The organism is Streptomyces sp. NPDC060198 (assembly GCF_042728415.1).
Classification (GTDB): Bacteria; Actinomycetota; Actinomycetes; order Streptomycetales; family Streptomycetaceae; genus Streptomyces.
In genome coordinates, this window is sequence record NZ_JBHWZJ010000008.1 from 1 (window position 1) to 52,047 (window position 52,047).

Here is a 52,047-nt window from a genome sequence, read left to right on the forward strand (position 1 = left end):
GGCCAAAGGGGCGCCATGCGGGTGCTGCGGTCCGCCCTCTCGGAACGAGTGACTCCGCTTCGGTGGGCGACGCGGGGCGGGCGGCGCGGCGGGTCACGGGGGCAGGATGTCTTCGCAGGTCACCGCCAACTCGGGGGCCGTGCAGTCCCACTGGGCGAGCCGCTGGGAGACGGCCGCGCCGGGGCCTCGCCGCCGGGGGCCTTTCGCGGAAGACCGGTGAACCGGGTCGGGCAGCCGCAGGGGCGTTGCCGGGCGCCCCACGGGATCTCCCGGCGGCGTGACGTACTCCACGCCCAGGCCTCGGCTGCGGCGGGCCGCACGGAGTGCCGGAGGTGGGCCCGCGACCTTCGCCGGCCCACCACCGGGATCCGCTGGGTCTCAGACGGTGAGGCCCGCCAGGGTGCGGGAGACCGTCGCGAGTACCGCGCGGGACTCGGGCTCCAGGAAGAAGTGGCCACCGGGGAAGGTGTGCACGGTGCATGTGCTGGTGGTGTGGCGGCGCCAGGCGTCGGCCTCCTCGGCGGTGGTGAGGGGGTCCTCGGAGCCGGTCAGCACGGTGAGGGGGGAGTGGAGGACGGTGCCGGGCGGGCAGTGGTAGCGCTCGACGGCGCGGTAGTCGCCCCGCACGGCGGGGAGCACCAGCTCGACCAGCTCGGGGTCCTCCAGCAGCTGGCTGTGGGAGCCGCCGAGTCGCTTGATCCGGGCGAGGAGACCCGCGTCGTCCAGCGAGTGGACGGGCTCCGTCACCGCGCGGCGGGTGTCCGGGGCGCGGCGGCCGGAGACGAACAGCATCGACGGCGCCTTCTCGCCCGCCAGTTCCCGCCGCCTGGCCACCTCGAACGCGAGGGAGGCGCCCATGCTGTGGCCGAAGAAAGCCAACGGGCCAACCATCGTGCGAAGTTGCTGGTGGATGGCGTCGGCGAGCTCACCGAGGTCCTCGACGCACGGTTCGGCGAACCGGTCCTGCCTCCCCGGATACTGGACGGCCACCACGCCGACCGAGGGCGCGAGAGCCGTGGAGAAGGGGTGGAAGTAACCGGCGGATCCACCGGCGTGCGGGAAGCACACCAGGGTGACGGCGCCGGCGTCGGCGGCGTGGTAGCGGCGGAGCCAGGGGTTGGTCTCCAGGCGTGGTGCGGTCATGTCGCTGTCTCTTCCCGTCCGTTCCCCGAGGGCTGTCCCTTTGACGGGACACGTTCCGTGCGTCGTTCCGTGCGTCGTTCCGCGCGTATTGTGCGCGTCCTTCCGACAGCATCCCGTGCGGCGTCGGTGCGGCGCCCCGCTCTTGACCGATGCCCACCGGTACGAGGGAAACCCGTGCCGGGGGAGCGCGGTCGCACGCCGACCTGCGGCCCCTTCGTGTTCACCTTGTGTTCATTTCATGTACTCAGGTCATTCAGATAAGGAATTCATAAGTTCCTCATCTTTTGCCGATTCCTTACTCGTAGGAAGAAGACGAACGAACGGCACGAAGGGGAGCCATGACTGGCTGGCTGGGGCGCCTGCGCCCACAGACTCGTGGCACGAAGGCCGTCGGTCCGGGACACGCCGGTACGCCGGTCGGCCCGGCGGTGGCCGGCTCGGTCCGTGCGGCGGGCGCGTACTCCGGAACCGGGCCGGAGCCCGCGGGCGAGGAGGCCCTGCGGGTGGCCAGCCGGCTGCACGCCTTCAACCGGTACGAGCTCAAGTACCTGGTCCCCGTCGAACAGGCGGCCTCGATCCGGGACGAGCTGGGCGAACGCATGGACCGCGACCCGCACAGTCCGGTGGGCGGCTACGGGGTGTGGAGCCTCTACTACGACACCCCCCAACTCCGCTTCTACTGGGAGAAGATCGAGGGCCTGAAGTTCCGCCGCAAGCTCCGCATCCGGCACTACGGCGACCTGGACCTGATCACCGACGCCTCGCCGGTCTGCGTGGAGATCAAGCAGCGGGTCAACCGGGTCACCCAGAAGCGCCGTATCACGCTGCCGTACGAGACGGCCCGGCGGATGTGCGACGACCGGCAGATGATCGAGCACTCGCCGAAGGAAGCCGCCTTCGTCGAGGAGGTCCTCGAACTCGCCGTACGCCTCAACCTCCAGCCCACCGCCATCACCGGTTACCAGCGCGAGGCCCTCGTCGGCCGTGACCAGGACACCGGGCTGCGCGTCACCTTCGACCGGCGCATCCGGGGCCGCGACCGGGACTTCCACTTCGGCACGGCCGACGCGGAGAACCGCTTCACGATCCCGCCGCACATGTCGGTCATGGAGATCAAGGTCAACGAGCGCACCCCGCACTGGATCACCGACCTTGCGGCCCGCCGCGACCTCAACCTGATCCGCGTCTCCAAGTACGTCCAGTCCATCGAGGCGTTCGGGCTCGCGCCCCGCTCCGTGTTCCACGTACGGGAGGAAGACCTCCCGCCGGCTCCGGCCCACCACGCCACCGGCGACGGAACCCCGATCGCCGTGTCCCCCACCCGACTCCCCGCCCCGGGGCGCCTGACGGAGGCTTTCCGCCCGTGAATTTCGACCTGCAGGACCTGAGCGGCACGTTCAGCGTCATGGACATCGTCCTGGCGATGACCCTGTCCTTCGTGCTCTCCACCGTGATCGGTTACGTCTACCGGGCCACGCACAAGAACGTCTCGTACAGCCAGTCCTACGTCCAGACGCTGGTCATCGTCGGCATGGTCGTCGCGCTGATCATGCTCGTCGTCGGCTCCAACCTGGCGCGCGCGTTCTCCCTCGTCGGCGCGCTGTCCGTGGTCCGCTTCCGCAACGCGGTCAAGGAGACCCGGGACGTCGGCTTCATCTTCCTGGTGATGGCGATCGGCATGGCGTGCGGAGCGCGGTTCTACACCCTGGCTGCGGTCGGCGGAGTCGTCATCGCGCTGATCATCTTCCTGATGAGCCGGTTCGACCTGTTCGCCCTCAACGTGCAGCGTCAGGTCGTCAAGGTCCAGCTCCCCGCAGGCGAGGACCACACGTCGAGCATCCAGGACGTACTGCTGCGCCTGACCGACGAGTTCGAGCTGGTGAGCACCGAGTCCATCCGGGGCGGCACGCTGACCGAGGTGTTCTACACCGTCCGCATCAAGAAGGGTCACGAGCCCGGTGAGCTGGTCGCGGCGCTCCAGGAGCGCACGAGGGGCCAGCGCGTCACGGTGCTCACCGGTTACGACCAGACGGACCTGTGATGGAGGAGGTGGAGGGGGGCGCCCGCGAGGAGCGGCGCACCCCGCCCCGCAAGCGGCTCGCGCACCGCGTACCCCTGCCGGTGCGCCACCACTGGAAGCCGGTCGGGCTGCTCTGCGCGGGACTCGCCGTGCTGCTGGTCTTCTTCTCGGACGCCCGGGTCACGCCGTTCGTCACCAGCGCCTCCGTCGAGGACGCCGACGTCATCACCGAGAACCTGCCGGGCACGGTCGGCCTGTACGACACGACGGCCGCGCACACGTTCCGGATCGAGTACGACCAGAGCGACTTCGACAAGATGATGAAGGCCTACGAGAAGGACGGCACCAAGGACACGATCGAGGCCGACCTCACCATCGACGGCACCTACCTCGACGACGTCGGCATCCGCCTCAAGGGCAACTCCACGCTGCAGAGCCTGCGTGGCTCCGGCGGTGGGCCCGGTGGGCCCGGTGGGGCCGGAGGATTCGGCGGCCAGGGAGGTCCGCAGGGCCAGGATCAGGGCCAGGGCCAGGGCCAGGATCAGCAGGAACAAGGCCAGGGCCGGCAGGGCCAGGACCAGGGCGGCCAGGCTGCCGGCGGGATGCGGGCGGGCGGTGGCGGGATGACGCAGTACGACCTCTCCGCCGACAAGCCCGAGGAGCTCCCCTGGCTCGTGAAGATCGACGAGTACGTGGAGGGGCGTGCGTACCAGGGAAATCGCGAGATCTCCCTGCGTCCCGGTGTGGACGACCAACTCCCCCTGAACGAAGCTCTGTCGCTCTCCCTCATGGAGAAGTCCGGGCAGCCTGCCGAGAAGTTCGGCTTCGTGAACCTCACCGTCAACAACCGCCCCGCGGCGACCCGGTTGATGGTGGAGAACCCGAGCAAGGACTACGTGGAGCAGCAGGTCGCGGGCGACGGGGTGGCGTACAAGGCCCGTGCGGGCGGCAGTTTCGACTACGTCGGTGACGATCCGACCGAATACGAGACGTCCTTCAAGCAGCTCAACAAGAAGGGGAGTCAGGACCTCGCCCCGGTGATGCGGCTGCTGAAGTGGGTGGATCAGGCGTCGGACGAGGAGTTCGCCGCGGACCTCGACCGTTACGTGGACGTCGACTCGTTCGCCGCGTACGTGGCGACGCAGAACCTGATCCTGAACTTCGACGACATGGCGGGGCCGGGGAACAACTACGTGCTCTGGTACGACCTGGACACCAAGAAGTTCTCCGTCCTCGGCTGGGACTTCAACCTGACCTTCAGCGGCGATGCGACCAGCGGCCCCGACGACAGCACCAGCATGGGAGGCTTCGGCGGCGGAGGTGGCGGTGCGATGCCCGGCGCCGCGGCCGGGGGGCAGGACGCGACCGGTGCCCCGGGCACGACGGGTGCGGCGGGCGGCCAGGACGCGACCGGTGACCAAAGCGCTCCGGCCGAAGGCCGGTTCCCGGGAGGCGGAGAACCTCCGGCCGGCGGATTCCCCACCGACGGCGAGCTCCCGGCCGACGGCGGCTTCCCCGCCGGCGGACAGGGCGGCCCCCCGGGTGCTCAGGACACCGGTGGTCAGGACACCGGCGCCCAGGACACCGGTGGTCAGGCGGCCGGTGGTCAGGCGGCCGGCGGACGCATGGGCGGCGGGGGCGGCATGGGCGGGAACGCCCTGAAGGAGAAGTTCCTGGCGGCCGACGCCTTCGACACCGTCTACCACGCCGCGTACAAGAAGCTGTACGAGCAGTACTACGGCTCCGGGTACGGCACCTCCACCCTCGACACCCTCGTCACCGCCGCGAAGAAGTCGGGCGCGGACGCCTCCGGGGTCGAGTCCACCGCGAAGTCCCTGCGCACCACGCTCACCTCACGCACGGAGAGCCTGGCGAAGGACAAGGTGATCACCGGCGGCTGAGCAGGGCCCCGTCCACGGGTGGTGCCCCGTACCCCACCAGGGGCGCGGGCCACCACCCGTTCGGGTACGCCCGCGCCCCGCTCACCCCCAGCCGCTGCGCAGGGTCGCAGCCGCCTTGTAGGTCCGCAGCACCGGTGCCGTCTCGATCCGGTCGATGGTGCTCCAGGCGACCTTCCGGGTCAGATAGCGGTGCAGTTCCTCGGTGTCCCGGCAGAGCGCCTGGGCGACGAGATTGGTGGGCCCGGTCGTGGCCACCACCATCGCCAGCTCCTCGTGCGCGGCGAGCGCGTGGGCGACTTCGTCCAGGTGCGCGGGCGCCACCTGCATCCAGAGCAGCGCCGAGACGGTCGCGCCCAGCAGGGCCGGGTCCACGTCCACGTCGAAGAAGAGCGCCCCGCGCGCCCGCAGTTCGGCGAGTCTGCGGGTCACCGTCGAGGCGGTCGAGCCGGTCGCCGCGGCGAGGTCGGCGTAGCTGGCCCGCGCGTCGTCGCGCAGTGCCTCCAGGAGCAGCCGGTCGGCGTCGGTCAGCAGATGGGCGGGTGCCCCGGTGGCGGCGCCCGTACCCGCACCCGAGACGCCTTCGGCGCGCAGCCGTGTCTGCTGCTCGGAGTCCAGCGCGTCGACCCTGCCACGCCACGCGGACGGGCCGCCGAGGTAGGTGTGCAGCAGGTAGTGCGCGGAGACCGCGGTGATCCCGGCGGTGCGAGGGACGTCGCGCAGCAGCAGCGCGTGGGCGTCCGGGCCCGCCGGGGTGGTGCGGATGACGGCCACGATCTCGGTGCCGCCGGAGGCCAGTCGTACCCACGAGGTGTCGGGGCGGCGCGCGAGCGCGAGGGCGATGTCGTGCGCGGCACGGGTCGCGGCGGTCAGCCGCACGAACCACTGGTGAGTGCCGGAGCTGCGCGGGTCGGGGAGGGCGACCACCCGCAGACCCGCCTGCGCGTGCAGCCGGCGGTAGCGGCGGACCACGGTCTGGACGGAGCAGCCGAGGACCTCCGCGACGAGCGTGAAGGGCGCCCGTCCGTTCACGTGCAGAGCGTGGACCAGGCCGCGGTCAAGGTCGTCGAGTACGAGCATATTCGTCAAAATAGCCGAGCCGGACGGAAGTAATCGCCGATCTTGGCCACCGGGCTGGAATCCGGCAGAGGTGGCGCGGGACCGTGGCCGTCGTCCGCCGGAGGGCTACCGGCCACCGGGCGTCAGCCACCGCCCGCCGGTCTCCGCCACAGCCATCGTTCCGCAGGGGGAGCGCCGTGTCCCGTACCTCGCGCCGCAGTACGCCCGCCGTCTCCGGCCCGGCGAAGGACCCCACGACGGACCCCACGACGGACCCGGCACCGGGCGCCCCTTGGCCGCGCCGCTGGTACGCGCTGGTGGCGGTGCTGGTCGCCGAGGCCACGAACCTTCTCGACGCGACGATCGTCCAGGTCGCGGGGCCGGTCGTGCACGTCGATCTCGGCGGGGCGGCGGCCACCATTCCGTGGTTCAGCGCCGCGTACACCCTCACGTTCGCGCTGGCGCTGCTGACCGGCGCGTGGCTGGGGGACAGGGCGGGGCGGCGGCGGGTCTTCCGTATCGGCGTGGTCGCCTTCGCCGCCACCTCGGCTGCCTGCGCGTGCGCTCCGGGGCCGGCGGCGCTGATCGGGCTGCGGGCGCTCCAGGGGGTCGCCGCCGCGCTGATCGTCCCGCAGACCTTCGGGCTGATCCGGGCGATGTTCGACGGTGAGGAGCTGCCCCGGGCGCTCGGGGCGATCGGCCCGGTCATGGGCCTGTCCGCCGTGCTCGGGCCGGTGCTCGGCGGAGTGCTGACCCATGCCGACGTGCTCGGTTCGTCCTGGCGCGCGGTCTTCCTCGTCAACCTCCCGCTCGCCGCCGCCGTGCTGGTGATCGCGCCCCGGCTGCGGGAGGACCGTGCCCCCGTCCGGCGACGCCTGGATCTGGCCGGGACCCTGCTCGCGACGGTGGGCATCGCCCTGGTGGTGTGTCCGCTGGCCGGCGGCGCGGGCGCCCCGGGCCCGCGAGCCTGGGCGACGGCGGGAGCGGGCACCGCCGTACTCGCGGGGTTCGTCCTCCAGCAGCGGTGTACCGCCCGCCGGGGCCGGGCCCCGCTGGTCGAGCCGGCGTTGCTGCGGGGGCGGTCGTTCCCGGCGGCGCTCGCCACGTCGACGCTGTTCTTCGCCGTGATGAACGCCGTCATGACCGTGGTGGTGCTCCACCTCGAACTGGGCCTCGGCCGGGGGCCCCTCGCCGCCGGGCTGACCCTTCTGCCGTGGTCGACGGGGCTTGCCGCCGGCTCCTGGGCGGCGGGCGACCGGCTCGTCCCCCGGTACGGGCCCACCCGCGTCCTGCACACCGGTGTCGCGGTCCTCGCCGCCGGCCTCCTGGCGGCCTGCCTCGTGTACGGGGCGAGCGGCCCGAGCGCGTACCCGGTGTACCTGCCGGCCGCGCTCGCCGTCGCGGGCGTGGGCACCGGGCTGTTCACGACTCCGTTCTTCGCCGTGGCGCTCAGCGGCGTCGGTCCGCAGGAGACCGGCTCCGCCGCCGGACTCCTCAACGCCGTCCAGCAGCTCGGCGGCACCATCGGCGTCGCGGTCGTCGGCGGCGTCTACCTCGCCGGTGCGGGTGGCGGAGGCGGCGCCGCTCACGCGCTCACGGGTACGGGCTCACCGGGCGCCGCCGCACGGGCGGCCCTGCTCACCGCCGGGCTGATCCTCGCGGCGACGGCACTCGCGGCTGCCGCCATGACCTCCGCCTCCCGCAGCGGCGCGGTCGCCCCCGTGCCGGATCAGCCGCGCAAGTAGGCCAGTACGGCCAGCACGCGGCGGTTCGTCTCCTCGGAGAGGGAGAGGTCGAGTTTGGTCAGGATCGAGCCGAAGTGCTTGCTGACCGTGCCCTCGTTGACGGTGAGGGCATCGGCGATCGAGGCGTTGGACCTGCCCTCCGCCATCAGCGCCAGGACCTCCTGCTCGCGCGGGGTGAGCCGGGCGAGCGGATCGCGGCGGTGCCGGATGAGCTGGCGGACCACCTCCGGATCGACCACCGTGTCCCCGGCGGCGACCCGGGCCACCGCCGCCGCGAACTCCTCGACGTGGCCGATCCGTTCCTTGAGCAGATAGCCGACGGCCGTACCGTCGGCCGAGTCCAGCAGATCCTCCGCGTAGGAGCGCTGGACGTACTGGCTGAGGACCAGGACAGGCAAATCCGGTTGCCCGGTGCGCAGTTCGACGGCGGCCCGCAGACCCTCGTCGGTGAAACCGGGCGGCATCCGGACATCGGTCACCACGATGTCCGGGCGGTGCGACTCCACGGCTGCGGCCAGTTCCCCGGCCGTCCCGACGGCGGCCACCACCTCGTGCCCGAACCGGGTGAGTACCCCGACCAGCCCCTCGCGCAGCAGTACGCCGTCCTCGGCCAGCACCACGCGCAGGCCCCCGCCCTCGGTGCGCAACGGGCTCAACTCCTGGGTCGTACGGCCGGACACGGGACGCGCAGGCGGACCACCGTGGGCCCGCCGGGCGGACTGGAGACTAGCAGCAGGCCGTCGACGACCGAGAGGCGGTCGGCGACCCCCTGGAGGCCCGTACCGGCGTCGATGTCCGCGCCGCCCGTGCCGTCGTCCCGCACCTCGACGGACAACTCGCCCTCCCGCCAGTACCCGTTCACCGTCACCCTGGACGCCCCGCTGTGTCTGGCCGTGTTGGTGAGGGCCTCGCAGACCGCGAAGTACGCAGCGGTCTCGACGGGCTCCGGCAGCCGGTCCGGTACGTCCAGCGTCACGTCCACCGGGATGACCGAGCGATCGGCCACGTCCTCCACCGCGGCGCCCAGCCCCCGGCCGGTGAGGATCTGCGGATGGATGCCCCGGATCAGCTCGCGGATCTCGACCAGCGCTTCGTCGGCCTGGACGCGCGCCTTCGCGAGCAGCCCGGCCACCGGTTCGGCGGGACGCTCCAGTCCGGCCAGGCCCAGGGTCATGGAGAGGGCGACCAGGCGCTGTTGGGCACCGTCGTGGAGATCCCGCTCGATCCTGCGGCGCTCCGCCTCGAAGGCGTGCACCAGCCGCATCCGGGAACGGTCCAACTCGTCCACCCGATCGGCCAGTCCACTGTCCGGCGGGTGGAGGAGGCGCCGCGTCAGGGCGGCCCGGCCGGCCGCGAGCGCCCCCAGGGGGTAGGCGAGCGGCGGCAGCAGGAGCAGTCCGGCCAGCAGCAGCGCCCAGGCGGCGGGGCAGGACTCCACGGTCCACAGCTTCAGCAGCCGCGCCTCGCCCGTGCCGCCCGCGGCCATCTGGGGGAGCACCGCGATCAGCCCCGCCGGGATCAGGAACACACAGGCGATCGCCAGCGCCTCCACCGGCCAGAGCAGCAGCCCGAGGAAGAGTGCGTACGCCAACTCCCGCCACGTCGAACGCTCCTGGAGCCGCGTCCGGAGCCAGGCGGAGAGTCCCGGTTCGGCCGGCGGGCGGTGTGCGGACGGCAGCGGGCCGGGGTGGATCAGCCGCAGCCGGTACCGCTCCAGGGCGGCCAGCGGTATCCCCGCGAGGGCCAGGACCAGCAGGAGCGGCAGCCCCACCAGCACCACGGAGAGCACCCCGCCCGCGACGGCCAGCAGGGTCAGCGTCACCAGTACGGCGGCGCCGAGCGGAACGCCGGTGAGCAGGTAGAGCGCGGCGCGCCAGGGCCACACGCCGAGCACGTACCGGCGCTGCCGCAGCGCTTGCGGAAGGAGGACGGGATGCATGGGGGAACGGTAGGCGGCCCGGCCCGCGCGGCGCGATCCGCCGGGCCGTGACGGGAGGGGACAGCGCGGCTCCGTGCGGCCGGTGGCGGGCCCACGGCGGGTCCATGGTGGAGACAGCTCCACCACGAGGACGGCATTCTGCTCCGATGTGCCGGGCGGCTGGGCTGAGTTGACTTGGCTCATGAGTCAACAGCCAGCGGTTCAGCTCCGTTCCGTCACCCGGTCGCACGGTCGCGGCAGCAGCCTCGTCACCGCCCTCGACCGGGTCGACCTGACCGTCGCACCGGGGACCTTCACCGCGATCATGGGTCCCTCCGGTTCCGGTAAGTCCACCCTCCTGCACTGTGCGGCCGGGCTCGACCGGCCGACCTCGGGGCAGGTGTTCCTCGGCGGCACCGAGCTGACCACCCTCGGCGAGCGGCGCCTCACCCTGCTGCGGAGGCGCCGGATCGGGTTCGTCTTCCAGTCCTTCAACCTGCTGCCCGCGCTCACCGCGGCGCAGAACGTGGCCCTCCCGCTGCGACTGGCCGGGGGCAGGCCCCGGCGTGCCGACGTGCTCGACGCCCTGGACCGGGTGGGTCTCGGTGGCCGGGCCGGCCACCGGCCCGGTGAACTCTCCGGCGGCCAGCAGCAGCGCGTGGCACTGGCCCGAGCCCTGATCACCCGCCCCGAGGTCCTCTTCGGCGACGAACCCACCGGAGCCCTCGACTCCACGACGGGCCTTGAAGTCCTCGCCCTGCTGCGGTCCCTGGTGGACGGCGGCCGGACGGTGGTGATGGTGACGCACGACCCCGTCGCCGGGGCCTGCGCGGACCGGGTGGTGCTGCTCGCGGACGGCCAAGTGCGCGACCGGCTCGACGCCCCCGACGCCGAGCGGATCGCCGCACGCATGACGCGGCTCACCGGGGGCGCGGCGACGGAGAAGCCGGCGCGCGAGCAATCGCCGCACGGGAAGGCTGCGCAGGGGGCGGCGGTGTCGTCGTGCTGACGCGCGTGCTCGCCGGGCTGCGGGCCCGCTGGATCACCTTCGCCGGCTCCTTCGTCGCCCTCGCCCTCGGCGTGGGACTCGTGGCCGCCACCGGCCTCGCCCTCGCCGCCACGCTCGACGCGCCGGTCCGCCCTCCGGAGCGGTTCGCGGCCGCCCCGGTGGTGGTCGAGGGTGCGGACACGGTCCGGGTCGCCACCCCCATCGGTGTACGGACGAGCCCGCTCGCCCGGCCCCGGCCCGTACCGCCCGCGCTCGTCACCCGGCTGTCCGCCCTCGGGCCGGCCACCGAGGACCGGACGTTCCCGGTGGCGTTCCCGTCCGGCAGCGGCCCGTACGCGGACGCCGAGGTCGTCGGCCACCCGTGGTCGATCGCCGCCGCGACCCCGTACCGGTTGACCTCGGGGCGTGCGCCCTCGGCGCCCGGCGAGATCGTGGCCGCCACCGGCCCAGGCTCCTCCGTGCACCCGGGCGACCGGATGCGGTTGCTTTTCCCGGGCGCCACGGGCCCCGGCGGCACCGGCCGGAGCGTGACGGTGGTCGGTACCGTCGCCGCGACCGGATTCGAGACGGCGCTGTTCTTCACCGACGCCGAGGCCGCACGGATCTCCCCGGCGGTCGACGCCCTGGTCGTCCACGCGGACCCCCGGGCCGTCGCCTCCGAGGTGGAGGCGGCCGAGGCGGAGGCCACCGGAGCGGAGGCCGGGGAGCCGCGGGTGTCGGTCCTCACCGGCGACGACCGGCGCCGGGCCGACCCGGACCCCGACCGCGACAAGGAGGCACTCGCCTCCGTCAACGCACTCCTCGGTACCGCAGCGGGCATCACCGCCTTCGTCTCGGCCGCCGTGGTGGCGTCCACCTTCTCCTTCGCGGTGGCCCAGCGCCGGAGGGAGTTCGGGCTGCTGCGCACGGCGGGCGCCACCCCCGGTCAGATCCGCCGGACCGTGTACGCCGAGGCCGTCCTGGTCGGCGTACTGGCCTCCGCCGCCGGATGCTGGTGGGGCAGGGCGGGAGCCCCCCGACTCGTCGCCTGGATGGTGGACCGGGCAATCGCCCCCGCCTGGTTCGAGATCGGCGACCGGACCTGGCCGCTGCACGTCGCCTTCTGGACCGGGCTGGCCGTGGCGGTGGCCGGATCGGCCGTGTCCGCCCACCGCGCCGGCAGGACCGGACCGACCCAGGCGCTGCGTGAGGCGGCCGTCGACGAAGGAGCCATGCCGCGACTCCGCTGGATACTGGCAACTCTGGTCGTGGGCACCGGAATCGGGCTGATCGTGATGGCTCTGGTCTCCGACCCCGGCGGGCTCCTCAAGCGCAAGACGTACCTCACCGAGCCGATGGTGCTCATCGCCGGATGCGCGCTCCTCGCACCCGTGCTGGTACCCCCGGCCGTCCGGCTGCTGACCCTGGTGGCGGCCCGACTGCCGGGTGCCACCGCTCTGTTGGCCCGGGAGAGCGCCTCGTCCGCCGTCCGCAGGACCGCCGCCGTCGCCGCGCCCGTCCTCATCACGGTGGCCCTGACCACGATCCTCCTGGGGGCGACCGGGACCCTCGCCGGAGCCAAGGAGGCCGAGGCGCTGACCCGTACCTCCGCCGAGTTCGTCGTCACCGCGAGGGGCGAACGTCGGCCCCTGCCGACGGAGTTCGTGGAGCGGGCCGGGCGGGTTCCGGGCGTGGTGGTCAGCGCCTCCCGCTCCACCGGGGTCACCGTCCTCGAAGAGGGCGTCGCCCTCGTCCCCTACGAAGCGGCGGCGGTGGACCCGCGGGCCTTCGCGGCGGTGTCGGCCCTGCCGGTCGCCTCGGGCTCTCTCGCCGATCTCGACGACGACAGCATCGTGGTCACCGAGGAGTGGCTGACCACGAAGGTGGGGGAGCGAGTCGGCGTCCGGCTCGGCGACGGCCGTGAGGCGTCCCTGCGCATCGCGGCCGTCCTGCGCACCGGGACCGGGGACCACGGTGTCCTGCTCAGCGCCCGCAACGCCGCGGGCGCCCCGGTGGACCGCCTCGACATCACGGTGGCGCCGGGCGCCGACCGTACGGCGGTCACCGCCGCGCTCCGCGAGGCCGGCCGGGCCACCGGGACCGAGGTGACGACCGCGCGCGCATGGGCCGCCGCGCACCACCCCCGTACCCGGGAGACCACCCGGCTCGGGTTGCTGACGGTGCTCGGCATCGCCCTGCTCTGTACGGCGATCGCCCTGGTCAACACCCTGGTGATGGCGACCTCGGACCGGGCCCGCGACTTCGCCGTCCTGCGGCTGGCGGGCGCGACCACCGGCCAGGTGCTGCGGTTCGTCGCCGTCGAGGCGCTGGTGGTGGTCGGCGTGGGCGCTCTGCTCGGCATCGCCGTCTCCGCGATCGACCTGGGTGCCGTATGGGGGGCGCTGGCCCTGCTCGGCGTGCACACGGGCGTCGTGGTGCCCTGGGCGGCGATCGGCGCGGTGCTCGCCGCCGCCGCGGTGATCGCCGTGGTGGCCGCCGTACTCCCGGCGGCGCGGGCGCTCCGGGTCCGCCCGGTGGAGGCGGTCGGTGCGCGGGAGTAGCGGCCGGGGTGGGTGCGGAGGCGGGGCGGCGGGGCGCGTACCCCGGCCGCCCCGCCGGCGTCACCTCACGTGCGCGGCCACCAGCGCAGCCGCCTCGCCCAGCACGGCGTGCTCCGCGGGGGAGAGGTAGGGGTCCGACGAGCGCAGCGCGACGGCTCCGGCGAGGTCCGCCTCGGCGATCGTGCCGTCGCCCGCCATGGCGTTCATCAGGGCGGTGAGCAGGAGGCCCACCCCCTCCGCGGCCGGGAAGCCCGGGGTGAGGGAGACCTGGGCCAGGATCAGGGCCGACATGGCGCGGTCCATCCCGGGTGAGCCCTCGGTGGTGTTGCTCCAGTCGATCACCACCGGCCCGTGCCCGGTCAGCATCACGTTCTCGGGGTGCAGGTCGAGGTGGAGGATGCGCACCTCCGGATCGGGGGAGAGGCGCGGGGGCAGCGCGTGCAGCTCCCGCAGCAGGGCGGCGATCATCTCGCCGCCCCGGCGGGCGTCCAGGGATCCGTCCATGAGCGCCTCGGCCATGGTGGGACCGGTCAGCCGTTGCATCACGAGGTCGCCGGGGCCCACCCCCTCGGGCGCGGGCCCGATGCGCGGTACCGGAAAGCCGAACGCGGAGAGGTAGGACATCACCACCAGTTCGGGGGTGGTGTCGGCGTCGTCGCGGTAGCGGCGCAGCACCCAGGAGTCGTCGAGTGCGTACACGTCGGCGCTGCGTCCCGAGCCCAGTAGCTGACCAGTGTCCATGGCGCCGAACCTACCCGCGCGCAAGGGGGTTGGGGAGCGGCGGGAGGCACCTTGCTCCGAGTGGTGCCGCCCCGCCGCGGCCAACCGCCGGAAAATTGGTCGGTGTCCGCGTGAAACATTCCGCCCGGGTCATCGCGTCGAAGAAGTGCGGGACGCACGGCCGGTACGGCCGTGGGAGACGGGGGACGCATGAGGAAGTCGCGTGTCGAGGACTTCAGGGAGTTCGCGGCGAGCTGCGCGGGCCGACTGTACCGATCGGCTGCGCTGTTGACCGGTGGCGACGTGCACCTCGCCGAGGATCTCGTACAGGAGACCCTCGCCCGGATGTACATGCTGTGGGGCCGCGTGCACCGGATCGACAATCCGGCCGCGTACGCCCAGACCGTGCTCGTCCGCACCTTCCTCACCCACCGCAGACGCCGTTCCGCCGATGAACGCCCGCTCGCGGATCTGCCCGACACGGCCCCCGACCGCACGGGGGAGGACCCGGCCCTGCGGATGACGCTGCTCGACGCCCTCGACCGGCTCGCCCCGAAGGACCGGGCTGTGGTGGTGCTGAGGTACTGGGAGGACCGCAGCGTCGAACAGACCGCCGAGGCACTTCGGACGAGCCCGGCAGCCGTACGGACCCGGTGCGTAAGGGCGTTGGCCCGGTTGCGCACCCTGCTCGGCGGCAGCCTCGCCGAGTTCGCCACCCACTGAGCCGTCCGCCCACTGAGCCGTCCGTCCACTGAGCCGCCCGACCGCACCGCCCGCCGAACGCCGAACCCGCGCCCGTGGCCGCGCCGCGCGCACCCGGACTCGTCCCCCACCCGCGCGTACTCCGCTCCGCCCTCCGCCTCCACCGAACGAGAAGTGGTGTCTCTGCCATGCCCTTTGAAGACGACCTGAGTGATGAGCTCCGCCGCACCGGCGAGTCCTTCGAGCTCCGCGACCGGACCGCGCTGCTCGACGGCTCGGTCGAGGCCGGGCGGCGCGGGGTGCGGCGGCGCAGGACCGCCGCCGTCACCGGGGGCGCGCTCGCACTCGCTCTCGTCGCCCTCGGCGGTGGTCTGGCGACCGGTCTGGTCGGGGGCTCCGGATCCGGCGCCGATCTTGCGTCGGGTACGCACTCCGTGTCCCCGGCCGCCGCCGGCACAGGGATCTCCGGCACGGAGATGGTCGAGACGCTGGCCGCGCTGCTGCCCGGCGGAAAGGTGTCGGAGGGTTCCGGCGTCGGTACCGGGGAGCTGGAGGACGGCGCGGTGGCGTCGGCCTCCGTCGTGTACGACGACGGTGAGGGGGCCGCCACGGTCACCGCCGCCCTCTACCCGACGCCGAGTTACGCACGGGGCGGCGGCCAGGCCGCAGCCTGCCGGACCGCGCCGGGTGACCTGAGGGGCGTGCCGGCCGGAGTGGCGCTGGCCTTCGACGCCGTCGGCGGCCCCGACCTCACCGACGCCTCCGGGAAGCGCCGGCCCGGCGGCGAGTGCCCGACCGCCACGGCACCGGCCACCGCGGACCCGGCAGTCCCGGACCTGGTCGGGAACCGCATCCGCACCCTGGCGGTGGGCGGGGTGACCCTCGACGTACGCGCCTACAGCGGTCTGCTCGACGACCCGGCCGACCCGGCCCGTTCCACCCCGGTGCTCGACCGACGACAGCTCGACCTCCTCGGACAGTCCGGGAAGTGGGCGGGGCTGATCCAGCGCATGGGGGAGATCGTCGCGCAGCGGGAGAAGAACGGCCGGGGCGGATCGGCGACCCCCGCCCCGACGCCCACCCCCAGCCGCGCCCCCGAACTCGACTACTCCACGCTGATGCCCACCTTCCTCGGACTGCTCCCGGACGACGTCACGGTGGTCCGGCAGGAGCACGAGGACGGCAGCGAGTACGCCGAGCTGGTCGTGGACGACGGCCAGGGGCGGTCCCTCGTCGGGATCAACGTCCAGCGCGACATGCTGGACGTGGCGGGCGACCTGTACGGCAGCGCCGAGACCCTGCCGGACGGGGGGCTGCTCGCGGTCCGGCAGACGCCGGGCGAGAAGGGCGGGCAGGGCATCGTCCAGTGGACGGTCGACCTCATGTACCCCGACGGCATGCGGGTCGCGGTCATGGCCTTCAACGCGGACCGGCAGGACGGGGTGGCCACCCGGTCCGAACCCGCGCTCTCCGTCGACGAGCTCAAGGCGCTGGTCACCTCCCCGGAGTGGCGCAAGCTCCAGGTGAAGTAGACCGTGTGGTGGGAGCCGCCCGCCCGTGCCCCGGGCGGGCGGGACTCTCACTTCGCGTCCGAGTACCGCTCCACCACCGCCGTGGTGAACGGGAACCGCACCGGAGTCTCCCCGAAGGCGATGCGCCCGGCCAGCTCACCGGCCTCGCGGATCGCCCGCACCACCCGCTCCGACTCCTCGGCCGGACAGTGCACGATCACCTCGTCGTGCTGGAAGAACACCAGCTCCGCCCGGAGTCCCTCCTCGGCGAGCGTGCGGCGCAGCCCCGCGAGGAGCAGCAGCGCCCAGTCGGCGGCGCTGCCCTGCACCACGAAGTTACGGGTGAAGCGGCCACGGGCCCGCGCGTCGGAGGAGGCGTACCCGGGGGTGAAGCCGTACCCCCGGCGGCCTTCCCCGGAGCCGTCCTCCTCGTCGGCGCCGCCCTCCTGCGGCAGCCCCGCCTCGCCGTCGTCCCCCGCCCCGGCGGCGGGCGGGCTGGTCCGCCCGAGCCAGGTCCGTACGAGGCGCCCCTCCTCGCCCGCCTTCGCCGCGTCGTCGACGTAGCCGACGGCCAGCGGGAAGCGGCGGCGCAGCGCGGCGAGGTTCTTGAGGCCGTCGCCGGAGGTCTGGCCGTAGACCGCGCCGAGCAGGGCGACCTTCGCCTGGTCCCGGTCGCCCCGGAAGGCGCGGTCGGAGAGCGCGGCGTAGAGGTCGCCCTCGTGTCCCGCGACCTCCATCAGTCCGGGGTCGCGGGAGATCGCGGCGAGGACCCGGGGCTCCATCTGGTCGGCGTCGGCGACGACGAGCCGCCAGCCCTCGTCCGCGACGACCGCCCGGCGGATCACCTTGGGGATCTGGAGCGCCCCGCCGCCGTTGGTCGTCCACCGGCCGCTGACCGAGCCGCCCGGTGTGTACTCGGGGCGGAAGCGGCCCTCGCGCACCCAGTCCTGGAGCCAGCCCCAGCCGTGCGCGGTCCAGATGCGGTAGAGCTTCTTGTACGCGATCAGCGGCTCCACCGCCGGGTGGTCGATCTCCTCCAGGTGCCAGCGCCGGGTGGAGGCCACCTTGATCCCGGCCCCGGCGAACGCCTTGACGACGTCCGCGGGCAGGTCGGGCCGCACCCGCCGCCCGAACGCCGCCGAGACCCGGTCCGCCAGCTCGGCGAGCCTGCGGGGCTCGCCACCGCCCGCGTACCGCTCGCCGAGCAGCTCGTTCAGCAGCTCCCGGTGCACGTCGGCCCGCCAGGGCATTCCGGCCCGGTTCATCTCGGCGGCGACCAGCATCCCGGCGGACTCGGTGCCGGTGAGCAGGAGCATCCGGTCCGGGTGCTCCGCCTCCCGGTGGCGGCGCAGCTGGTCGGCGTAGACGTCGAGCAGGCCCTCGAACGGCACCTCCGTGCCGGCCGACTGCTCGAAGAGCGGGGACTGCGCCCCGGGGTCGGCGCTGCGGGGCGGCGGATCGGCGGGTACGGGGGCGTTGTGGAGGCGGGCCAGGGCCGCCGCGGCGGAACGCGGTTCGCCGAGCCGCCCCGCGTGGCCGAGGAGGAGCAGCTCCGCGCACTCGATGTCGTAGCACCGCTCGACGCGGACCCCGGCGGCGAGCAGCCGGGGGTAGATCTCGGTGGTGGACCGCCACACCCAGCGCGCCACTCCGGGGCGCGTCCGGACCGCCTCGGCGAGGTCGCCCTCGTGGAGCACCGGACCGGCCGGGCGCCCGTCCCGCTCCAGCGGAACGAGCAGCGCGCCGCCGCCCTCCGCCGCGGCCAGGGCCCACCGTTCCGTCATGGCCCCGAGTCTGGCACCGGGCACTGACATCACCGGGGAGAGGCCCTGGGCCGTGTCACCGCGCGCATGGTGGGGACCCGGCCCCGGCGGCGGTCCCCGGGCGGCGCCTCCCGGGAGGCAGCCCCGGGCGCCTGCCGCGAGGATCGGCACCGGGGGCGACGGCGAGCGGACCGCGGTGCGGGGAGCAGGAGCAGGGATGAAGGCGATCGTGTTCGAGGAGTTCGGCGGCCCCGAGGTGCTGCGGCTGACCGAGATGGACGCCCCGCGGGTGGCTCCGGGGCAGGTCCGGGCGCGGGTCCGGGCCGCCGGGGTCAACCCGCTCGACTACAAGATCCGCAAGGGCTGGATGCAGCAGGCGGCCCCCACCGCGTTCCCGGCGACGCCCGGCAGCGAGTTCGCCGGCGTGGTCGAGGAGGTCGGCGAGGGTGTCACCGACTTCGCCCCCGGCGACGAGGTGCTCGGCTACAGCGAGACCGGCTCGTACGCCACCGAGGTCCTGGCCGTCCCGGAGAAGATCACCCGCAAGCCGGCCGACCTGGACTGGGAGACGGCCGCCGCGCTGCCGGTGGCCACCGAGACCGCCTCCCGGGTGCTCGACGAACTGGCGCTGGACGCCGGGGAGACGCTGCTGCTGCACGGAGCGGCCGGTGCGGTCGGTTCGGCCGCCGTGCAACTCGCGACGGCCCGGGGCGCGACCGTCATCGGCACGGCATCCCCCGCCAACCACGACTACCTCCGGGTGCTGGGCGCGACGCCGGTGGAGTACGGCCCCGGGCTGGTCGAGCGGGTCCGCGCACTGGCTCCACAGGGTGTGGACGCGGTCTTCGACGCGGCGGGACGGGGCGCGCTGCCGGACTCCATCGAGCTGCGCGGCGGTACGACGGACCGGGTCATCACCATCGCCGACGCGGACGCCCCCGCGCTCGGGGTCGCCTTCTCCGCCGGGGGCGGCGGCCCCTCCGCCGGACGCCTCGCCGCCAACGCCCGGCGGGCCGTCCTCGGCGAGCTGCGCATCCCGGTCGACCACACGTATCCGCTGGCCCAGGCCGCCGAGGCGCACCGGGTCAGCGAGGCCGGGCACGTCCGCGGGAAGCTGGTGCTGCTCCCTCCGCAGGAGGGGTGACAGGGAGGGCACGGGAGGGGGCGAGGGTGCGCCCGCCTCTACCCTGAACCCATGGAACCGGTGATCGACCAGGCGTGCGCGGCGGCCCTCTACTCGGAGGGCGACGCCGGTCTGGACACCGGTGCGTCGCTGCTCGCCGCCGCCCCGGGCGCGGACGACGAGGCGCACCGGCGCGGCGAGGAGTTCCTCCGCCGTGCGTGGGCCCGGGGCTGGCAGCCCGCCGACGTCGTACGGTTCGTGCGGCGGGAGCTGGACGAGGAGCGGGCGGCCCTCGCCGCGACCCTGATCGCCGCCGAGACCGCCGGGTACGCGACGCTCCCGCCCCGCTGGTCCGGCCAGCTCGACGAGCTGCCGCCACCCGTGCCCCGCAACCGGCCCGACCGCTTCTCCTACGCCTCCGCGCTGCTGGAGCTGTACCGGCTGCTGCTGCGGCTCCCCGCCGTGGAGGCGGTCGGGCCGCCGCCCGGCGAGACCCCGGCCGGCGGCTCGCACCTCCCGCCGCCCGCGCACGACGAGCCCCGGATGCTCACCCGCATCCGCGCCCTGCTGGCGAAGGCGGAGGGGACGGACTTCCCGGAGGAGGCCGAGGCGCTCACCACCAAGGCGCAGGAGCTGATGGCCCGGCACAGCATCGACGAGGCGCTGCTCGCCGCCCGTACCCACAGCGGGGACCAGCCCGGCGCCTGCCGGATCGGGGTCGACGCCCCGTACGAGACGGCCAAGGCGATCCTGCTCGACGCGGTCGCCTCGGCGAACCGCTGCCGGGCCGTGTGGAACAGCGACCTCGGCTTCACCACGGTCGTCGGCTTCGAGCCCGACCTGGAGGCGGTGGAGCTCCTCTTCACCTCGCTGCTGGTGCAGGGCACCTCCGCGATGGCGCGCGCCGAGGCGGGGCAGCGGGCCGGTGGCCGGAAGCGGACCAAGACGTTCCGGCAGTCCTTCCTGATGGCGTACGCCCAGCGGCTCGGCAGCCGGCTCGCCGCCGACACCGCGCGGGTGACCGCCGAGGCCGGCGCGGAAGCGGCGGACGGGGGCGGTACGGACGGGCCGGGCGACGACGCGCTGCTGCCCGTGCTGGCCGCCCGCGACGTGGCGGTCTCCGGCGCGGCGGAGCGGATGTTCCCCCGGACCACGACCACCCGGGTCCGCGGCGCCACCGACCTGGACGGCTGGACCCACGGCACCGAGGCCGCCGACCGCGCCCGGGTGGGCGGACGTGAGGGCCGGGGGATCAACCCGTAGCGTCGGACGCCGCCCGGTGCCCCGGCTTGCGTGCCCGGGGCGTGTCCCGCAGGTGTGAGGTCAGGCGCGCCAGCAGGGGCAGCGCGGCCGCCAGCGTCTCCCGCTCGCCGGCGTCGAGCACCCCGTCGATCGCGCCGCCGAGCCCCTCCGCGCGCCTGCCGCGTTCCTGCGCGAGCCGGTCGCTTCCGGCGGCAGTGAGGTGGAGCAGGTGTTTGCGTCCGTCGAGGGGGTGCGGCTCGGCCCGTACGAGGCCCTGGCCCACGAGCTCCCTGACCGCCTTGGTGGCCGACTGGTGGCTGACGCCCCGTCTCGATGCGATGTCGGCGGCGGTCATCGGGCCGCCGCGGTCCAGGTATCCGAGTACGGAGGCCTCGCCGGGCGGCATGGTGTCGGCGGTGCGCACCGCTCGGACCAGTTGTCCGATGGTCAGGCGGAGTTCCTCGGCCAGTCGAGCGTCGTCCATGGGCTCGAATCTACCCGTAGCGGCCGACCGGATCGTCCGCCCCGACGTCCTGGCCCGCGACGCGGGCGCGGCATGTTATAGGCAACCCGGGTGTACAGTTTGGTTGTAGTTATTGTTCGTCGGAAGGACCCGCCGTGCAGCTCACCAAGCACGCCCACGCCTGCGTCACGCTGGAGAAGGAGGGCACCCGCGTCGTCATCGACCCCGGCACCTTCACTCCGGACGCGGCGGAGGCCGTCGGCCTCGCCCATGCCGTCCTGATCACGCACGACCACTTCGACCATTTCGACGGGGAGCTCGTCGCCGCCGCTCTCGCGGCGCGGCCGGGACTGCGGGTCTACGGCACGGCCGCCGTCGCGGACGCCCTGGGCGGCCACGGCGGCCGGGTCCGCGCCGTCACGGCGGGCGACTCGTTCACCGTCGGCCCCCTCGACGTCACCGTCCACGGGCGCCGGCACGCGCCGATCCACGCCGACATCCCGTGTCCCGACAACGTCGGCTACCTCCTCGACGGTGCCGTCCACCACCCCGGCGACTCCTACTCCGTACCCGACGCCCCGGTGCGCACCCTCCTGCTCCCGACCAGCGGTCCGTGGACCAAACTCGGCGAAGCCGCCGACTACGTCCGTGCCGTCGGGCCCGAGCGGGTCATCCAGATCCACGAACTCATGCTCAGCGAACTCGGGCAGATCTCCACGGCGCGGTTCCTCGGCGAGCAGGGGCTGACCGGCGTCGCGATCGAGCTGCTGGAGCCCGGCACCACCGTCCGGCTGTGAGCCCGCGGGCCGGACGCGTCGGCCGTGGGCCCGCGCCTCGCGAACCCGCGTGCCCCGTGAGCCCGCGCTCCCGTGAGCCCGCGCCCCCGGACGCGGCCCGGCGGTCCGTACCGAAAACCCGAGGCGCCCGCGCCGGAGGGTTGTTACCGTCCGGCCCCATGACCTGGCTGCCCGACGACTTCGTCCACCCCGTCCACGTGCCCGTACCCGGCACCACCGTCCATCTGCGCCCGATCCGGGAGGCGGACACCGCGATCGACTATCCCGCGGTGATGGGCTCCCGGGAGCGCCTGTGGCAGATCTTCGGCCCTGCCTGGGGGTGGCCCGCCGAGTCGATGACGTACGAGGGGGACCGCGCCGACCTGCGGCGGCACGAGGAGGAGATCGCCGCGCACCAGTCCTTCAACTACGCCCTGCTGGACGAGGCGGAGACGGCGCTCCTCGGCTGCGTCTACGTCGACCCGCCGGAGCGCGCCGGTGCGGACGGCGAGATCTCATGGTGGGTGGTGGACGAGTTGGCCGGCGGGGACGTGGAGAAGGCCCTCGACGCCTTCGTGCCGCGGTGGATCGCCGCCGCCTGGCCTTTCCGGCACGCCCGCCACCTGGGACGCGACATCTCCTGGGCGGACTGGCTCGCCCTGCCGCCCGCCTCGTGACGAGGCGCACCCCGTGACGAGGCGGGCGGCGCCGGAACGACCCGGTCCGGACGGGTGAACCAAAGGTCGGACTTGCCCGGTAATGAGGCTACGCTCGCCCCATGAGTTGGCTCCGGGCGCTGAAGGAGACCGCCCGCTCGGGGTTCACGATCGAGCGGACCCGGCTGGAGCCGCTCGTCGCGTTGCGCGGAGCCCTCGGACTGGCGCTGGTGGTCGAGACCGCGCTCTTCGTGTTCGGGCCGGTCATCGCGGCCAGTTCCGCGTTCGGCGCGTTCCAGGCGGCCATCGCCACCTTCCAGCGCAGCTGGCGCCCCCGCCCCGTGCTCGCTCTGGTCTCCGGCGTCAGCCTGAGCATCTCGACCTTCATCGGCTACGTCGCCGGTCCGTACCACGTGGTCTTCCTCGCCGTGCTCGTCGTCTGGACGTTCGTCGCCGGACTCTGCTGGGCGGCGGGCCCCACCGGCGGCATCATCGCCTCCTCCAACGTGGCGATCATGCTCGTCACCATCACCCTGCCCACCTCCGTCCTGGACGCCGCCGCGCACGCCGGGATGATCATCGTGGGCGGCCTGGTGCAGGCCTCCCTGATCGTGCTCTTCCCGGTACGCCGGTGGGGGGCCCAGCGCGACGCACTCGCCGACGCGCTGGCCGCCGAAGCCGACTACGCCCGACGGCTGCGCTACGACCCGATCGCGCCCTTCGACTCGGAGGCGCTGATGACGGCCCGCGACGCGGCGGCGATCTCCGCCCGGGAGGCCCGTCACCGTCCGGCCGAACTGCACGGCGCCCGGAGCGTCGCCGAACGCATCCGCCCCGTGCTGGCCTCGCTGGCCGACCCCGCCATGGGGGTGCCCGAGGAAGGGCCGCAGCGCGACCGCGCACGCGAGCTGCTCGGCGCGGCCGGGTCGGTGCTCGACGCGGCGGCCCGCGCGATCCGGCACGGCGATCCGGTCCGGCTCGGCGGACCGGCGCTGGAGGCGCTGGAGGCGCCGGAGACCGGCGGTCTCACCAGCGGCCCGCCCCGACGCGCCGCCGACCGACTGATCGCCCTCCTCCACGACGTGGTGGAGATCGCCGAGGGTGCCGGAACCCGGCACGGCTCGGAAGCCGACGCCGAGACCCCCCACCGCCGCCGCCCCGGCCTGATCAAACTCGTCCCGGTCGTGGTCGGACGGATGAGGCGCGAGTTCCACCGCGGGTCGGCGATCCTGCGGCACGCGATCCGGGTCACCGCGGTCGCCACGATCGGCTACTTCATCGGCGAGGCGCTGCCCTTCGGCCACGGCTACTGGGCGCCGATGGCCGCGGTCATGGTGATGCGTCCGGACTTCTCGCAGACCTACGCCCGCTCGGTGGCCCGCTTCGGCGGCACCATCGTCGGCGTCACGTTCGCCACCGTCGTCGTGCAGGTCGCCGACCCCGGACCGGAACTCTCCGCCGCGCTCGCCGTCTGCTGCGCCTGGCTGATGTACCTGCTGATGCGCACCGGGTACGCGGTCGGCCAGGTCTGCATCTCGGCGTACGTCGTCTTCCTGCTCGGCATGGCGGGCAACGACTGGTCCCAGACGGTCCCCGAACGCATCGTGCTGACCCTCGTCGGCGGGCTGCTGGCCATGGTCTCGTACGCCGTCTACCCGGCCTGGGAGACCCCTCGGCTGCGCAACCGGCTCGCCGGGTGGCTGATCGCGGTCGGCCGGTACGCCGCCACGGTCATCGACCAGTACGCCGACCCGGCGGCCCGCAGCAACGACGACGTGCGGTCCGCGCTCATCGGCTCCCGCGAGGCCCGTGTCGAGTGGACGGAGACCCTGAAGAAGGCCCAGTACGAGCCGGTGCGGCACCGGGGCCTCTCCCGGTCGGCCGCCACCGACGCCCAGCACGCGCTGTCTCAGCTCGGCCGGGCCGCCATGTTGCTGGAGGCCCACCTGCCGGACCGCGCGGCGACCCCCGTGCGCGGTGCGGCGGAACTCGCCGACGCCCTGCGCGGTGCCACCGAGAAGGGGGCGAAGGCGGTACGCGAACGGCGGGTCCCGGAATGGGGACCGGTCGCCGAGTCGGTGGCGTACTGGGACTTTCTCGAAGCGCCCTACGACGAGGAACCCGAACCGGGAGAACCCGTGCCCGACCCCGTCGTACGCCGTGGAGCCGCGCTTCTGCTGGACGCGCTGGTGGAATTGTCGTTCGCGCTGGACGACCGGGGGGCCGTGCCCAGTAGTCGCAGAGCGGCGCCGGCCGAACACGTGGAAGAAGGGGACGAGGCGGAACCGGAATCCCGGTGAAAAGCATGTGAGGGGGAGACCGGTGCCGCGTCGGTCGGGGCCGGGGTCGACCGTCCGGGCCTGCGGCGGAGGTCGCGCCGGGCCGGGGAGGCGGGGGCGCAGATACGTGGGCCGTGGCGTCCCGGGAGGATCTTCCTGCCGGGGTGCGTGCCAATTCGTGGCCTCTTCACGTCTGCGGTAATCGCTGTAATCAAAGGACCACCCCGCGTGCACGTGCATTTGCCCATGCATTGGCATGTGAATTACCGCTATGATCCAGGTTGGTTGACAGATGGTTGACACTTGCACCTTGCAACTCGGGGAGCTTTCTGTGCACGACGTGTACAACGGCATGGCGGCCACAGGGCTTCACGGAGTCGTCTGGCAGAAGAGCAGGCACAGCAACTCCCAAGGATCTTGCGTGGAGTTCGCGAAACTGCCCGGGGGGAATGTGGCCATGCGCAACTCCCGCCACCCGGACGGCCCGGCGCTCGTCTACACCCCGGCGGAGATCGAGGCTCTCCTGCTGGGCGTCAAGGACGGGGAGTTCGACCATCTGGCGACCGGCGCCTGAGCGTCACGGAGCGCTGCCGTGTGCGGCGGCACGGCGCGCGGCGGTCATCGGTGCGCCGGGACCGGCACGGGTGGCCGGTGGGGCGCGTCGAGCGCAGGCGGCCACGGAGGTGCGGTCGGCGGGGCGTGACGAGGGCCGGAGCGTGACTCTCCCTCGCGCTCCGGCCCCCGGTCTCCGCGCCGGGCCCCCTCGTACTCGTAAGCGGTGCGGTGCGTGCCCCCGCGCGCACGTGGCCCCGCCGGACGGCCGCGTCTCAGCGGGAGTCGTCCGCCGGCTCGTCGGCGTTCGTCAGCAGGAACGCCGCCCAGACGACCTTCCCGTGCGGGGCCCTCGACCGGCACCCCGCCCCGGGGGCCGGGGCGGGGTGCCAGCCCCAGCTGTCGCTGAAGGACTCCACCAGGAACAGGCCCCGGCCCGACTCGGCCGAGTCCTCCGCCTCGCCCGCCATCGGACTCTCCCGGCTGGGGTCGCGCACCGCGCACACCAGACGGGTGGAGCAGCGCGCCAACTGGAGCCGCACCGGCGGGATGTTCGGGTCGCGGGCGACATCGGACGGCAGCGCGTGACGCAGGGCGTTGGTCACCAACTCGGAGACGACCAGGGCCACATCGTCGAAACAGCCGTCCAGCTGCCACTGGCGGAGGGTGGCGCGGGTGAAGTGCCGCGCGGAGCCGACCGCTTCGTATCTCGCCGGGAGGGTGATGGACGCCGATGCGGTGATCGTCGCGGGATCCGTGGGGGGCAGGCCGCGCCGTAACGGTTCGAGCGTCGTCGATCCATCAGTCCTCATGCGAGGTGCTCCCGGGATTTCGCGGCTGCGAGCGGCACTGCCTGTGAGCGGTACTGCGGGGACACAGCGGCACAACACGAACGATCACGCAGGTGCGCAAGGCCCATGCTTCCGAATGCTTGGAGCAGATGCAAGGGCAGATGCACGTGCACGCGCCGGACCTGCCCGGTACCGTGGTGGTTCCGGAGCATTTCTTCCGTGCAGCAGTTTTCCATGACTCCGGCAAGTCTTCCCCTCTCTGTAATCGAATGAGTACGGCCCGGAGCGTTTTGGTGGCAGAATCCGGTTCTCGGGGTTCGGGGGGCCTCGTTGCCCGGGAAGCTATGGGGAGGGTCGTCCAGTGTCGGCAGGCGAGTCGAGTGGATCCGTGGTGCGCCGCATCCTGCTGGGCTCTCAGCTCAGAAGGCTGCGTGAGTCTCGCGGAATCACGCGTGAGGCGGCCGGCTACTCCATCCGGGCCTCCGAATCGAAGATCAGCCGCATGGAGTTGGGACGGGTGAGCTTCAAGGCCAGGGATATCGAGGATCTGCTCACGCTCTACGGAGTCGCGGACGAGGCGGAGCGCGAGTCGCTGCTCGGTCTGGCACGCGAGGCCAACGTGGCGGGCTGGTGGCACAGTTACGGTGACGTGCTGCCCGGCTGGTTCCAGACGTACATCGGTCTGGAGGGGGCGGCATCCCTCATCCGTATCTATGAAGTGCAGTTCGTGCACGGTCTGTTGCAGACCGAGGCCTATGCGCACGCCGTCGTCTCGCGAGGCATGCGCGGCGCTCCCGAGGCGGAGATCGACCGCCGGGTCGCGCTGCGGCTGGAGCGGCAGAAGGTGCTCGTCTCGGAACGTGCGCCGGACTTCCACGCGGTGCTCGACGAGGCCGCCCTGCACCGGCCTTACGGGTCACCCGAAGTGATGCGCTCCCAATTGCGGCATCTGCTGGAAATGTCGGAGCACCCCAACATCTCCCTCCAGGTGATGCCTTTCAGTTTCGGCGGACATGCCGGGGAAAGCGGCGCGTTCACCATGCTGCGTTTCCCCGAATCGGATCTGTCGGACATCGTCTTTCTGGAGCAGCTCACCAGCGCGCTCTATCTCGACAAGGCCGAAGACGTCCAGCAGTACGAAAAGGCCATGGTCCGGCTGCGGGCCGACAGTCCCGGAGAGGGCGAGACCCGGGATCTCCTCCACAGACTGCTTCAACAGGCCTGATCCACGCGTACGATGAGGTTCGATCAGGAGTGTGCGAACGCCTGCAGTAAGGGATTGCATGTCCTTCTTCCATGAACTGGCCCATCAGTACATCGATGGCGAATGGCTGACCGGCAGCGGCTCGTGGGACATCATCGACGTCAATCCCTACAACGGCGAGAAGCTCTGTGCCATCACGGTGGCGACCGTCGCCGAGGTGGACCGGGCGTACCGCGCCGCCGAACGCGCGCAGACGGCGTGGGCCGCCACGCGTCCGCACGAGCGACAGGCGGTCCTCGCACGGGCGTTGGCCGTCATCGAGACACGCGCGGACGAGATCGCCGAGGCCATCGTCGACGAGCTGGGCGGGACGCTGCCCCGGGCCCGGTACGAGATCGACCTCGGCCGCGAACTTCTCCGTGAGGCGATACGCCAGGCCGTCCGGCCGGTCGGCGCGCTGCTGCCCGCGGCGGTGGACGGCAAGGAGAACCGGCTGTACCGGCGCCCCGTCGGGGTCGTCTCCGTCATCAACGCCTTCAACTTCCCCTTCGTCGTGGCGATGAAGTCGGTCGCACCCGCCCTGGCGCTCGGCAACGCGGTCGTGATGAAGCCGCACCAGAACGCCCCGGTCGTCGGCGGCGGTCTCGTGGCGCGCGTCTTCGAGGAGGCCGGGCTGCCGCCGGGCCTCCTCAACGTGGTGGTCACGGACAGCGCCGAGATAGGCGACGCGTTCATCGAGCACCCGGTGCCCGCGGTGATCTCCTTCACCGGCTCGGACCGGGTCGGTCGTCAGATAGCGGCCCTGGCGGCGCGCCACTTCAAGCGGTGCGTGCTCGAACTCAGCGGCAACAGCGCCTTGGTGGTGCTGGAGGACGCGGACATCGACGCGGCCGTGGACGCCGCGGTCTTCAGCCGCTTCTTCTTCCAGGGGCAGGTCGGCATGGCGGCCAACCGCATCCTGGTCGACCGTTCTGTGGAGCGGGAGTTCACCGAACGGTTCGTCGCCGAGGTGTCCCGGATCACCGCCGGGGACCCGCACGACCCGGCCACCCGTATCGGCCCGGTCATCAACGCCTTCCAGGCCGACGCGTTGTCCGGGCTGGTCACCGAGGCGCTCGACGCCGGGGCCACCGCGCTGCTGCGGGGCCGTACCCGGGGCAATGTCGTGGAGCCGACCGTGTTGACCGGGGTGCCCGAGGGCTCACCCCTGTTGACGCAGGAGGTCTTCGGGCCGGTGGCGGTGCTGATCCCCTTCGACGGGGAGGACGAGGCCGTGAGGATCGCCGACGACACCCCGTACGGGCTGAGCGGGGCCGTGCACACCGCCGACGTGGAGCGCGGGGTCAGGTTCGCGCGGCGCGTCCGCAGCGGGATGTTCCACGTCAACGGGCCCACCGTGCAGGACGATCCGCTGGCCGCCTTCGGGGGCGAGAAGATGTCCGGACTCGGCCGGCGGAACGGCGACGCGGTGGTGGGCGCCTTCACGACGACGCACTGGATCTCGGTCCAGTACGGCCGCACGGTCTTTCCTTTCTGAAGCGATCGCGTGTCCCGGGCGTTGCGGACAGAAGCTGTCCGCAAGGGCTCGTAGCGTGTGGGTGTCGGTCGGAGCCACGGGGGCACCGGCCCAAGACTCCGGGACGGTCAGCATGGTCACTCACGTGTCCGAGACGCACGGCGACGAGCGCGGCACCCTCCTCGCCTTCGTGGAGGCTCAGCGCGGCGCGATCCGCCGTACTCTGCTCGGTCTCACCGAGGAGCAGGCGGCGAGCCGGCCGAGCGTGAGCGAGCTCTCCCTCTCCGGCCTGGTCAAGCACGTCGCCGAGACGGAACTGAACTGGCTGCGGATGGCGCAGCGGCAGCCCAACGAGAAGGCGCGCACCCAGGAGACCTGGGGGGACAGCTTCCGTCTCGTCGGCGACGAGACCGTGCCCCAGGTGCTGGCGTTCTGGGACGGCGTCGCCGCCGAGACCCAGAAGTTCATCCGGTCGGTGCCGGACCTCGACGACACCTTTCCGCTGCCCCCGGCCCCCTGGTTCCCGAAGGACGAGGAGGTCTCCATGCGGTGGCTGCTGGTCCATCTGGTCGAGGAGGTCGCCCGGCACGCCGGCCACGCCGACATCATCCGGGAGTCCCTGGACGGCAAGACGGCCTTCGAGCTGATCGCCGAGAGCCGGGAGTAGTCGCGGGGCCGCGCGATCAGTGGCGGGGAGGCGACTGTCCGCGGGGCGCCGAACAGCCGCAGAACGACGGATGTTCAGTGGTGGAACGAGGTCCCGGCGGTCTTGTCGCGGCTCAACGGGTGGTCCTGTTCCCGTAGTTCGGGCAGGAGTGCCCGCAGGTCCTCCAGCAGGAGTTCGGCGAGGTCGGACGAGAAGCCGTTGCGGCAGACGATCCGCAGCACCGACAGGTCCTGCCGGTTGGCCGGGAAGGTGTACGCGGGCACCAGCCATCCGTGCTCGCGCAGCCGCCGGGAGACGTCGAAGACGTCGTACGCCTTCACGTCCGGCGTGGTCGTCACGGCGAAGACCGGCAGTTCGTCGCCCCGGGTGAGGAGGCGGAAGTCGCCGAGGGCCTCGATCCGGGTCGCGAGGCCCCGGGCCACGTCGCGCGAGGTCTGCTGGACGGCGCGGAAGCCTTCCCGGCCCAGCCGCAGGAAGGTGTAGTACTGCGCGACCACTTGGGCGCCGGGCCGGGAGAAGTTCAGCGCGAACGTGGGCATGTCGCCGCCGAGGTAGTTGACCCGGAAGACGAGTTCCTCGGGGAGGTCCTCGGGCGTGCGCCAGAGCGCCCAGCCGACACCGGGGTAGACCAGGCCGTACTTGTGGCCCGAGGTGTTGATGGAGGACACCCGGGGGAGCCGGAAGTCCCACACCAGGTCCTCGTCGACGAACGGCGCGACCATGGCGCCCGAGGCACCGTCGACGTGGACCGGGATGTCGAGTCCGGTGCGTTCCTGGAGGGCGTCCAGCGCCTCGCAGATGCCGGCGATCGGCTCGTAGGAGCCGTCGAAGGTGGAGCCGAGGATGCCGACGACCCCGATGGTGTTCTCGTCGCAGAGGTCGGCGGCGCCCTGCGGGTCGATGTGGAAGCGCTCGCCCTCCATGGGGACGAGCCGGGCCTCGACCTCCCAGAAGTTGCAGAACTTCTCCCAGCACACCTGCACGTTGACGCCCATCACCAGGTTGGGCCGCGCGGTGGCCGGATAGCGGTCGGGGTTCTTCGCCGCCCACCGCCGCTTCAGCGCCAGCCCGGCGAGCATGCAGGCCTCGCTGGAGCCGGTCGTCGAGCAGCCCACGGCGTTGGTGGGGTCGGGAGCGTTCCACAGATCGGCGAGCATGGCGACGCACCGGCGCTCCAGCTCGGCGGTGCGTGGGTACTCGTCCTTGTCGATCATGTTCTTGTCCCGGCACTCCGCCATCAGCACCCCGGCCTGGGGTTCCATCCAGGTCGTGACGAAGGTGGCGAGGTTGAGCCGGGAGTTGCCGTCGAGCATCAGCTCGTCGTGGACGAGCCCGTACGCGGTGGACGGGGGGAGCGGGCCGTCCGGGAGCCGGTGCGTCGGCGGCGCCGAGGTCATCCCCGCCGTCGGATCGGCCTCCCCGAAGAAGGGGTTGAGGGCCAGCTTGCGCCCCTTGTCGGAGTCGTCCCTGCCGTGTGATCCCTTGTGGAGCGCCATGCGGCACGTCCTCTCGGTCCGCGGACCCCGGTCGCGGGGCCCGCTCCCGCAGTCGTCCTCGCCGCCGGGTCAGCCCTCGGCGGCGAGTCCGGCCTTGATGGCCCGGGTGAACTTCACGACGCGCTCGGCTTGGACGCGCGCCGCCGTCAGGGTCTGCTCGCCGACCGGGATGTCCCCCTGGCCGGCGACGTGCGAGGTGCCGTAGGGGTTGCCGTCGACGAACTTCGACGGGTCGGTGTATCCGGGGGAGACGAGGATGCCGCCGAAGTGGTGGATGGTGTTGTAGAGCGCGAGCAGCGTCGACTCCTGGCCGCCGTGCGCGGTGGCGCTGGCGGTGAAGCCGCTGTAGACCTTGTCGGCCAGCGCGCCCGCCTGCCAGAGGCCGCCGAGGGTGTCGAGGAACTGCTTGAGCTGGGCGGCGACGTTTCCGTACCGGGTCGGCGATCCGAAGATCACCGCGTCGGCCCAGACGAGGTCGTCGGGGGCGACCTCGGCGATCCCGGCCGTCTCCCGCGCGTTCGCCGCCCAGGCGGGGTTGGAGTCGATGGCGGCCTGCGGGGCGAGCTCGGCGACCTTGCGCAGCCGTACGTCGGCGCCGGCCTTCTCCGCGTCCTCGGCGAGGGCCTTGGCGATCGTCGCGATGGTGCCGGTCGAGGAGTAGTAGACGACGGCGACATTGACGGGCGTGGACATACGAGATCCTCCGGGCGTCGGGTGTGCGGGCCGTACGGCGGGGAGTTCTCGTGCGGCTCCGAGAGGCCGTACGCATGTGACGATACGGACAAATAGTCCATTCGGCACGTCCGGTCCAGGAGTCGGTGCGGTACGGCCCTCCTCGGGCCGCAGGGCCCCACGAGCCCCTCACCGCAGCGCCGTACCGTCCTCGCGCAGCTGCATCTGCGGCCGCCCGGTCACCAGCAGCCAGGCCGGCAGCGCCGCCACGCAGAGCACCGGCAGCACCGCCAGGTCGCTCACCAGTACGGCGGCGGTGAAGAGGCTGAGCCAGCCCTGCCGGGTGACCGCGAGCACGATGCCCAGCACCGCGCAGGCCACGGCGAGCGCGGGCGGGACCGCGTCCACCAGGGCGTGCGCGCACAGCCCCAGGGCCACCCCGGCGAAGACCGCCGGGAAGATCCGGCCGCCGCGGAACCCGCAGGTGGCGGCCACCACCAGGGCCGCCATCTTGACCACCGCCATCACCGCGAACTCCCCGGCCGACCAGCCGTCGGGCGAGGAGGTCAGCTCCCGCGCCTCGTCCAGGCCCTTGAAGAGCGTCAGATGGCCGCCCAGTGCGCCCAGGAGTCCCAGCACCAGTCCGCCGACGGCCGTCGCGAGCACCGGGTACCGCAGCGCCTTGAACGCCCGGTGCGCCCACGGCGTCGCGAGTACCCCGGCCATCCCCAGCAGCGCGCCCGCCGACGCGATCACCAGGGCGGAGAGCAGATCGCCCCAGTCGGTGCGGGTGTACGCGGGCAGCGACATGTCGAAGCTCGGATGCGCGGCCAGCGTCATGGTCAACGCCCCCGCCGTGCCCGCCGCGAGCGGTCCGAAGAGGCGGTCCCAGAGGGCGCCGGGGCCGGGCTGGGAGGCGAGGAACTCGGAGAGGATCAGGGCGGCGGCGACGGGGGTGCCGAACAGGGCGCCGATGGTGCCGGCCGCCGCGAGCCCCGTCCACAGCTCACCGGGCGCGCCGGGGGCGACCCGGCGGCCCAGCCAGTAGGCGAGGGCGATGTTGGTCTCGGTGATCGGGTTCTCCGGGCCGAGGCTCACCCCGCCCGCCAGTGCCAGCACGGTGACCAGCAGCAGCCCCGGTACGACCCCGGGGCTCAGCGGGGCGCCCACCAGGCCGGTGGTGGCCGGGTCGGGGCCCGCGTGGCCGTGTACCAGGTGGACGACGACGCCCACCGCGACGCCCGTCGCGGTGAGCATGACGATCATCCAGAGCGAGGAGTACCGGCCGATCCCGAGCGCGTCCGGGAGGTTCTCCCAGAGCACCTCCTGGAACCTTTCGGCCAGCAGGCTGACACCGAGCAGCACCAACGCCGAGACGACGCCCACCACGAGCGCGGGGAGCAGGACGGCCAGCAGCCGCCGGGCGGGCGTGGGGGCGGGCGCCGGGCCGGGACCGGCGGGGGCCGAGGAGGCGGCGGAGGCCGGAGAGGGCGACGCGGAGGAGGAGGCCACCGGCTCACCCTATCCGCGCAAAAGCCGCACAAGCCGTTTATCTACCACGCCTCGCAGCATGCCCCGCCCGCGAGGCGCAGCACGTCCCGCACGCCCCGCACCCGGCGCGAGGCGTGAGACCGCCCGTCACAGCTCGCTGATCACCGCGGCCGTCCCGTACGCGCAGACCTCGGTGCCCACGTCCGCCGCCTCGGAGACGTCGAAGCGCATCATCAGCACCGCGTTGGCGCCGCGCGCCCGCGCCTGCTCGACGAGGCGTTCCATCGCCTGGTTGCGGGTCTCGACCAGGGTCTTGGTCAGGCCCTTCAGCTCGCCGCCGATCATCGACTTCAGTCCGGCGCCGATCTGGCTGCCCAGGTGGCGGGAGCGCACGGTCAGTCCGAACACTTCACCGATCACCCGGGTCACCTGATGCCCGGGTACGTCGTTCGTGGTGACGACGAGCACGTCCGCGTGGTCGCTCTGGCCGCCGCCGTAATCCTCGATGCCCATGGATGACACCTCCCGGGGTCCAGCTTTGCCCCGACCGGTGCCGTGCGCACGCTCACTGCGGCCACTGGAACCCGGAGCACCCCCGGGGCGTTGATAGCTTGGGGCGCCACGCAGCCGCCCACCGAACGATCCTGGAGCCCGGACCCTTGAATACGCTTGCGCTCGGCCCGAGCTGGCTGGACCCGGACTATCTGATCAACACCTTCGGACTTCCCGGCGTCCTCCTCATCGTGTTCGCCGAGTCCGGACTGCTGATCGGGTTCTTCCTGCCCGGCGACTCGATCCTGTTCACCACGGGTCTGCTGGTCACCACCGGCCAGCTGCGCTACCCGCTCTGGCTGGTCTGCGTGCTGATCGGGCTCGCCGCGATCATCGGGGACCAAGTCGGCTACCTCTTCGGCCGGAAGGTGGGCCCCGCCCTCTTCAACCGTCCGGACTCCAAGCTCTTCAAGCAGGAGAACGTCGAGAAGGCACACGAGTTCTTCGAGAAGTACGGCCCGAAGTCGCTGATCCTGGCCCGCTTCGTACCGGTGGTCCGTACCTTCACGCCGATCATCGCCGGTGTCAGCCGGATGAACTACCGCTCGTTCCTGATCTTCAACATCGTCGGCGGCATCCTCTGGGGCGTCGGGGTGACCGTGCTCGGAGCGGTGCTCGGCAAGATCGAGTTCGTGCACCAGAACATCGAGGCGATGCTCGTCCTGATCGTGCTCATCTCCGTGGTGCCGATCGCGATCGAGTTCCTCCGGGCCCGCTCCAAGGCGAAGAAGGCCGCACCGGACCGCGAGGACGACGACCGCCCCGGCAGCGGCCCCTCCGACGGCCCCTCCGGCAGCTCGCCGGCCGGCCGCCGCGGCCGTCACGCCAAGCGCTGACCTGGACAGCCCCTGCACGGCGCCCCTCCCGGTACGCACGGGACGGGCGCCGTGCGCGTGTACGGGCCCGGGGCTCAGAACCCGCGGGTGCGCTTGGCCGCCCTGCGGCCCGCGCCCGTCTCCGTACCCGGTACCCGCATGAAGAGCCGGGAGATCTCGCTCCCGAGGTTCACCCCGATCGCGATGGCCAGCGCCGTCGCCACCGCCGTGGAGAGCGAGGCGAGCCCCCGGTCCAGCTCGCCCTGGGCGACGCCCAGCAGCCCGAAGTACGTCGCCGAACCGGGCAGCAGCGGGCCGATGGCCGCCGTGATGAACGGCAGCGAGGAGGTGTAGCGGTAGCGCGAGAAGAGCTGCCCGAACAGGCCCACCAAGCCGGCTGCCACCGCCGTCGCCGCGACCGGCGAGAGACCGCCGGTGCGGGCCATCGCCCCGTAGACGATCCAGGCGACCCCGCCGTTGAGGGTGACCGCGAGCACGGTGGACCGTTCCTGCTGGAGCAGGATCGCGAAGGCCAGACTCAGCGCCATCGACACCAGGATCTGGAGCACCGGCCGGTCGTGGGCGACGAAACGTTCCTCCGGATTGAGCGTGGCGCCCAGCTGGAGCCCCAGGTAGAGCACCACCAGCACCCCGACCACGATCCCGATGAAGAAGTACATGACCTCCAGCAGGCGCGCGGCGGCGGTGATGTAGTAGCCGGTCAGGCCGTCCTGCACACCCGCCACCAGGGCCCGCCCGGGCAGCAGCGCGAAGAGCCCACCGGTGATCACGGCGGACGGCCGCACATCGCTCCAGTGGGTGAGCGTCAGGGCCACCCCGAGCGCGGCGGGTGGCATCGCGGCGACGGTGAACTGGTAGAACTCCGGCAGCCCGCGCCCCGCGCAGAACCAGGCCAGCCGGTCGCCGAGCATCGCTCCGGCCGCCGCCACGAAGAACACCACCACGCCACCGCCGACCAGCACCGAGGCCGCCCCCGCGAGCAGCCCGGCGGCCACCGTGAGCGCCCAGCCGGGGAAGGGGTGGCGGTTGCGGCGGATCTCGGCGAGGCGCCGGTACGCCTCCTCCAGCGAGACGTCCACGTCCTCGGTGGTGATGTCGTCGATCAGCCGGAAGACGGCCGCCAGCCGGTTGTAGTCGGTGCCCCGGCGGCGCACCGTGCGGCTCGCCGTGACCGGGTCCTCGACCAGCGAGGGCTGGTGCGAGATGGAGAGCAGGGTGAAGGTGACGGTCGGCTCGCACCGGTCCAGACCGTAACTGCGTGTCACCGCGAACATCGCGGCCTCCACGTCCTCGGCCCCCTCGCCGCCGGCCAGCAGCAGCTCTCCGATACGGAGCGTCAGGTCGAGCACCCTCGGCACGGCGGGCCCCGAGTCGTCCGTCCGCTGGACGCTCTCCGCCGCGGGCCGCTCGGTGACCGGCATCCGGAGCATGGTGCGCATCCGGTCCTGCCAGGGCGCCTCCTTGGTCAGCCGGACCATCGGGATGCCCTGCGCCGGGGTGAAGGCGGGTGTCTGGCTCGCGTCGTACACCCGGGGCGGCGTGAAGGCCGAGCCGAGCGTGTCCGAGTTCGGGAAGTTCTTGCCCGCCCCTCCCGGACCGGAAGCGGAACCCGGCCCGGACGGTTCCGGCTGCACTCCGGCCGGTACCGCGAACTCCGAGGTCGGATGGTCCTCTTCGAGCGGCGGTGTGGGCTGCTCCACCCCGGCGGGCGCGGTGAACGCACTGTGCGCCTCGTCGGACTGGGGCTTCTGGTCCTCCGGACCGCCCTGTTCCGCCACTGCCTGACCTCGCTCTTCCTGGCCCGATGCGTCTTGGCCGCACTCCTGCCCAGTATGGGCACGGTCAAGGGACCCGCACGCGAAACGGGCGGCACACCGGTGAGGTGTACCGCCCGTCCACGCTGTCCTCAGGCCGTCACGGAGACCTCGGGTCTCCGTGACGACCCGGCCCCGCCACCCGTACGGAAGCGGAACCGGAAGGGGCCGTGCGGCCCCGGGAGAGGGACCGCGTCAGTGCGCGCCGCCCTGGTCCTGCAGACGCTTGTACGAGGCCTCGATCTCGGCCTCGGCCGCGGCGCGGCCGACCCAGTCGGCGCCCTCGACGGACTTGCCCGGCTCCAGGTCCTTGTAGACCTCGAAGAAGTGCTGGATCTCCAGGCGGTCGAACTCCGACACGTGCTGGATGTCCTGCAGGTGCTCGACGCGCGGGTCCGAGGCGGGGACGCACAGCAGCTTGTCGTCGCCGCCGGCCTCGTCCGTCATGCGGAACATGCCGATGGCGCGGCACTTGATGAGGCATCCGGGGAACGTGGGCTCGTCCAGGATGACCAGCGCGTCCAGCGGGTCGCCGTCCTCGCCGAGGGTGTTCTCGACGAATCCGTAGTCGGCGGGGTAGCTGGTCGAGGTGAAGAGTCGACGGTCCAGGCGGATCCGACCGGTCTCGTGGTCCACCTCGTACTTGTTCCGCGAACCCTTCGGGATCTCGATGGTGACGTCGAACTCCACGGGTGGCTCCTCCATGATCAACACATACGACTGGTGGTTAAGTGTCCCCCACGCAGAAGTGTGCTCGCGAAAGGGGCTGGTCAACGGTGGCCGAGCCGGTGGATGAACCGTCGAAGGAACCGTCGGACCCCTGGGGCAAGCTGAAGAGCCTGGCCGGAAAACCGGCCCTGCCGGACAGCTGGCGGCTCGTCGCAGGCTCCGTGGTCGTCGGCCTGGTGGTCGCCGCCGGCGCCGTGTTCGCCGCCGGCCCCTGGGACAACGGTCAGCGTACGGCCGAACGCGCCCGGGCCGGCGACCAGGGCCGTACAGGTGACACAGCTCACCGGAGTTCCGCGGCGGGCCCGGCCGAGCCCACGCCGGCGCCCAGCGCCGCCGCGGTGCTCGCCGCACTCGGCACCGGCACCGGCCGCGCCCCGGCCGGGACGGCGCTCGCGCCGGGCAAGGCGCTGGCCCCGCTGATGAGGGCGTCCGCCCTCGGCACCCGTACGACGGCCGTCGTCGTCGACACCGCCACCGGCAAGCAGATCTACGCGCGCGCCGCCGGCACCCCGATGACCCCGGCCTCCACCGTCAAGCTCGCCACCACGGTCGCCGCGCTCTCCGCGCTCGGCCCCGACCACCGCATCGACACCACCGTGCGCGCCTCGCCCGATCTGCGCACCGTGACCCTCGTCGGCGGCGGCGACCCCACCCTGGACGAGGCCGGGCTGCGCGCGCTGGCACGTTCCACCGCGAAGGCCCTGACGGATCGGAAGGTGCGCAAGGTCGTACTCACATACGACGCTTCCAGTTATTCCGGACCCGCCCGTCACCCCATCGGCCCCAACGACAACATCGCGCCGGTGAGCGCGCTGATGGTCCGCGAGGGGCGCCTCGACAAGAGCAGCCACGGGCCCGCCGCCCGCTCCGGCGACCCCGCCGCCGACGCCGCACGCCTGTTCGCCGGGTACCTGAAGGACGGCGGCGTGAACGCGACGGCCGCACCGCGCCCCCACCGTGCCGCGGCCAAGGCGACCATCCTCGCCACCCACCGCTCGGACCCGCTCTCCGCGCTGGTCGAGCGCACCCTCACCAACAGCGACAACGACCTCGCCGAGGCCCTCGCCCGGCAGACCGCCCTCGGCACCGGCCGCCCGGCCAGCTTCGCCGGAGCCCGCGGCGCGGTCACCGCCCAGCTGAAGAAGATCGGTATGCCCGTCACCGGCGCCCGGCTCGGCGACGGCAGCGGACTCGACCGGAACGACAAGGTCTCGGCCGCCCTCCTCGCCGGACTGCTCGCCCGCGCGGCCGACCCCGCCCACCCCGAACTGCGCCCCGTCCTCACCGGACTCCCGGTGGCCGGTTTCAGCGGCACGCTCGACGGCCGGTACGGCGAGGAGTCGGGCGGCGCCGGACTCGTACGGGCCAAGACGGGCACCCTCACCGGCGTCAACGCCCTGGCCGGCACGGTCGTGGACGCCCGGGGGCGGCTGCTCGCCTTCGCCTTCCTCACCTCCGGCACCACCTCCCCCCGTGACGCCGAGAAGGCCCTCGACGACCTCGCCTCGGCGCTGGCCGCCAGCGCGGGCTGAGCGCCCTCCCGCGGTTCGTGGCGGATCAGCGCGCGGCGGCCCTTCAGGTGCCGTCCGGCCCGCCAACGCCCCACCATCGAGGCGCACCCTCACGTACGGTTGACGCATGACGAGCATCGGTGGTGCCGAGATGGTCGACTGGAATCTCGCGGTGGCGACCGCGACCCGCCTCGTGCGGCCGGGTCCCGAGATCGACCGCGAGGAGGCGCGCGCCGTCGTCGCGGAGCTGCGCCGCCACGCCAAGGCCTCGGAGGAGCACGTCCGCTCCTTCACCCGGATGATCCCCGAGGGCCCCGGGGCCCCCGTCCCCGCCGACACACCCGTCCTGGTCGTGGACCGGGCCGGCTGGATCAGGGCCAACGTCGCGGGGTTCCGCGAACTCCTGCGCCCCCTGCTCGGCAAGATGGAGGCACGGCGCGGCGGCGGACCCGCCCAGAGCGTCATCGGAGCCGTCGGCGGCAAGGTGACCGGCGTCGAACTCGGCATGCTGCTGTCCTTCCTCGCCTCCCGGGTGCTCGGCCAGTACGAGACCTTCGCCCCCGCGAGCCGGGAGCTGCCCGCCCTCGACCAGGGAGGCGGCCGGCTGCTCCTGGTCGCCCCGAACATCGTCCACGTGGAGCGTGAACTCGACGTCGATCCGCACGACTTCCGGCTCTGGGTGGCCCTCCACGAAGAGACCCACCGCACCCAGTTCACCGGGGTGCCGTGGCTGCGCGACCACCTCCAGGGTGAGATCCAGTCCTTCCTGGACGAGACCGACGTGGACCCCGCCACCTTCATCGAACAGCTGCGCGAGGCCGTGCAGTCGCTCGTCGGCGGGCGGCCCGAGGGGGAACGCGGCGAGGGCGGCGGACGCAGCCTCGTCGAACTCGTCCAGACACCCGCCCAGCGCGAGATCCTCGGCCGGCTCACCGCCGTGATGTCCCTGCTGGAGGGCCACGCCGACTTCGTCATGGACGGGGTCGGGCCCGATGTGGTCCCCTCGGTCGCCGAGATCCGGGAGAAGTTCCAGCAGCGCCGGGCCCGCGGCGCGGGCCGCCTCGACCTGGCCCTGCGCAAGCTGCTCGGCATGGACGCGAAGCTCCGTCAGTACCGCGACGGCGAGAAGTTCGTGAGCGCCGTGGTCGCCGAGGTCGGCATGGAGGGGTTCAACCGGGTGTGGACCTCGCCCAACACCCTTCCGACGAAGGCGGAGATCGCCTCCCCCGCGGACTGGGTCGCGCGCGTGCACCGTAAGGCAGATTCGTGATCTTGACGCGGCCCACGGCCGGATAAAGGTCCCCCAATCACCCATCCGAGGGACCATGAGGGCATGGGAAGCCGTGCAATGCTCGATGAGCAGCTTGCCTCTGTCACCATCGACGCACTCTGAGTGACGTCAGGGAGGGCACTTCGCCGTCCCGCCTCTCGGAGGCACCTCCCAGAACTCCAGAAGGGCACCGGACATGGGTCCCCATCCTGCGGTCGCGGCGATACGCCTGGCGGTCCGCCGCGTACTCCACGACGTACTCACCGAACACACCCTCCGCACCGGCCAGGGTTTCCACCTCGACCGGCCCGGAAACCCCCGCCTCGCCGAAGCCGGCGGAGCCGGCCGGACGGCCTTCCCCGAACGGCCCGTCGCCCCGCCCCGGCCCCTCGTCCTCGTGGCCTGCTCCGGCGGCGCCGACTCCATGGCGCTCGCCTCCGCCCTCGCCTTCGAGGCCCGCAAACTCGACGTACGGGCCGGCGGCATCACCGTCGACCACAACCTCCAGACCGGCAGCGGACTGCGCGCGACCGAGGTCGTCACCCGGCTGACCGCCATGGACCTCGACCCCGTCGAGGCCGTCGCCGTCCACGTCGGACGCGAAGGCGGCCCCGAAGCCGCCGCCCGCGACGCCCGCTACGCCGCGCTCGACGCCGCCGCCGAGCGGCACGGCGCCGCCACGATCCTGCTCGGGCACACCCGTGACGACCAGGCCGAGACGGTGCTGCTCGGGCTCGCCCGGGGCTCCGGCATCCGCTCGCTCTCCGGCATGGCCGCCGCCTCCGGGCCGGCCGGCCGCTACCGCCGCCCGTTCCTCCAGCTCGACCGCCAGACCGTTCGCAAGGCCTGCCTCGTCCAGTCCCTCCCCGTCTGGGACGACCCGCACAACGCCGACCCCGCCTACACCCGTTCGCGCCTCCGCCACGAGGGCCTGCCCGCCCTGGAGAAGGCCCTCGGCAAGGGCGTCGTGGAGGCGCTCGCCCGTACGGCCCAGCTCTCCCGGGACGACGCCGACGCCCTGGACGGCTGGGCCGCCGAGGCCGCGCGCGCCGTACGCGACGACGACGGCGAGCTGGACTGCGCCAAGCTCTGGGCGCTGCCGCCCGCCGTACGTCGCCGGGTGCTGCGCCGGGCCGTCATCGAGGCGGGTGCTCCGGCCGGTTCGCTCTTCGCCCGGCACGTCGAGGAAGTGGACCGGCTCATCACCGGCTGGCGGGGCCAGCGCGCCCTCAACCTGCCCGGCCGCGTCGAAGCCCGGCGGCAGGGTGGCAGACTGGTCATCCGGCAGAGCTGAAGAGCAAGCGGCTGAAGTGCAGGCGAGACGGCCGGCCGGGCCCGGGTGACACGCACCGGGCCGGGCGGGCTAAGAAAGAGACGCGGGTGAACGAGAAGGACATGGGCAGCGACCTCCAGTCGGTGCTCCTCACGAAGGAAGAGATCGACGCGAAGCTCGTCGAGCTGGCCGCCAAGATCGACGCGGAGTACGCGGGCAAGGATCTGCTCCTCGTCGGGGTCCTCAAGGGCGCGGTGATGGTCATGGCCGACCTGGCCCGCGCGCTGTCCACCCCCGCCACCATGGACTGGATGGCCGTCTCCTCGTACGGCGCGGGCACCCAGTCCTCCGGTGTCGTCCGCATCCTCAAGGACCTGGACACCGACATCAAGGGCAAGCACGTCCTGATCGTCGAGGACATCATCGACTCCGGGCTGACGCTCTCCTGGCTGCTCTCCAACCTGGGGTCGCGCGAGCCGGCGAGCCTGGAGGTCTGCACCCTGCTGCGCAAGCCGGACGCCGCCAAGGTCGCGATCGACGTGAAGTGGATCGGCTTCGACATCCCCAACGAGTTCGTCGTCGGCTACGGGCTGGACTACGCGGAGAAGTACCGCAACCTCCCCTTCGTCGGCACTCTCGCCCCGCACGTCTACGGCGGCTGAGCGCCTGTCGTCCTTCCGGGACCCCGGCCCCGCCGCGCGACGGCCGGGGCCGTTCCCGGAACACGGCGGCAGCGGGAACCCTTACCGCGCTCCCGCCGTTGAAGGTCTCGAATAGGGGTTTCCGGTACGTCCCCGGCGGTCGAAGGCCACAATGCTGGGGTACGGTCCGAAGAGCAGTCTCAATCTCACAGCAGCATTTACCTACGGGCAGGAGGGACGGGGCGACTTCGCTCCGTATGGATGGACGTGAAGCGATACTTCCGTGGGCCGGTCATGTGGATCGTGCTGGCCGTCCTCGCCGTGGTCGTGTTGATGCAGGTCGTCGGCTCGTCCGGCGGCTACAAGACGGTGGACACCGCCAAGGTGGTCCAGGCGATCAGCAAGAACCAGGTGGAGTCGGCGAAGCTGACCACCGGTGACGAACAAATCCTCAAGATCGAGCTGAAGGACGGCCAGAAGCTCAAGGGCGAGTCCGGCAGCAAGTTCCAGGCCAGCTACATCGGCAGCCAGGGCGTCGACCTCGCCGAAACGCTGCAGCAGAAGTTCGAGAGCGGTGACATCGAGAAGGGTTACACCGTCTCGCCGTCGAAGCAGTCGCCGTTCCTCTCGATCCTGCTGTCGCTCCTGCCCTTCGTCCTCATCGTGGTCATCTTCCTGTTCCTGATGAACCAGATGCAGGGTGGCGGCTCCAAGGTCATGCAGTTCGGCAAGTCCAAGGCCAAGCTGATCACCAAGGACACGCCGAAGACGACGTTCGCCGACGTGGCGGGCTCGGACGAGGCCGTCGAAGAGCTCCAGGAGATCAAGGAGTTCCTCCAGGAGCCGGCGAAGTTCCAGGCCGTCGGCGCCAAGATCCCGAAGGGCGTCCTGCTCTACGGGCCGCCCGGTACGGGCAAGACGCTGCTCGCACGCGCCGTCGCCGGCGAGGCGGGCGTGCCGTTCTACTCGATCTCCGGCTCCGACTTCGTCGAGATGTTCGTCGGTGTCGGTGCCTCCCGGGTACGCGACCTCTTCGAGCAGGCCAAGGCGAACGCCCCGGCGATCGTCTTCGTCGACGAGATCGACGCCGTCGGCCGGCACCGCGGTGCCGGTATGGGCGGCGGTCACGACGAGCGCGAGCAGACGCTCAACCAGCTGCTCGTCGAGATGGACGGCTTCGACGTCAAGGGCGGCGTGATCCTGATCGCCGCGACCAACCGGCCGGACATCCTCGACCCGGCGCTGCTGCGCCCGGGCCGGTTCGACCGTCAGATCGCCGTGGACCGCCCGGACATGCTGGGGCGCCTGGAGATCCTCAAGGTGCACAAGAAGGGCAAGCCGGTCACCGACGACGTCGATCTGAACGCCGTCGCCCGACGTACCCCCGGCTTCACCGGTGCCGACCTGGCGAACGTGCTGAACGAAGCGGCGCTCCTCACGGCGCGCGGCAACAAGAAGCTGATCGACAACTCCACCCTGGACGAGGCGATCGACCGCGTCGTGGCCGGCCCGCAGAAGCGGACCCGGATCATGTCCGAGAAGGAGAAGAAGATCACCGCGTACCACGAGGGCGGACACGCCCTGGTCGCGGCGGCTTCCCCCCAGTCGGACCCGGTGCACAAGATCACGATCCTCTCCCGCGGCCGCGCCCTCGGTTACACGATGGTGCTTCCGGAGGAGGACAAGTACTCCACGACGCGCAACGAGATGCTCGACCAGCTCGCGTACATGCTGGGCGGGCGCGCGGCGGAGGAGCTGGTCTTCCACGACCCGACCACCGGTGCCGCCAACGACATCGAGAAGGCCAGTGCCACGGCCCGCGCGATGGTGACGCAGTACGGCATGACCGAGCGGCTCGGTGCGATCAAGTTCGGCGGTGACAACACCGAACCCTTCGTGGGCCGTGAGATGGGCCACCAGCGCGACTACTCGGAAGAGGTCGCGGGGCTCGTCGACGAAGAGGTCAAGAAGCTCATCGAGACCGCCCACAACGAAGCGTGGGAGATCCTGGTCGAGAACCGCGACATCCTCGACACCCTGGTCCTCCAGCTCCTGGAGAAGGAGACCCTGGGCAAGGAGGAGATCGCGGAGATCTTCGCCCCGCTCGTGAAGCGTCCGGCCCGCCCGGCGTGGACCGGTTCCGCCCGGCGTACCCCGTCCACGCGTCCGCCGGTGCTCTCGCCGAAGGAACTCGCGCTGACGAACGGCTCGGCCGGTGCCAACGGCTCGGCGGCTCCCTCGGAGGCCGCCCCGGCCAAGGACCTCCCCTCGGAGGACCGTCCGGAGAGCTGACCCCGTCCCGAGCAGGTGTGACGGCCCTCACCCGCCGCCCGCCCGCACCGGAATGGATGCCGCGCCCCCCAGGTTTTAGCCTGTGGGGGCGCGGCTTTTCTGCTGGCCGCGCAGGCACCGCGCAGCCGGCGCGCAGAGGAACGAGGCACAGATGACCGACCCGGTGACGCTGGACGGCGCGCACGCGAACGGCCCGTACGGCGAGTTCGACGAGAAGCGGGCCGAGGCCGCCGTACGGGAGCTGCTGATCGCGGTGGGCGAGGACCCGGACCGTGAGGGGCTCCTGGAGACTCCGGGGCGCGTCGCGCGGGCGTACCGGGAGATCTTCGCGGGGCTCTTCCAGGAGGCCGGGGACGTCCTGACGACCACGTTCGACCTGGGGCACGACGAGATGGTCCTGGTGAAGGACATCGAGGTCTTCTCCACCTGCGAGCACCACCTGGTGCCGTTCCGGGGGGTCGCGCACGTGGGGTACATCCCGGCGACTTCGGGGAAGATCACCGGGCTCTCCAAGCTGGCCCGCCTGGTGGACGTGTACGCCCGCCGGCCGCAGGTGCAGGAGCGGCTCACCACGCAGGTCGCCGAGTCGCTGATGGAGATCCTGGAGCCGCGCGGCGTCATCGTCGTCATCGAGTGCGAACACATGTGCATGTCGATGCGCGGCATCCGCAAGCCCGGGGCGAAGACGATCACCTCGGCCGTGCGCGGGCAGCTCCGCGACCCGGCGACGCGGGCCGAGGCCATGAGCCTCATCATGGCGCGCTGAGGCGGCGGGACCGTTCTTCGACGGCCGTGCCCTCCGGGGGAGTCCCGGTCAGGCCGCGGCCACGCTCTTGTCGTCGTCGTGGTCCTCGGGGAGCTTGCAGACGTGCTCCAGGAAGAGGGCCGCGGCGATGACGGCGAAGGAAGCCACCACGGCGGCGCCCGCGTAGATCGCCTGGTCGCGGCGGGGCGCCAGGTCCAGATGGCTCAGCAGGAACACGGCGGTGCCGCCGTACATCCCGGCGACCAGTGCGGCCACCAGGGCGCTGGCCTGGCCGAAGACGAGGGCCCTGGCCGCCATCAGCGGTTCGACGCCCTTGGCCCCGGGGCGGCGCTCGCGCTGGGCGCGGAGCCGGGAGCGCAGCGAGAGGGCCGTCGCCAGCAGGATCGCGGCGATGGCCGCGAGCACGATCGGTGCGGCCAGCGGGACGCTCGGCAGGGTGCCCAGGGAGTCCCAGAGGCGGGCGGCCGCCCAGGACAGCACGCCCGCGGCTGCGAAGAGGCCGACCAGCACTCGGAGCCGTAGTTGCTTCACCGGTCACGCCGCCCTTCGCCGCCCGCGATCCGTCCCGCGGTCATGTCTGCCCTGAGCCTAACGACTGAGGACCGCCCCGTGATCCCGCGTACCCGCCGCAGGTCCGCACACCGCTCCCCGGGGCGGGTGATCACTCGGGCAGGCGGAGTTCCAGGTCGGCCCGGGGCAGCACGCCGTCCCGCCCGATCGCGGCCAGCAGCCCCGCGACCGGACCGGCGCCCGGCAGCTGGGCCTCGGGGTCCACGTCGTGCCAGGGCGCGAGGACGAAGGCCCGCTCCCCGGCGCGGGGGTGGGGCAGGGTGAGGTGCGGGTCGTCGGAGACCACGTCGGCGTAGGCGACGATGTCGACGTCGATGGTGCGGGGCCCCCAGCGCTCCTCGCGGACCCGGTCGAAGGCCTCCTCGATGGCCTGGCCGCGCTCCAGCAGCGAGGACGGCGGCAGCGTCGTCTTCACGACGACCACCGCGTTGAAGTACGAGGGCTGGGAGCCGGGCTCCACGCCCCAGGGCTCCGTCTCGTACACCGGGGAGACCGCTTTGACCCGGACGCCGGGGGTGTCTTCCAGGGCGTCGATGGCGCCCTGGAGGGTCTCCAAGCGGTTGCCCAGGTTGGAGCCGAGGGAGATCACGGCCCGCCTGGGGTTGGAGAGGGTGACGTCGGCGTCGTCCACCTGCTGGACGACCGAGGCCGGTACCGGCTGGACCGTGGGATCGCTCTGCCCGCGGGCGGAAAATGCTGTCATGCTCGGCTCCGGGTGATGGTGATGGTCACGTCGTCGAAGGGGACCGTGATCGGGGCGTCCGGTTTGTGGACGACCACCTCGACCTCGTGGACTCCCTCGTGCTTGAGGCACTGCTGGGCGATGCGTTCGGCGAGGGTCTCGATCAGATCGACCGGCTCGCCCTCGACGATGGCGACGACCTCTTCCGCGACGACGCCGTAGTGCACGGTGCGCGAGAGATCGTCGGCCGCGGCGGCGGCCCGGGTGTCCAGGCTGAGGGCCAGGTCCACGATGAAGGTCTGGCCCTCTTCGCGTTCCCGGGGGAAGACGCCATGGTGTCCACGGGCCTTGAGGCCGCGCAGCGCGACACGATCCACGCGAATCACTCCTGCTGTTGTTGGTCCACGGGGCGCGGGAACCTTCCTTTCGGAGGGTGCCGGGCCCGCGCGCCCGGCATACCGGCACCGCGCCCCGGCGAAGACGCCCTCTCCCGAATCTACCCGCGGGCACCGACAGAGCGGGGCGTCGGGTAAGGGTTGTCCCTCAATTCTTGGTGGATCGGGGCGCGGCGTGGGATGCGGTGCTCGCAAGGCGAAGGAGCGTTCGCATACTGGATGTGTGCGAACGTTCCGACGACGCGGCGAGGTGCCGCAGCTGTCGTCGCGCACCCGCCAGGAGCTGCGGGACAACCCGTGGGCGGGGCATGTCCGGCGGGACCCGCGAGGAGCGCCCGCCGCGCCCTCGGACGCTGGTGTCCGCGTATACCCGCTGTCCGGGGGTCTCAATCCCCAACGGTGCGCGACGTACGCCGGATCAGGCCGGGGGTTCCCGTTCCGGTTCCTCGTCGGACTCGGTCAGCACCGGCGACCCGTGGTGGGACCAGAGCTTCCAGCCGTCCGGGGTGCGCCGGAACACGTTGGTCGCGACGACCAGCTGGCCGACCAGCGGGCCCACGGTGTCGTCGCCCTCGGCGGGGCCGCCGCTGAGGATGTTCTCCGTGCAGTTGACCAGGGCGGTGTCCCCGGTCATGGCGACATCGACGTCGGTCAGGATGAACTGGATGTACTCGGTGTTCGCCATGATGAGCGCGTAGCTGCGCAGCACGTCGCCGCGGCCCCGGAGCACCGGCCAGCCGGGGTGGACGCAGGAGACCGTGAGGTCCTCGCCGGGCAGCCAGCGGTCGGCGAGACGTTCGTAGTCGCCGCTCTCCATCGCCTCGTAGAAGTCGGTGTTGGCCCGTTCGACGGCGGCCACGTCGGCTGACGCGTCCGGGACGCCGGGGGCGCCGTTCTCGTCGGAGCCCGCGGGCGGCGTGGTCACACGGCTCCTTCGACGGCACGGCACACGCGTACGGCGTCGGCGCTGGCCCGGACCTCGTGGACCCGGACCGCCCAGGCACCCGCCCGGGCGGAGATCGTGGAGATCGCGGCGGTCGCCGCGTCGCGCTCCCGGGCCGGCGGCGGGGTGCCGTCCGGACCGGCCAGGGTCCGCCCGAGGAACCGCTTGCGGGAGGCGGCCACCAGCAGCGGACGGCCGAGACCGTGCAGCGCGTCCAGGTGCGCGACGAGCGCCAGGTCCTGGGCGGTGTCCTTGGCGAAGCCGAGACCCGGGTCGATCACGATCCGCTCGGGCGCCACCCCGCCCGCGACCACGGCGTCCATGCGGGCGCGCAGCTCGGTGACGACCTCGCCGACCACGTCCGCGTACACCGCCCTGGCGTTCATCGACTCGCTGAAGCCGCGCCAGTGCATCACCACGAACGGTGCCCCGGTCTCGGCGACCACCCGGACCATGTCCGGGTCGGCCAGACCGCCGCTGACGTCGTTGACGAGCACACCGCCGGCGGCGACGGACCGCTCGGCGACCCGGGCCCGCATGGTGTCCACGGAGACCACGGCGCCCTCGGCGACCAGGCCCCGTACGACCGGCACCACTCGGCGCAGCTCCTCGTCCTCGTCGACCCGGCTCGCGCCGGGCCGTGTCGACTCACCGCCGACGTCGATCAGGTCCGCGCCGTCGGCCATCAGGGCCAGCCCACGCTTGATCGCGGCCGTGGTGTCGAACCACCGGCCTCCGTCGGAGAAGGAGTCGGGGGTCACATTGACGACACCCATGACCGCACAGCGGTCCCACTCCGGCAGGCCCTCGACCGTGCCCCGTCCGCGCAACGTACTCATACGTCCAGCGTAGGGCCTTTCGTTCGGGGGCATGCGGGCCTCGCGTGCTCCGGAGCCCGCGGGCACCGGAGCACGGCCGGCGGCCGACCGGCCCCGGCCCGTCCGGTCAGGGGGCCGGCGGTGCCGCGTCCGCGACCGTCTCCAGCGCGACCTCGGCGCGGGGCAGGTCGGCCGCGTCGGCGCCGATCGAGCGGCGCAGGGCCTCGTGGAGACGGCCGGGGGTGAGGGCACCGAGGTAGCGGCCCGACCTCTCGTCGTCCACGACGGCGATCCAGCCCGCGTCGTGCTGGAGCATCGCGGCGAGGGCCTGGCGGAGCGGGGCGCCGAGCGGGAGCCGGGCGTCCATGGGACGCAGCCCCTCGCGGACGGTCGCGTCCTTGCCGAGGGACGGCGCCGGCTCCGTCCCGGCGGGCAGCCAGCCCAGCGGGCGGTCCTCCTCGTCCAGCACCACCGCCCACCGGGTGCCCTCCCCGGCGATCCGGGCGACGGCGTCCCGGAGCGGTTCGCCGGGGCGGACGACCGGGGGCCGGTCGAGGTCGGCCTCCTCGACGGGGGTGACCGAGAGCCGCTTCAGGCCTCGGTCGGCGCCGACGAAGTCCGCGACGTACGGGGTGGCGGGGGCGCCGAGCACCCGGGCGGGGGAGTCGAACTGCTCGATCCTGCCCTGCCCGTAGACGGCGATCCGGTCGCCGAGGCGGACGGCCTCCTCGATGTCGTGGGTGACGAAGAGGATGGTCTTGCGTACCCGCTCCTGGAGTCCCAGGAACTCGTTCTGCAGGTGCTCGCGGACCACCGGGTCGACCGCGCCGAACGGCTCGTCCATCAGCAGGACGGGCGGGTCGGCGGCCAGCGCCCTTGCCACGCCCACGCGTTGGCGCTGTCCGCCGGAGAGCTGCTCGGGGTAGCGGGCGCCGTGCACGGACGGGTCGAGGCCGACCAGATCCAGCAGCTCCGCGGCCCGTTCCCGGGCCTTCGCGCGTTTCCATCCGAGGAGATGGGGAACGGTGGCGGTGTTCTCCAGGACCGTCCTGTGCGGGAAGAGGCCCACTTGTTGGATCACATAGCCGATACGGCGCCGGAGTCGGACGGGATCGATCGCGGATATGTCCTCACCGTCGAGGTACACGCGTCCCTCGGTCGGTTCGATCAGCCGGTTCACCATCTTCATGGTGGTCGTCTTGCCGCATCCTGACGGCCCCACGAGCGTGACGAGTTCGCCCTCGGCCACCTCGAAGGAGAGCGAGTCGACGGCCGTCGTGCCGTCGTCGTACCGCTTGGTGACGTTCTCGAAGCGGATCATGATTCCCCCTTGTGGCAGGCCCTTTGTGACGGGCGTGTTGCCGGAACGGGACGGCCTGGGTGCGTGTCCGTGCACGAGGATAGGCTCGCCGCCGTGCCCGCCGCGGGAAGGCCCGGGAAGGGTCCGTACCCCGGAATCGGGACGTTACGGGGGAAGGGGAGGTGAGAGCGGATGGCCGGATCGAACTGCCTGGTGACGAACGACTGGATCTGCGGCGAGTACCTCCGCAGCCGCGCCCAGGAGTTGACGGACGCGACCGTCCAGCACGTCTGGATCACCGCCGTGTCGGTGGCGATCGGGCTGGTGATCGCCTTCCCGCTGGCTCTTCTCGCCCGCCGGGGGCGGCACTTCGCCGGGCCGGTCCTCGGACTGACCACGGTGATCTACACCGTGCCCTCGCTGGCGATGTTCTCCCTGCTGCTGCCCGTGTTCGGGCTGTCCGCCGCACTGGTGGTCACCGGACTGGTGCTGTACTCGCTGACCATCCTCGTACGGAACATCCTGGCCGGGCTGGAAGCGGTGCCCGAGGAGGCCAAGGAGGCCGCGCGCGGCATGGGATACGGCCCCGTCCGGCTCCTCTGGGAGGTCGAGATCCCCCTCGCGCTGCCTGCGCTGATGGCCGGTCTGCGGATCGCCTCGGTGTCCACCGTGGCGCTCACCACGGTCGGCTCGCTCGTCGGCAAGGGCGGCCTCGGCAACCTCATCCGGGACGCCCTGCCGAGCCTCTTCAAGGCCCAGGTGCTGGCCGCCTCCGTGCTCTGCGTGCTGCTCGCCGTCGCGGCGGACCTGCTGCTGCTCGGTGTGCAGCGGTGGCTGACGCCGTGGACCCGGGTACGGGCGGGCGCCCGGGTGCCCGTGACGGAGCCGGCGGCAGGGCCCGCGCCGGTGGCCAAGACCGTGACGAAGGGGGCGGGCTGAGCCGTGGGAGTGGTCGCGGACGCCTGGACCTGGCTGGTCACGGGTTCCAACTGGTCCGGCCCGGACGGTGCGGCGCACCGCCTCGCCGAACATCTCTACGTCAGCGGGCTCGCGCTCCTGGTGGCCTGCGCGCTCGCGCTGCCCCTCGGGCTCCGGCTCGGCCATCTCGGCCGGGGCGGCGCGCTCGCCATCAACATCTCCAACGTGGGCCGGGCGGTGCCCGTCTTCGCGGTGCTCGCCCTGTTCATGCTCACGCCGATGCGTAATTCCGGTTATCTGCCGACGGTGATCGCCCTGGTGCTCTTCGCGGTGCCGCCGCTGCTCACCAACACCTACGTCGGCATGACCGGAGTGGACCGCGCGGTGGTGGAGGCCGCCCGGGGCATGGGGATGTCCGGGGCGCAGGTCTTCCTCCGGGTGGAGCTGCCGCTGGCCCACCCCATGATCATGGCCGGGCTGCGGTCCGCCGCCGTGCAGGTGGTGGCCACCGCCTCGATCGCGGCGATGGCCGGGCTCGGCGGGCTCGGACGCGTCATCACCGCCGGATTCAACCGGTACGACACCGCCCAGGTCTTCGCGGGAGCGGTTCTGGTCGCCCTGCTCTCCCTGGTGGTGGAGGGCCTGCTGCTGGCGCTCGACCGGCTGCTCTCGCCGTTGCGGCGGCGGGGGCGCCGGGCGTGAGCGGCACCGGGCGGTACTTCCCTCAACTCATCAGCCCCATCAGCCCCATCAGCCTCAAGAGTCACAACAGTCGTGGACGGAGACGGAACATGAGCAGAACCTCGCGCATAGCGGGTGCGGTCATCGGGACGATCGCGTTGGCCGGGTCGCTCGCGGCCTGCGGGGGCGACAGCCTGGAGAAGGACAGCGGCAAGAGCGGTTCCTCCGCCCCGGCGGACGCCGAGAAGGGCACGCTCGTCATCGGCTCCGCCGCCTTCACCGAGTCGAAGGTGCTCGCCGAGCTGTACTCCCAGATCCTCAGCGACGGCGGCTGGAAAACCTCCATCACCACCGTGGAGAACAGGGAGCTGTACGAACCCTCCCTGGAGAAGGGCGAGATCGACGTCATCCCCGAATACGCGGCGACCCTCGCGGAATTCCTCAACGCCAAGGTGAACGGCGCGAAGGAGGCGGAGAAGGCCCCGGTCGCCTCCGGTGACGTCGCGGCCACCGTCGCCGCGCTGGAGAAGCTGGCGTCCCCGCTCGGACTGAAGGTCCTTCCGGCCGGAGAGGCGGTCGACCAGAATGCGTTCGCGGTGACCAAGGAATTCGCCGCGAAGAACAAGCTGACGACGCTTTCCGATCTTGGAAAGTCGAAGATCAAGGTGAAGATCGCGGCCGGCGACGAGTGCGCGGTACGGCCCTTCTGCGCACCCGGGCTGAAGGCGACGTACGGCATTGACGTGGCGGGTATCGACCCCAAGGGCGTCGGTACTCCGCAGGCCAAGCAGGCGGTGAAGGACGGGGTGGACCAGCTCGTGCTGAGCACCACCACGGACGCCGTCCTGGACGCGTACGACCTGGTCTTCCTGGAGGACGACAAGCACCTCCAGAACGCCGACAACCTCCTTCCCGTGGTGAATGCCAAGGACGCCGGTTCGCCGGAGATCGCCGCACTGCTGGCGAAGGTCACCAGGGCTCTCACCACGGAGGATCTCGCGGAACTCAACCGCAAGGTCGACGCGGAGCGCGCCAAGCCGGCGGACGTCGCGAAGGAGTACCTGACGTCGAAGGGCCTCATCGGCTGACCGGCGGGTATC

Annotated in this window: 47 protein-coding genes; 27 read left to right on the top strand and 20 right to left on the bottom strand. The window is 72.4% G+C overall.

The genetic code is table 11. The features are described from left to right. Window positions 1-378: 378 nt before the first annotated feature. Window positions 379-1,143 (bottom strand): thioesterase II family protein, encoded by a 765-nt coding sequence (locus tag ACFWEP_RS02520; RefSeq protein ID WP_387364321.1) that lies wholly within the window; start codon window positions 1,141-1,143, stop codon window positions 379-381. 503 nt (window positions 1,144-1,646) lie between these two features. Here ACFWEP_RS02520 and ACFWEP_RS02525 point away from each other — a divergent pair. The 3 genes from ACFWEP_RS02525 to ACFWEP_RS02535 are packed head-to-tail and all read left to right on the top strand — an operon-like array spanning window position 1,647 to window position 5,064. After that, the gene (locus ACFWEP_RS02525) at window positions 1,647-2,510 is read left to right on the top strand and encodes a polyphosphate polymerase domain-containing protein (protein WP_387364441.1); all 864 of its coding nucleotides are present in this window, start codon (window positions 1,647-1,649) and stop codon (window positions 2,508-2,510) included. Then, window positions 2,507-3,184 (top strand): DUF4956 domain-containing protein, encoded by a 678-nt coding sequence (locus ACFWEP_RS02530; RefSeq protein WP_387364324.1) that lies wholly within the window; start codon window positions 2,507-2,509, stop codon window positions 3,182-3,184. Before ACFWEP_RS02525 ends, ACFWEP_RS02530 begins: the two co-directional genes overlap by 4 nt. Continuing rightward, window positions 3,184-5,064 (top strand): CotH kinase family protein, encoded by a 1,881-nt coding sequence (locus tag ACFWEP_RS02535; RefSeq protein WP_387364327.1) that lies wholly within the window; start codon window positions 3,184-3,186, stop codon window positions 5,062-5,064. Before ACFWEP_RS02530 ends, ACFWEP_RS02535 begins: the two co-directional genes overlap by 1 nt. 81 nt (window positions 5,065-5,145) lie before the next feature. Here the strand turns inward: ACFWEP_RS02535 and ACFWEP_RS02540 are convergent, their stop codons facing one another. Further along, on the bottom strand, window positions 5,146-6,141 hold the full coding sequence (locus ACFWEP_RS02540; RefSeq protein ID WP_387364330.1) for an Lrp/AsnC family transcriptional regulator: 996 nt from the start codon (window positions 6,139-6,141) through the stop codon (window positions 5,146-5,148). Between the two features lie 176 nt (window positions 6,142-6,317). Here ACFWEP_RS02540 and ACFWEP_RS02545 point away from each other — a divergent pair, with 176 nt between their 5' ends. After that, entirely contained in the window at window positions 6,318-7,865 is a 1,548-nt protein-coding gene (locus ACFWEP_RS02545) for an MFS transporter (protein ID WP_387364333.1), read from the top strand. Here ACFWEP_RS02545 and ACFWEP_RS02550 read toward each other — a convergent pair. Both ACFWEP_RS02550 and ACFWEP_RS02555 read right to left on the bottom strand, forming a co-directional pair. Beyond that, window positions 7,850-8,491 carry a response regulator gene (locus tag ACFWEP_RS02550; RefSeq protein ID WP_387364444.1) on the bottom strand — a complete coding sequence of 214 codons (642 nt, stop codon included), beginning with the start codon at window positions 8,489-8,491 and terminating at the stop codon, window positions 7,850-7,852. The genes ACFWEP_RS02545 and ACFWEP_RS02550 overlap by 16 nt on opposite strands. 26 nt (window positions 8,492-8,517) lie before the next feature. Beyond that, the gene (locus ACFWEP_RS02555) at window positions 8,518-9,804 is read right to left on the bottom strand and encodes a sensor histidine kinase (RefSeq protein ID WP_387364336.1); all 1,287 of its coding nucleotides are present in this window, start codon (window positions 9,802-9,804) and stop codon (window positions 8,518-8,520) included. A 181-nt stretch (window positions 9,805-9,985) separates the two neighbouring features. Here ACFWEP_RS02555 and ACFWEP_RS02560 point away from each other — a divergent pair, with 181 nt between their 5' ends. After that, window positions 9,986-10,792: an ABC transporter ATP-binding protein gene (locus ACFWEP_RS02560; RefSeq protein WP_387364339.1), complete on the top strand. Its 807-nt coding sequence runs from the start codon at window positions 9,986-9,988 to the stop codon at window positions 10,790-10,792. Then, window positions 10,786-13,332, top strand: a complete 2,547-nt coding sequence (locus ACFWEP_RS02565) for an FtsX-like permease family protein (protein ID WP_387364342.1) — start codon at window positions 10,786-10,788, stop codon at window positions 13,330-13,332. Before ACFWEP_RS02560 ends, ACFWEP_RS02565 begins: the two co-directional genes overlap by 7 nt. 60 nt (window positions 13,333-13,392) lie before the next feature. Here the strand turns inward: ACFWEP_RS02565 and ACFWEP_RS02570 are convergent, their stop codons facing one another. Beyond that, window positions 13,393-14,073, bottom strand: coding sequence for a phosphotransferase (locus ACFWEP_RS02570; protein WP_387364345.1), 681 nt, complete (start codon window positions 14,071-14,073; stop codon window positions 13,393-13,395). 189 nt (window positions 14,074-14,262) lie between these two features. On the opposite strand from ACFWEP_RS02570, the gene ACFWEP_RS02575 reads away from it, so the two are divergent. Then, entirely contained in the window at window positions 14,263-14,775 is a 513-nt protein-coding gene (locus tag ACFWEP_RS02575) for a SigE family RNA polymerase sigma factor (protein ID WP_387364348.1), read from the top strand. A gap of 167 nt (window positions 14,776-14,942) precedes the next feature. Beyond that, entirely contained in the window at window positions 14,943-16,286 is a 1,344-nt protein-coding gene (locus ACFWEP_RS02580) for a hypothetical protein (protein ID WP_387364351.1), read from the top strand. 47 nt (window positions 16,287-16,333) lie between these two features. Here the strand turns inward: ACFWEP_RS02580 and ACFWEP_RS02585 are convergent, their stop codons facing one another. After that, on the bottom strand, window positions 16,334-18,049 hold the full coding sequence (locus ACFWEP_RS02585; protein ID WP_387364354.1) for a bifunctional 3'-5' exonuclease/DNA polymerase: 1,716 nt from the start codon (window positions 18,047-18,049) through the stop codon (window positions 16,334-16,336). 196 nt (window positions 18,050-18,245) lie between these two features. Here ACFWEP_RS02585 and ACFWEP_RS02590 point away from each other — a divergent pair, with 196 nt between their 5' ends. Both ACFWEP_RS02590 and ACFWEP_RS02595 read left to right on the top strand, forming a co-directional pair. Further along, window positions 18,246-19,172, top strand: coding sequence for an NADP-dependent oxidoreductase (locus ACFWEP_RS02590; protein WP_387364357.1), 927 nt, complete (start codon window positions 18,246-18,248; stop codon window positions 19,170-19,172). A 51-nt stretch (window positions 19,173-19,223) separates the two neighbouring features. Next, entirely contained in the window at window positions 19,224-20,414 is a 1,191-nt protein-coding gene (locus ACFWEP_RS02595) for a DUF2786 domain-containing protein (protein ID WP_387364360.1), read from the top strand. Here the strand turns inward: ACFWEP_RS02595 and ACFWEP_RS02600 are convergent. Next, window positions 20,404-20,877, bottom strand: coding sequence for a MarR family winged helix-turn-helix transcriptional regulator (locus ACFWEP_RS02600; RefSeq protein ID WP_387364363.1), 474 nt, complete (start codon window positions 20,875-20,877; stop codon window positions 20,404-20,406). The two genes, ACFWEP_RS02595 and ACFWEP_RS02600, sit on opposite strands and share 11 nt — an antisense overlap. Before the next feature lie 134 nt (window positions 20,878-21,011). On the opposite strand from ACFWEP_RS02600, the gene ACFWEP_RS02605 reads away from it, so the two are divergent. The 4 genes from ACFWEP_RS02605 (at window position 21,012) to ACFWEP_RS02620 (ending at window position 25,141) form a co-directional block, all read left to right on the top strand. Continuing rightward, window positions 21,012-21,653 carry an MBL fold metallo-hydrolase gene (locus ACFWEP_RS02605; protein WP_387364366.1) on the top strand — a complete coding sequence of 214 codons (642 nt, stop codon included), beginning with the start codon at window positions 21,012-21,014 and terminating at the stop codon, window positions 21,651-21,653. A 158-nt stretch (window positions 21,654-21,811) separates the two neighbouring features. Next, complete coding sequence (locus ACFWEP_RS02610) at window positions 21,812-22,309, top strand: GNAT family N-acetyltransferase (protein WP_387364369.1); 498 nt, start codon at window positions 21,812-21,814, stop codon at window positions 22,307-22,309. Between the two features lie 101 nt (window positions 22,310-22,410). Then, window positions 22,411-24,588 (top strand): FUSC family protein, encoded by a 2,178-nt coding sequence (locus tag ACFWEP_RS02615; protein ID WP_387364372.1) that lies wholly within the window; start codon window positions 22,411-22,413, stop codon window positions 24,586-24,588. A 310-nt stretch (window positions 24,589-24,898) separates the two neighbouring features. Continuing rightward, window positions 24,899-25,141, top strand: coding sequence for a DUF397 domain-containing protein (locus tag ACFWEP_RS02620; RefSeq protein ID WP_266707328.1), 243 nt, complete (start codon window positions 24,899-24,901; stop codon window positions 25,139-25,141). 253 nt (window positions 25,142-25,394) lie between these two features. Here the strand turns inward: ACFWEP_RS02620 and ACFWEP_RS02625 are convergent, their stop codons facing one another. Continuing rightward, a complete protein-coding gene (locus tag ACFWEP_RS02625) occupies window positions 25,395-25,931 on the bottom strand; it encodes an ATP-binding protein (protein WP_387364375.1) in 537 nt (178 codons plus the stop codon). A gap of 340 nt (window positions 25,932-26,271) precedes the next feature. Between ACFWEP_RS02625 and ACFWEP_RS02630 the strand changes: the two genes are divergently transcribed. From ACFWEP_RS02630 to ACFWEP_RS02640, 3 genes are all read left to right on the top strand, one after another. Then, complete coding sequence (locus tag ACFWEP_RS02630) at window positions 26,272-27,135, top strand: helix-turn-helix domain-containing protein (protein WP_387364378.1); 864 nt, start codon at window positions 26,272-26,274, stop codon at window positions 27,133-27,135. Between the two features lie 58 nt (window positions 27,136-27,193). Further along, window positions 27,194-28,651 (top strand): aldehyde dehydrogenase family protein, encoded by a 1,458-nt coding sequence (locus ACFWEP_RS02635; protein ID WP_387364381.1) that lies wholly within the window; start codon window positions 27,194-27,196, stop codon window positions 28,649-28,651. 112 nt (window positions 28,652-28,763) lie between these two features. Further along, window positions 28,764-29,297, top strand: a complete 534-nt coding sequence (locus ACFWEP_RS02640) for a DinB family protein (RefSeq protein WP_387364384.1) — start codon at window positions 28,764-28,766, stop codon at window positions 29,295-29,297. Between the two features lie 74 nt (window positions 29,298-29,371). On the opposite strand, the gene ACFWEP_RS02645 is transcribed toward ACFWEP_RS02640, so the two are convergent. The 4 genes from ACFWEP_RS02645 to ACFWEP_RS02660 all read right to left on the bottom strand — a co-directional run bounded on the left by ACFWEP_RS02645 (window position 29,372) and on the right by ACFWEP_RS02660 (window position 33,469). Beyond that, window positions 29,372-30,793, bottom strand: a complete 1,422-nt coding sequence (locus ACFWEP_RS02645) for a glutamate decarboxylase (RefSeq protein WP_387364387.1) — start codon at window positions 30,791-30,793, stop codon at window positions 29,372-29,374. A 69-nt stretch (window positions 30,794-30,862) separates the two neighbouring features. Continuing rightward, entirely contained in the window at window positions 30,863-31,486 is a 624-nt protein-coding gene (gene wrbA / locus ACFWEP_RS02650) for an NAD(P)H:quinone oxidoreductase (RefSeq protein ID WP_387364390.1), read from the bottom strand. 168 nt (window positions 31,487-31,654) lie between these two features. Further along, window positions 31,655-32,881 carry an ion channel protein gene (locus tag ACFWEP_RS02655; RefSeq protein WP_387364447.1) on the bottom strand — a complete coding sequence of 409 codons (1,227 nt, stop codon included), beginning with the start codon at window positions 32,879-32,881 and terminating at the stop codon, window positions 31,655-31,657. Between the two features lie 222 nt (window positions 32,882-33,103). Further along, on the bottom strand, window positions 33,104-33,469 hold the full coding sequence (locus tag ACFWEP_RS02660) for a YbjQ family protein (RefSeq protein ID WP_327177166.1): 366 nt from the start codon (window positions 33,467-33,469) through the stop codon (window positions 33,104-33,106). A 146-nt stretch (window positions 33,470-33,615) separates the two neighbouring features. Between ACFWEP_RS02660 and ACFWEP_RS02665 the strand changes: the two genes are divergently transcribed. Further along, complete coding sequence (locus ACFWEP_RS02665) at window positions 33,616-34,344, top strand: DedA family protein (protein WP_387364394.1); 729 nt, start codon at window positions 33,616-33,618, stop codon at window positions 34,342-34,344. Between the two features lie 74 nt (window positions 34,345-34,418). Here ACFWEP_RS02665 and ACFWEP_RS02670 read toward each other — a convergent pair whose 3' ends face one another. Then, complete coding sequence (locus ACFWEP_RS02670; protein WP_387364397.1) at window positions 34,419-36,122, bottom strand: threonine/serine exporter ThrE family protein; 1,704 nt, start codon at window positions 36,120-36,122, stop codon at window positions 34,419-34,421. A 231-nt stretch (window positions 36,123-36,353) separates the two neighbouring features. After that, window positions 36,354-36,848, bottom strand: a complete 495-nt coding sequence (locus ACFWEP_RS02675) for an inorganic diphosphatase (protein WP_327180093.1) — start codon at window positions 36,846-36,848, stop codon at window positions 36,354-36,356. Window positions 36,849-36,934: 86 nt separating this feature from the next. On the opposite strand from ACFWEP_RS02675, the gene dacB reads away from it, so the two are divergent. From dacB to folE, 6 genes are all read left to right on the top strand, one after another. After that, entirely contained in the window at window positions 36,935-38,419 is a 1,485-nt protein-coding gene (gene dacB, locus ACFWEP_RS02680) for a D-alanyl-D-alanine carboxypeptidase/D-alanyl-D-alanine-endopeptidase (protein ID WP_387364400.1), read from the top strand. Window positions 38,420-38,525: 106 nt separating this feature from the next. Then, window positions 38,526-39,668, top strand: a complete 1,143-nt coding sequence (locus ACFWEP_RS02685; RefSeq protein ID WP_387364403.1) for a zinc-dependent metalloprotease — start codon at window positions 38,526-38,528, stop codon at window positions 39,666-39,668. A gap of 196 nt (window positions 39,669-39,864) precedes the next feature. Further along, window positions 39,865-40,962 (top strand): tRNA lysidine(34) synthetase TilS, encoded by a 1,098-nt coding sequence (gene tilS, locus ACFWEP_RS02690; protein ID WP_387364406.1) that lies wholly within the window; start codon window positions 39,865-39,867, stop codon window positions 40,960-40,962. 101 nt (window positions 40,963-41,063) lie between these two features. Next, window positions 41,064-41,603, top strand: a complete 540-nt coding sequence (hpt, locus tag ACFWEP_RS02695; protein WP_275496049.1) for a hypoxanthine phosphoribosyltransferase — start codon at window positions 41,064-41,066, stop codon at window positions 41,601-41,603. 240 nt (window positions 41,604-41,843) lie between these two features. Beyond that, the gene (ftsH, locus tag ACFWEP_RS02700; RefSeq protein WP_387364409.1) at window positions 41,844-43,874 is read left to right on the top strand and encodes an ATP-dependent zinc metalloprotease FtsH; all 2,031 of its coding nucleotides are present in this window, start codon (window positions 41,844-41,846) and stop codon (window positions 43,872-43,874) included. A 151-nt stretch (window positions 43,875-44,025) separates the two neighbouring features. Further along, window positions 44,026-44,640, top strand: coding sequence for a GTP cyclohydrolase I FolE (gene folE, locus ACFWEP_RS02705; protein ID WP_328720190.1), 615 nt, complete (start codon window positions 44,026-44,028; stop codon window positions 44,638-44,640). A 48-nt stretch (window positions 44,641-44,688) separates the two neighbouring features. On the opposite strand, the gene ACFWEP_RS02710 is transcribed toward folE, so the two are convergent. The 6 genes from ACFWEP_RS02710 to ACFWEP_RS02735 all read right to left on the bottom strand — a co-directional run bounded on the left by ACFWEP_RS02710 (window position 44,689) and on the right by ACFWEP_RS02735 (window position 49,369). Continuing rightward, entirely contained in the window at window positions 44,689-45,171 is a 483-nt protein-coding gene (locus ACFWEP_RS02710; RefSeq protein ID WP_387364414.1) for a DUF3180 domain-containing protein, read from the bottom strand. Window positions 45,172-45,301: 130 nt separating this feature from the next. Then, window positions 45,302-45,913, bottom strand: a complete 612-nt coding sequence (gene folK, locus ACFWEP_RS02715) for a 2-amino-4-hydroxy-6-hydroxymethyldihydropteridine diphosphokinase (RefSeq protein ID WP_387364417.1) — start codon at window positions 45,911-45,913, stop codon at window positions 45,302-45,304. After that, window positions 45,910-46,269, bottom strand: coding sequence for a dihydroneopterin aldolase (gene folB, locus ACFWEP_RS02720; protein ID WP_387364420.1), 360 nt, complete (start codon window positions 46,267-46,269; stop codon window positions 45,910-45,912). Before folB ends, folK begins: the two co-directional genes overlap by 4 nt. A 436-nt stretch (window positions 46,270-46,705) precedes the next feature. Next, window positions 46,706-47,212, bottom strand: coding sequence for a nuclear transport factor 2 family protein (locus ACFWEP_RS02725; RefSeq protein ID WP_387364423.1), 507 nt, complete (start codon window positions 47,210-47,212; stop codon window positions 46,706-46,708). Next, the gene (gene folP, locus ACFWEP_RS02730; protein WP_387364426.1) at window positions 47,209-48,069 is read right to left on the bottom strand and encodes a dihydropteroate synthase; all 861 of its coding nucleotides are present in this window, start codon (window positions 48,067-48,069) and stop codon (window positions 47,209-47,211) included. The genes ACFWEP_RS02725 and folP overlap by 4 nt, the downstream gene beginning before the upstream one ends. 106 nt (window positions 48,070-48,175) lie before the next feature. Then, complete coding sequence (locus ACFWEP_RS02735; protein WP_387364429.1) at window positions 48,176-49,369, bottom strand: ABC transporter ATP-binding protein; 1,194 nt, start codon at window positions 49,367-49,369, stop codon at window positions 48,176-48,178. A 171-nt stretch (window positions 49,370-49,540) separates the two neighbouring features. On the opposite strand from ACFWEP_RS02735, the gene ACFWEP_RS02740 reads away from it, so the two are divergent. The 3 genes from ACFWEP_RS02740 (at window position 49,541) to ACFWEP_RS02750 (ending at window position 52,035) form a co-directional block, all read left to right on the top strand. Continuing rightward, on the top strand, window positions 49,541-50,287 hold the full coding sequence (locus ACFWEP_RS02740; protein WP_387364432.1) for an ABC transporter permease: 747 nt from the start codon (window positions 49,541-49,543) through the stop codon (window positions 50,285-50,287). A 3-nt stretch (window positions 50,288-50,290) separates the two neighbouring features. Further along, window positions 50,291-50,968, top strand: coding sequence for an ABC transporter permease (locus ACFWEP_RS02745; RefSeq protein WP_387364435.1), 678 nt, complete (start codon window positions 50,291-50,293; stop codon window positions 50,966-50,968). An 89-nt stretch (window positions 50,969-51,057) separates the two neighbouring features. Continuing rightward, window positions 51,058-52,035, top strand: coding sequence for a glycine betaine ABC transporter substrate-binding protein (locus tag ACFWEP_RS02750; protein ID WP_387364438.1), 978 nt, complete (start codon window positions 51,058-51,060; stop codon window positions 52,033-52,035). Window positions 52,036-52,047: the final 12 nt, after the last annotated feature.

Excerpts from the sequence above, each read along its gene's own strand:
- ACFWEP_RS02740 (WP_387364432.1), top strand. The coding sequence starts at position 49,541 with ATGGCCGGATCGAACTGCCTGGTGACGAACGACTGGATCTGCGGCGAG.
- ACFWEP_RS02685 (WP_387364403.1), top strand. The coding sequence starts at position 38,526 with ATGACGAGCATCGGTGGTGCCGAGATGGTCGACTGGAATCTCGCGGTG.
- ACFWEP_RS02610 (WP_387364369.1), top strand. The coding sequence starts at position 21,812 with ATGACCTGGCTGCCCGACGACTTCGTCCACCCCGTCCACGTGCCCGTA.
- ACFWEP_RS02635 (WP_387364381.1), top strand. The coding sequence starts at position 27,194 with ATGTCCTTCTTCCATGAACTGGCCCATCAGTACATCGATGGCGAATGG.
- ACFWEP_RS02640 (WP_387364384.1), top strand. The coding sequence starts at position 28,764 with ATGGTCACTCACGTGTCCGAGACGCACGGCGACGAGCGCGGCACCCTC.
- ACFWEP_RS02615 (WP_387364372.1), top strand. The coding sequence starts at position 22,411 with ATGAGTTGGCTCCGGGCGCTGAAGGAGACCGCCCGCTCGGGGTTCACG.
- ftsH (WP_387364409.1), top strand. The coding sequence starts at position 41,844 with ATGGACGTGAAGCGATACTTCCGTGGGCCGGTCATGTGGATCGTGCTG.
- ACFWEP_RS02575 (WP_387364348.1), top strand. The coding sequence starts at position 14,263 with ATGAGGAAGTCGCGTGTCGAGGACTTCAGGGAGTTCGCGGCGAGCTGC.
- ACFWEP_RS02555 (WP_387364336.1), bottom strand. The coding sequence starts at position 9,804 with ATGCATCCCGTCCTCCTTCCGCAAGCGCTGCGGCAGCGCCGGTACGTG.
- wrbA (WP_387364390.1), bottom strand. The coding sequence starts at position 31,486 with ATGTCCACGCCCGTCAATGTCGCCGTCGTCTACTACTCCTCGACCGGC.
- tilS (WP_387364406.1), top strand. The coding sequence starts at position 39,865 with ATGGGTCCCCATCCTGCGGTCGCGGCGATACGCCTGGCGGTCCGCCGC.
- ACFWEP_RS02585 (WP_387364354.1), bottom strand. The coding sequence starts at position 18,049 with ATGACGGAACGGTGGGCCCTGGCCGCGGCGGAGGGCGGCGGCGCGCTG.
- folP (WP_387364426.1), bottom strand. The coding sequence starts at position 48,069 with ATGAGTACGTTGCGCGGACGGGGCACGGTCGAGGGCCTGCCGGAGTGG.
- ACFWEP_RS02560 (WP_387364339.1), top strand. The coding sequence starts at position 9,986 with ATGAGTCAACAGCCAGCGGTTCAGCTCCGTTCCGTCACCCGGTCGCAC.
- ACFWEP_RS02590 (WP_387364357.1), top strand. The coding sequence starts at position 18,246 with ATGAAGGCGATCGTGTTCGAGGAGTTCGGCGGCCCCGAGGTGCTGCGG.
- ACFWEP_RS02625 (WP_387364375.1), bottom strand. The coding sequence starts at position 25,931 with ATGAGGACTGATGGATCGACGACGCTCGAACCGTTACGGCGCGGCCTG.
- ACFWEP_RS02735 (WP_387364429.1), bottom strand. The coding sequence starts at position 49,369 with ATGATCCGCTTCGAGAACGTCACCAAGCGGTACGACGACGGCACGACG.
- ACFWEP_RS02570 (WP_387364345.1), bottom strand. The coding sequence starts at position 14,073 with ATGGACACTGGTCAGCTACTGGGCTCGGGACGCAGCGCCGACGTGTAC.
- ACFWEP_RS02535 (WP_387364327.1), top strand. The coding sequence starts at position 3,184 with ATGGAGGAGGTGGAGGGGGGCGCCCGCGAGGAGCGGCGCACCCCGCCC.
- ACFWEP_RS02660 (WP_327177166.1), bottom strand. The coding sequence starts at position 33,469 with ATGGGCATCGAGGATTACGGCGGCGGCCAGAGCGACCACGCGGACGTG.
- folE (WP_328720190.1), top strand. The coding sequence starts at position 44,026 with ATGACCGACCCGGTGACGCTGGACGGCGCGCACGCGAACGGCCCGTAC.
- ACFWEP_RS02645 (WP_387364387.1), bottom strand. The coding sequence starts at position 30,793 with ATGGCGCTCCACAAGGGATCACACGGCAGGGACGACTCCGACAAGGGG.
- ACFWEP_RS02595 (WP_387364360.1), top strand. The coding sequence starts at position 19,224 with ATGGAACCGGTGATCGACCAGGCGTGCGCGGCGGCCCTCTACTCGGAG.
- folK (WP_387364417.1), bottom strand. The coding sequence starts at position 45,913 with ATGACAGCATTTTCCGCCCGCGGGCAGAGCGATCCCACGGTCCAGCCG.
- ACFWEP_RS02520 (WP_387364321.1), bottom strand. The coding sequence starts at position 1,143 with ATGACCGCACCACGCCTGGAGACCAACCCCTGGCTCCGCCGCTACCAC.
- ACFWEP_RS02750 (WP_387364438.1), top strand. The coding sequence starts at position 51,058 with ATGAGCAGAACCTCGCGCATAGCGGGTGCGGTCATCGGGACGATCGCG.
- ACFWEP_RS02600 (WP_387364363.1), bottom strand. The coding sequence starts at position 20,877 with ATGGACGACGCTCGACTGGCCGAGGAACTCCGCCTGACCATCGGACAA.
- ACFWEP_RS02540 (WP_387364330.1), bottom strand. The coding sequence starts at position 6,141 with ATGCTCGTACTCGACGACCTTGACCGCGGCCTGGTCCACGCTCTGCAC.
- hpt (WP_275496049.1), top strand. The coding sequence starts at position 41,064 with ATGGGCAGCGACCTCCAGTCGGTGCTCCTCACGAAGGAAGAGATCGAC.
- ACFWEP_RS02580 (WP_387364351.1), top strand. The coding sequence starts at position 14,943 with ATGCCCTTTGAAGACGACCTGAGTGATGAGCTCCGCCGCACCGGCGAG.